At 71.1% G+C, this 42,327-nt stretch carries 32 protein-coding genes and 2 pseudogenes; 18 read left to right on the top strand and 16 right to left on the bottom strand.

Annotated features, from left to right (window positions below; genetic code table 11):
* Positions 1 to 2,032, top strand: a 2,032-nt coding sequence (locus AOK01_RS27895; RefSeq protein WP_055516486.1) for a tetratricopeptide repeat protein, incomplete at its 5' end; no start/stop codon positions are given.
* 624 nt (positions 2,033 to 2,656) lie between these two features.
* On the opposite strand, the gene AOK01_RS27890 is transcribed toward AOK01_RS27895, so the two are convergent.
* Together AOK01_RS27890 and AOK01_RS41735 are read right to left on the bottom strand one after the other, a co-directional pair.
* Positions 2,657 to 3,913 carry a hypothetical protein gene (locus AOK01_RS27890; RefSeq protein ID WP_190851636.1) on the bottom strand — a complete coding sequence of 419 codons (1,257 nt, stop codon included), beginning with the start codon at positions 3,911 to 3,913 and terminating at the stop codon, positions 2,657 to 2,659.
* 126 nt (positions 3,914 to 4,039) lie between these two features.
* Positions 4,040 to 4,399, bottom strand: coding sequence for a hypothetical protein (locus AOK01_RS41735; RefSeq protein WP_079103812.1), 360 nt, complete (start codon positions 4,397 to 4,399; stop codon positions 4,040 to 4,042).
* Positions 4,400 to 4,751: 352 nt separating this feature from the next.
* Between AOK01_RS41735 and AOK01_RS27880 the strand changes: the two genes are divergently transcribed.
* Positions 4,752 to 7,142, top strand: a complete 2,391-nt coding sequence (locus tag AOK01_RS27880; protein WP_342671070.1) for a helicase-associated domain-containing protein — start codon at positions 4,752 to 4,754, stop codon at positions 7,140 to 7,142.
* Positions 7,143 to 7,182: 40 nt separating this feature from the next.
* On the opposite strand, the gene AOK01_RS27875 is transcribed toward AOK01_RS27880, so the two are convergent.
* From AOK01_RS27875 to AOK01_RS27865, 3 genes are read right to left on the bottom strand one after another with little or no spacing between them, the layout of a single operon-like run.
* Entirely contained in the window at positions 7,183 to 8,268 is a 1,086-nt protein-coding gene (locus tag AOK01_RS27875; protein WP_079103811.1) for a TAXI family TRAP transporter solute-binding subunit, read from the bottom strand.
* A complete protein-coding gene (locus tag AOK01_RS27870; protein ID WP_079103810.1) occupies positions 8,265 to 9,758 on the bottom strand; it encodes a sensor histidine kinase in 1,494 nt (497 codons plus the stop codon). Before AOK01_RS27870 ends, AOK01_RS27875 begins: the two co-directional genes overlap by 4 nt.
* Positions 9,759 to 9,779: 21 nt before the next feature.
* Positions 9,780 to 10,478: a response regulator transcription factor gene (locus AOK01_RS27865; RefSeq protein WP_055516484.1), complete on the bottom strand. Its 699-nt coding sequence runs from the start codon at positions 10,476 to 10,478 to the stop codon at positions 9,780 to 9,782.
* Positions 10,479 to 10,713: 235 nt separating this feature from the next.
* Here AOK01_RS27865 and AOK01_RS27860 point away from each other — a divergent pair, with 235 nt between their 5' ends.
* The 3 genes from AOK01_RS27860 to AOK01_RS27850 all read left to right on the top strand — a co-directional run bounded on the left by AOK01_RS27860 (position 10,714) and on the right by AOK01_RS27850 (position 14,135).
* A complete protein-coding gene (locus tag AOK01_RS27860) occupies positions 10,714 to 11,739 on the top strand; it encodes an amidohydrolase family protein (RefSeq protein WP_055516473.1) in 1,026 nt (341 codons plus the stop codon).
* Between the two features lie 5 nt (positions 11,740 to 11,744).
* Complete coding sequence (locus AOK01_RS27855; protein ID WP_055516471.1) at positions 11,745 to 12,704, top strand: amidohydrolase family protein; 960 nt, start codon at positions 11,745 to 11,747, stop codon at positions 12,702 to 12,704.
* 72 nt (positions 12,705 to 12,776) lie between these two features.
* Entirely contained in the window at positions 12,777 to 14,135 is a 1,359-nt protein-coding gene (locus AOK01_RS27850; RefSeq protein WP_055516468.1) for an MFS transporter, read from the top strand.
* A 155-nt stretch (positions 14,136 to 14,290) separates the two neighbouring features.
* Here AOK01_RS27850 and AOK01_RS27845 read toward each other — a convergent pair whose 3' ends face one another.
* The 4 genes from AOK01_RS27845 to AOK01_RS27830 form a co-directional block, all read right to left on the bottom strand.
* On the bottom strand, positions 14,291 to 16,243 hold the full coding sequence (locus tag AOK01_RS27845) for a glycoside hydrolase family 5 protein (protein WP_055516466.1): 1,953 nt from the start codon (positions 16,241 to 16,243) through the stop codon (positions 14,291 to 14,293).
* 106 nt (positions 16,244 to 16,349) lie between these two features.
* A complete protein-coding gene (locus AOK01_RS27840; RefSeq protein WP_055516464.1) occupies positions 16,350 to 16,694 on the bottom strand; it encodes an SCO4225 family membrane protein in 345 nt (114 codons plus the stop codon).
* A 13-nt stretch (positions 16,695 to 16,707) separates the two neighbouring features.
* A complete protein-coding gene (locus AOK01_RS27835) occupies positions 16,708 to 17,394 on the bottom strand; it encodes a response regulator (RefSeq protein WP_055516462.1) in 687 nt (228 codons plus the stop codon).
* A complete protein-coding gene (locus AOK01_RS27830; protein WP_079103809.1) occupies positions 17,391 to 19,832 on the bottom strand; it encodes a sensor histidine kinase in 2,442 nt (813 codons plus the stop codon). The genes AOK01_RS27835 and AOK01_RS27830 overlap by 4 nt, the downstream gene beginning before the upstream one ends.
* Positions 19,833 to 20,173: 341 nt before the next feature.
* Here AOK01_RS27830 and AOK01_RS27825 point away from each other — a divergent pair, with 341 nt between their 5' ends.
* Entirely contained in the window at positions 20,174 to 20,632 is a 459-nt protein-coding gene (locus AOK01_RS27825) for a DUF5707 domain-containing protein (protein ID WP_055516460.1), read from the top strand.
* A gap of 43 nt (positions 20,633 to 20,675) precedes the next feature.
* Here the strand turns inward: AOK01_RS27825 and AOK01_RS27820 are convergent, their stop codons facing one another.
* A complete protein-coding gene (locus AOK01_RS27820) occupies positions 20,676 to 21,998 on the bottom strand; it encodes a PucR family transcriptional regulator (protein WP_079103808.1) in 1,323 nt (440 codons plus the stop codon).
* Positions 21,999 to 22,234: 236 nt separating this feature from the next.
* On the opposite strand from AOK01_RS27820, the gene AOK01_RS27815 reads away from it, so the two are divergent.
* Positions 22,235 to 23,113 (top strand): DUF4394 domain-containing protein, encoded by an 879-nt coding sequence (locus AOK01_RS27815; protein ID WP_055516456.1) that lies wholly within the window; start codon positions 22,235 to 22,237, stop codon positions 23,111 to 23,113.
* 15 nt (positions 23,114 to 23,128) lie between these two features.
* On the opposite strand, the gene AOK01_RS27810 is transcribed toward AOK01_RS27815, so the two are convergent.
* The 3 genes from AOK01_RS27810 to AOK01_RS27800 form a co-directional block, all read right to left on the bottom strand.
* The gene (locus AOK01_RS27810) at positions 23,129 to 23,809 is read right to left on the bottom strand and encodes a response regulator transcription factor (protein ID WP_055516454.1); all 681 of its coding nucleotides are present in this window, start codon (positions 23,807 to 23,809) and stop codon (positions 23,129 to 23,131) included.
* Positions 23,806 to 25,116, bottom strand: a complete 1,311-nt coding sequence (locus AOK01_RS27805) for a sensor histidine kinase (RefSeq protein WP_079103807.1) — start codon at positions 25,114 to 25,116, stop codon at positions 23,806 to 23,808. Before AOK01_RS27805 ends, AOK01_RS27810 begins: the two co-directional genes overlap by 4 nt.
* Positions 25,117 to 25,236: 120 nt before the next feature.
* Positions 25,237 to 27,546 (bottom strand): MMPL family transporter, encoded by a 2,310-nt coding sequence (locus tag AOK01_RS27800; protein WP_055516452.1) that lies wholly within the window; start codon positions 27,544 to 27,546, stop codon positions 25,237 to 25,239.
* 466 nt (positions 27,547 to 28,012) lie between these two features.
* Here AOK01_RS27800 and AOK01_RS27795 point away from each other — a divergent pair, with 466 nt between their 5' ends.
* Positions 28,013 to 29,341, top strand: coding sequence for a lipase family protein (locus tag AOK01_RS27795; protein ID WP_079103813.1), 1,329 nt, complete (start codon positions 28,013 to 28,015; stop codon positions 29,339 to 29,341).
* Between the two features lie 42 nt (positions 29,342 to 29,383).
* Here AOK01_RS27795 and AOK01_RS27790 read toward each other — a convergent pair.
* Positions 29,384 to 29,599, bottom strand: a pseudogene (locus tag AOK01_RS27790) (aminoglycoside phosphotransferase family protein); the annotation flags it as partial.
* A gap of 371 nt (positions 29,600 to 29,970) precedes the next feature.
* On the opposite strand from AOK01_RS27790, the gene AOK01_RS27785 reads away from it, so the two are divergent.
* From AOK01_RS27785 to AOK01_RS42960, 8 genes and pseudogenes are all read left to right on the top strand, one after another.
* Positions 29,971 to 30,174, top strand: coding sequence for a cold-shock protein (locus AOK01_RS27785; protein WP_055516448.1), 204 nt, complete (start codon positions 29,971 to 29,973; stop codon positions 30,172 to 30,174).
* A gap of 337 nt (positions 30,175 to 30,511) precedes the next feature.
* Positions 30,512 to 32,038 carry a DEAD/DEAH box helicase gene (locus AOK01_RS27780; RefSeq protein ID WP_055516446.1) on the top strand — a complete coding sequence of 509 codons (1,527 nt, stop codon included), beginning with the start codon at positions 30,512 to 30,514 and terminating at the stop codon, positions 32,036 to 32,038.
* 154 nt (positions 32,039 to 32,192) lie between these two features.
* Positions 32,193 to 32,498: pseudogene (locus tag AOK01_RS27775) on the top strand (SCO5918 family protein); the annotation flags it as partial.
* Positions 32,499 to 33,175: 677 nt separating this feature from the next.
* Positions 33,176 to 33,508, top strand: coding sequence for a MerR family transcriptional regulator (locus tag AOK01_RS27770; protein ID WP_055516444.1), 333 nt, complete (start codon positions 33,176 to 33,178; stop codon positions 33,506 to 33,508).
* Between the two features lie 1,752 nt (positions 33,509 to 35,260).
* Positions 35,261 to 35,998, top strand: coding sequence for a Crp/Fnr family transcriptional regulator (locus AOK01_RS27765; protein ID WP_055516442.1), 738 nt, complete (start codon positions 35,261 to 35,263; stop codon positions 35,996 to 35,998).
* A gap of 126 nt (positions 35,999 to 36,124) precedes the next feature.
* Complete coding sequence (locus AOK01_RS27760; protein ID WP_055516440.1) at positions 36,125 to 36,643, top strand: hypothetical protein; 519 nt, start codon at positions 36,125 to 36,127, stop codon at positions 36,641 to 36,643.
* A gap of 274 nt (positions 36,644 to 36,917) precedes the next feature.
* Positions 36,918 to 37,820 (top strand): SCO2400 family protein, encoded by a 903-nt coding sequence (locus tag AOK01_RS43735; RefSeq protein WP_055516438.1) that lies wholly within the window; start codon positions 36,918 to 36,920, stop codon positions 37,818 to 37,820.
* A gap of 176 nt (positions 37,821 to 37,996) precedes the next feature.
* Positions 37,997 to 38,614 (top strand): GNAT family N-acetyltransferase, encoded by a 618-nt coding sequence (locus tag AOK01_RS42960; protein ID WP_055516436.1) that lies wholly within the window; start codon positions 37,997 to 37,999, stop codon positions 38,612 to 38,614.
* Between the two features lie 106 nt (positions 38,615 to 38,720).
* On the opposite strand, the gene AOK01_RS27745 is transcribed toward AOK01_RS42960, so the two are convergent.
* Positions 38,721 to 39,752, bottom strand: a complete 1,032-nt coding sequence (locus AOK01_RS27745; RefSeq protein ID WP_055516434.1) for a hemolysin family protein — start codon at positions 39,750 to 39,752, stop codon at positions 38,721 to 38,723.
* Positions 39,749 to 41,161 carry a hemolysin family protein gene (locus AOK01_RS27740; protein WP_055516432.1) on the bottom strand — a complete coding sequence of 471 codons (1,413 nt, stop codon included), beginning with the start codon at positions 41,159 to 41,161 and terminating at the stop codon, positions 39,749 to 39,751. Before AOK01_RS27740 ends, AOK01_RS27745 begins: the two co-directional genes overlap by 4 nt.
* Before the next feature lie 340 nt (positions 41,162 to 41,501).
* Here AOK01_RS27740 and AOK01_RS27735 point away from each other — a divergent pair, with 340 nt between their 5' ends.
* Together AOK01_RS27735 and AOK01_RS27730 are read left to right on the top strand one after the other, a co-directional pair.
* Positions 41,502 to 42,005, top strand: coding sequence for an HflX-like GTP-binding protein (locus tag AOK01_RS27735; RefSeq protein ID WP_245702441.1), 504 nt, complete (start codon positions 41,502 to 41,504; stop codon positions 42,003 to 42,005).
* Positions 42,006 to 42,061: 56 nt separating this feature from the next.
* Positions 42,062 to 42,327: sporulation protein (locus AOK01_RS27730; RefSeq protein ID WP_169800160.1), on the top strand; the 266-nt coding region annotated here is incomplete at its 3' end.

Here is a 42,327-nt window from a genome sequence, read left to right as displayed (position 1 = left end):
CCCACCCCGTCTCCCCGTGCCCCGTCAACTGCTCCCGGTGACCGCGCGGTTCACCGACCGGGAGGCCGACCGGCGGGCTCTGAACGCTCTGCGTGCCCAGCGGCCGACGCACGCACCGCAGGTCCTGGTGGTCAGCGGGCTCGCGGGCGTCGGGAAGACCACCTTCGCCACCCAGTGGCTGTACGAGCAGGCCAGCAGCTTCACCGATGGCCAGTTCTACGCCGACCTGGGCGGACAGGCCACCGACGAGGAAAGCGGGCCCGTCTCCCCGGCCGTCGTCCTGGAAGCCTTCCTGGTCGCGCTCGGCGCGTCCTCGGTGCCGGCCGGAATCGCGCAACGGAGCGCGCTGTGGCGTTCGATGACCTCGGGGCTGCGGCTGGCCGTCCTCCTGGACAGCGCATTCACCGCCGCTCAGGTACGCCCGCTCCTGCTCGGTACGCCGACCGGCCTCACCGTGGTGACCAGCAGAAGCACACTGACCGGACTGCGCATCGACGGCGCTTCCGTGCACCGGCTGGAAGGGCTCCCCGCCGATTCGGCCGTCGAGCTTCTCGCCGTCGGTGGCGGGACACGTGTGGCGCGGGAGCCGACCGCTGCGCGTGAAGTGGTCAGACTGTGCGGCCGCCTGCCCCTGGCAGTGGCCCTGGCCTCCGCCCAGCTCGCGCTGAGACCTCACCGTTCGGTGTCCGCCCTGGCCGACAGCCTGTCCCGTGGTCAGGGGGCCGTCGCCACGCTGCGCGTCGACGGGGAGGCCGTGATGCGTACGGCGCTCGACATGTCGTACGACATCCTCCCGGACGAGAGCCGTGCGCTGTACCGCCGGATGGGACTGCTGCCCGCGGATCGTCATGACCTCTCGCTGCTGACCGCCCTCGCGGACGACGGGCAGGGGTCACGGGACACCGGGCACGCCGCCGACCTCGCCGTCCACGCTCTCGTGGAGGCGAATCTCCTGGAGGAGACGGGTCCGGGCACCTATCGATTCCATGACCTCGTCCAACCACACGCCCGTCACCTCGGTGAAGAGCTGGAGAACCCCGGCCGACGCGAGCGCACGCTGCGCTGCTTCGTCGACTGGTGCCTGTCCACCGCGGCTTCGGCGGAGAGCATCCTCACCCCCAGCCACCGGCTGCCGGGACACGACCTCCCCGCGGAGACCGTGCCTCCGGCCCCACTCGACGGCCCCGAGGAGGCGCTGGCCTGGCTGGACGAGCACCGCAACAACCTGATGGGCGCGGTACGGCACTCGGCCCGGGTCGGCTGGCACACCTCCTGTTGGCGTCTCACGGATCTCGCATGGCCCCTTTTTCTCCGGTTGCGTCCGTCCGAGATGTGGATCGAGGCGCACCGCCTCGGTCTTGAGGCAGCACGCCGGAGCGGAACGAGGCAGGGTGAGGGCCGCATGCTCACCTCCGGCGCGATCGGCCTGCGCAACGCCGGCCGGTACCCGGAGGCGGCCGACTGGTACCGGCAGGCGCTGGAGATGGCCACGGCCGACAACGACGTACGCCAACAGGCGCAAGCCGCGAGCGGATTGGGACACATCAGTCTCCTGACCCACCGGCTCGACGAGGCACACGACCACTTCGAGCACGCCCTGAGGCTGAGGGAGTCGATCGGCTACCGGCGCGGGGCCGCCCTCTCCCGACGGCGCCTCGGCGAAACAGCCATGGCCGGTGGCGACCTGGCCACAGCCGCCGAGCAACTGCGCCGGGCCGGCACCGAACTGGACTCGCTGGGAGAGACGTACGAGGCGACCCGCGTCCTGGCCCTTCTCGGCCATGTCCTGGACAGCGGCGGAGACCGTGCCGAAGGCGTCCGGCGACTGCGGGACGCACTCGCGCGTTTCCGAGCGGGTGTTGCCCGGTCCGAGCACTGGGAGGCGCGCTGCCTGGAATGGCTCGGCCAGGCAGCCGAATCACGTGGTGATCATGTGGAATCAGTACGCCACTACGAGGCCGCCCGGGACCTCTTCCGGCGGCTGAGTCCTGAGGACGCACAACGTCTGGACGACCGGCTGCGCCAGGCGTAATCGTCGCCGCGGCCAGCCGTCCCGTGGGTCACCGACGCGGCATCGGGGCGAGGGAACTCAGCACGCGGGGCGATCCCCCGGACACCACCCAGGCGTGCACGACCGAGACAACCGCGTGTGTCGGGAGTGGAGCATCGGACCCGCCCTGCTCCGGCCGTACGAACGACACGGCACCCGTACGGTCCCGTACCCCGACGACACACGTCGTGGCCGTACCGGGTACCGCGGCGGCAAGGCATCCAGGGTGGCCCGCCAGCAACTCGTGCACCCGGTGGTGAGCCGGTTCAGGCAGCAGGGGTACGCCGCTCACGAGCACATCGGCGTGTTCCATGAGCTCTGTCCGCTCCCGGCTGTCCGCATCCACCCACAGATGTACGTCGCAGGGAAGCGGGCCCGGCGCATGCGGGCAGGGAGACGGATACGCATACGCCCGCCGTCCCGTGGCCGAGGACAGTCGGTCGGACCGGACAAGAACCGGACCGTGCGCCGCCTTTGAACGCCAGGCGACGAGGAACGACCGGTCGTCCGGGCCGTCACCACACGGTGTGCCATCGGTCCGTGCAGCACAGAAGCACACAGTGGCCCACGCGGCATCCGGCTGCTCCGGGGTCGCGCGCCGGCCGCTCACAGCGCCGCCCCGCTGCCGGCGGAGATCTCCCACCTCGTCAGTGACGGCGGAGGCGGGGGCGGTGCGACGAACGGCGGACGGGCAGGTTCTCCCAGCCCGAGCATGCGATAGAGGGCCGAACGCATCCGTCGGTGGAACTGACCCGGCGCCGACGACAGCGAGGCGGCGACATGGTCGTACTGTCCCGGGCGGTGCAGCTGTGCCGCGTACTCCAGCTGCTCCGCCAGCGGGTACATCGGAGAGAGCACGGGCGCGACGGCGGACAACAGAGCCGCCGGGGAGCCGGCCGACACCTCACGTCGGGATCCGGCCGTCAGCAGCATCGTCGCTTCTGTGAGCGTGCCGTACGCGGTGAGCGATCCGTGGTCACCGATGATCCAGTCGGCCGCGATCAGCAGCGCCTGCCAGTCGGCTTCCGGGGGGACGACCGCGATCCCCAGGCCCTGGCAGCAGGACAGCCAGCCGTGCACCTGTCGGATGCCGTGGCCCGCGAACACATTGGGATGGACCAGCATCGCTACCCGGTAGCCGTCGTCCGGCAGCCGGCTCAGCAGCTGCGGCAGCAGAGAGTCGAGGTGACCGAACGTCGAAGCCGGTCCCCAGGTGGACGTGACCACCACGAGCCGCTGTCCGTCCTCGATTCCCAGCGCACGGCGGTAGGAATCGCGCCTGGACCGGCCGGCCGTGATCCGGTCGACGCACGGATCGCCCATCACGTGAGCCACCTCCAGCGCCTCCGGGCAGGACCGGGCGAGCTCCTCCAGATCCCTGTCGTGGGCGTAGACGATCGCTGCCGGGATCAGCTGCCCCTCGTGCAAGAGGTGCTGGCGGCTCAGCATCCCGGGCGACCTCCGCTCACCGGGCGTCAGCGTGGTGATGTCGGTGAGCAGTTTTATCTGTCCTGCCCCGTGTGAGATGCGTACGACCGGAGTCCTCAGTTCGTGCACTCCGCGGGAGCCCGCCGCGAGCGCGAGGTCGAACTCGGCCCGCAGGGCCTCTTCCCAGGGCACCGTGGCGATGCCCAGGCTCTGCAGGAACTCGGTGACTCCGTTGCCGAAGGCATGTGGTGCGACCGTGAAGACCAGTTGAATGCGCAGGTCGTTCTCCAGAAGTTCGAAGACTTCCCGCAGTCGTTGGGCGAAGGTCACTGTGTGCACAACCACCAGGACCCTCTTGCAGTCCCGCACCGTCAGCCAGTGCCCTTGCTCGATCAGTGCTGATTTCGTCGTTCCGACAGACACGCGATCCCCCATCGCTCGTCGTGCGTACGCAGACGACAGAGGGGTTCCCCGTGTGCACAGCGCTTTCCTTGCAGGCCTCTTGCAGCACCCTTGCTCCGGCGTGCGGCCTGGAACGCCGACGCTGGGCGGAACAATCGCTCAATCTGATCGGAGTCGTTCGGTGCCGCCATCGCCGCCATCGGCCTTGCGCAGCATCTGGGTGAGCAGCAGGGCGCCCCCGGCCGCCGCCCCCACCGCCAGGAACCCGTGGGAAGAGCGCCAGGACAGCACCGACCACCTCGACTGCGCGGAGAACAACGATCCTGTACTCAGCCACGATCCGGTCGAGACCAGCGACAGGGCGGAACCGATCGAGCCGACCGACAGGGCCGAACCGACGGACCCCACGGACAGCACCGAGCCGACCGAGCCAATCGACAACACCGAGTCCTGAGACCACAACGACAGCACCGAGCCGGAGGAGCGACGGCGGACCGGCCGTACGGATGGTTTCGTCATGAGGCCATCCTGCCCGCCGACCGCTCTGTTCCGGGTGGTTGTGGACGGATGGCATATGGCATGGGGCCCAAGCACCTGGCTTTCACGCGGAAGCGGGTTTCTGTCCGGAGCCGCCGCGGGCGTCCTCCGTGATGCGCCATCCTGGTGCCCTGCGCAAGACCAGTCCGGTCCCGGTCCGGTCGGACCTGTCGGACCTGTCGGACCTGTCGGACCTGTCGGACCGGAAGACCAACGGTGCTCGTTCTCGTGAGGTGCCCCCATCGGTAAGTCCAGCGGATCAACACTGGCCACCTGGCTGAGCGGTCTCGGGACCCAGCGGCTGGAGCGGGTTCTCGCGGGGCGCGCGGATGCCGTGTCGCTGCCCGAGCCGCGGTCGTTCGGCGAGCTGGCGGACCGCCTTCAACGTCCGGCGTCGGTGGCGCTCGTGCTGCCCGGGCTCGCGCTGCCGCACTTGCAGGTGGCCGAGGCGCTGGCAGCGCTGGGGCCGGTTCCACGCGCCGCTCTGGCGGATCTGTTGGGCGTGGGTGTGGGTGTGGGTGTGGGTGTGGGTGTGAGCGGGGCAGAAGGTGTTCAGGGCGGCCTGGACGCGGCCCTCGGGACGCTGGGCGATCACGCGCTCGTCTGGCCGGACGGCGAGGGGCTGCTGCGGATGGCGGCGCCGATGCGGCAGGCGTGGGACGCGCCGCTGGGGCTGGACGCGCCGCTCGTCCAGTTGCTGGCGGACACGACCTCCGAGGAACTGCGCCGCATCCTGGCGGCCCTGGGCGTCCGGTCGCCGGGCACCACCAAACAGCGGCGGCTGGCGGCCCTCGTGGATCACCACAGCGACCCGGAGCGGGTCACCGCGCTGGTCGCCGGAGCGCCCGCGGCCGGCCGGGAACTGCTGGAGCGGCGAGCGGGGCACGCGGCCGGCCGACCCGGTTCCCGGACCGAGTTCCTCGTCCTCGGGGTCCCCCACGCCGACTCGGACCCGGTCGCGCGCTGGGCGCTGGAGCGGGGGCTGCTGGTAGAGGACCGGCACCGGTACGGGCCCGCCCGTATGCCCGCCGAGGTGGCGCTCGCGCTGCGCGGAGCCGACTGGCACGCCCCGTTCACACCCGTCCCGCCCCCGGCGCGGTCGATGCCCGTCACCCCGGCGGACGTGGACCGGGAGACGGCGGCCACGGCCACGGCGTTCGCCGCCCACGCCGCGTCGGTCCTGACGGTGTGCGCCGCATCCGCGCCGGCCCTGTTGAAGTCCGGCGGGGTCGGCGCACGTGAGCTGTCCCGGGTCGGGAAGGCCGCACGGTGCGAGGACATCGTCGTACGCCTCGTTCTGGAGACCGCGTACGCCGCCGGGCTGCTGGCCCGGGACGGCGGCCGGGTCGCCGCGACGGACGGCTACGACGCCTGGGCGCGGCGGGAACCGGCGGAGCGGCTCACCGTGCTGCTCCAGGCGTGGCAGACGCTGCCGCTGACTCCCGCCCAGGCGCGCGACGAAGACGGCAAGGCGCTGCCCGCGCTCGCCGGAACGCCGCCCTGCGACGGCTGCCTGCGGGCGCGGGACGGACTCCTCACCGCCGCGGCTCACCTCCCGGCGGACCAGGGAGCGCACAGCGCCGCGGAACTGGGGCCGCTGGTCGCCTGGTACCGTCCGCTCGCCCATCAACTCCCGCAGGACGGCACGCCGTTCGCGACACTCGTACGCGAGGCCGAACTGCTCGGAGTCATCGCCCGCGGCGCCCTGTCCCGTATCGGCGCCGCCGTGCGGGCCGACGACGCCGAAGCCCTGGCCGCGGCGTGTCGGCACCTGCTGCCGGCTGCCACCAGGACCGCCCGCTTCGGCGCCGACCTCACCGCCGTCGTCACCGGCACACCGTCCGCCCACCTCGCCGCGCTGCTGGACGCGACCGCGGACCGGGAAGCCGGCGGCGCGGCATCGGTGTGGCGGTTCGGTCCGGGGACCGTCCGCCGCGCCCTGGACTCCGGCCGGACACCCGACGCGATCGTGGCCGACCTGGCCGCCGTCGCCGTCGGGCCCCTCCCGCAACCGCTGTCGTACCTGATCCACGACACCGCGCGCGGCCACGGCCGTATCCGCGTCGCCTCCGTGGCCAGCGTCATCCACGGCGAGGAACCCGCCCTCCTCGCCGAACTCGCCGCCCACCGAAAGCTCGCCGGCCTCGGCCTGCGGCGACTGGCCCCGACGGTTCTGGTCAGCCGGACCCCGCTCGACAAGATCCTCACCGCGCTCCGGGCCGCGGGCTACGCCCCCGTTGCCGAAGCGGCCGACGGGAGCGTACGTGTCGAACAGGCCCGGCACCGTCGCGCCGCCACCCCCGTACCGCGCCCGCGCAAGTCTCCCCACGCGCCTGGCGGCGCGCGCTCCCCTGCGCGGCGGGCACCGGCCGTCGTCGACGTGAGCGCGCTGGCCACCAGGCTGCGGGCCGCCCCGCCCGTCGCATCGCGGCGTCCCGATCCGGGCGACACAATCCCCTTCAACAGCGGCAGTGACAGTGACAGTGAGGAAATCGTCGCCCGGTACGCGCGGCTGCTGTCCCTCGCCGATGTTCGTCAGCTCGCCCACGCCATCGACGAGGGACTGGCCGTCACCATCGAGTACGTCGCCGCCTCGGGCAACCGCACCGTGCGCACCCTCAGCGAGATCGACCTCGACCCGCCCCACCTGTACGCCTGGTGTCACCTGCGCGACGACGAACGTGTCTTCACCCTCTCCCGCGTCCACGGCGTCATGCCCGCCTAGCCCGTACGAGGCGTCATGTACGCCGTCACGTCATGCCGGCTCAGCCGTGCAGTGCGCGGTACGCCTCGGCCGCCCCGTCGTGCAGGGCGATGCCGCCCGTGCCGATCAGGCTGCCGACGTCGAGGAACTGGATGCCGACGGCGTTGCCGGGGACGAGGGCCGTCGCGCGCAGGACCAGGAGGCGGGTCAGTGCCTCGGCGACGGCGCGGGGCAGGTCGGGGCGGCACACCAGCAGGTTGGACACCCCGATGGTGGCGACTCCGCCTGCCGACCGGTACGCGCCCTGCGGCAGGGACACCTTCTCCAGACCGGAGCCGGCCAGCCCGGCGCGACCGCCGAGCCGGGGCAGCAGCCCGGCCAGCGGCAGGAACCGCAGCCCGGGACCGTCATCGAGGTCGGACAGGGTGGGCAGCGGCACGCCGCCCGCGACGATCAGGGCGTCGATCGAGCCCACCCGCATCGCGTCGGCCGCGTCGGCCAGCGGGAGGTGGAGTACGGGGACGTCGGCGCCCGGGGTGAGGCCCGCCGCGTGCAGTATCCGCTCGCCGAGTACGGCCGCGCCCGATCCGGTGGCGCCGAGCGAGACGGTGTGCCCGGCCAGGTCGGACACCTCGCGCACGGGCGAGTCCGCGCGGACGACAAACTGGAGGTAGGTCTCGTACACCCTGCCGATCGCGCGCAGCGGCACCGGGCGCGGAAAGAGCTCGGTGCCCTGGGCGGCCAGCGCCGTGTCGGTGAGGACGAGTGCGAGGTCGGCGCGGCGGTCGCGGAGCAGCTCGATGTTGGCGAGGCTGCCGGCGGTGGTACGGACGCGGCAGCTCAGGCGGGGATACGCCGTCTCCAGTTCCGCGGTGAGGAGGCGGCCGAACGCCTCGTAGAACGCCGTCGGTTCACCCGTCGCGACGCGCAGGACACCGCTCGGCCCCGGTCGCTGCCGGGAGGTGTCGGCCGTGAGCGCACCACCGAGGACGGCGACTGCCGTCGCGCCGAGGGCTGCGTGGAGGAGCGTGCGGCGGTCGACGACCGAGTCCGGACGACGAACAGGACGAACAGGACGCCCAGGACGACCAGGACGCGGACGGGAGTAACGGGAGTACGGGCCGGGGTCGGGGTCGGGGTCGGTCATAGCGCGTCACCGCCGTGCGTGTCCCTGCATCCGGTGCCGACCGGGCCGATGGGGCCGGCGGGGCCGAGGGCGCCGCCGACGCCGTTCCCTCCGCCGGGTTCGGCCCGCGGCAGCACCGCCCTCGCCCTCAGTCCCCGTGGTCGCGCCGCCGCCAGTTCCAGTCGGCCGCCCCGTCCCGCCAGGAGTTGTTCGGCGATGGCCAGGCCCAGGCCCGTACCCGCTGTCCCGTTCTGGTGCTGGCGGCCCGCGCGCCAGAATCTTGTGGTGGCCAGGGCCAGTTCGTCCGTGCCGAGGCCGGGGCCGTCGTCCGTCACCGTGAGGGTCGCGCGGCTGCCTTCGGTGGCGCAGCGGAGGGAGATCTCGGCGCCCCGGCCCGCGTACTTGATGGCGTTGTCCAGGAGGATGTCCGTGATCTGGGCGAGTTCGCGGTCCGTGCAGGCCGCCGGGACCGGGGCATCGGCGGACCGGAAACCCAGGCGGGCCCCCGCCCGATGGGCGACCGGCTCCCACAGGCGGTGCCGGTCGGCCGCGACCGCCGCGGCGTCGCAGTGGACGCCCGAGCCGTCGGTCACCGTCAGTTCCCCGGCCCGGTGTTCCGCGGTGGCGAGGGCCAGCAGGTCGTCGAGGAGGTTCTCCAGGCGGTCGAGCTCGGTGGTGACCCCGGTGTACGTGCGGTCGCCCGACGGGGCCAGATGGGTGTGCAGGGCGTCGACGCGGAGCCGGAGCGCCGCCATCGGGTTGCGCATCTGGTGGGACGTGTCGGCGACGAGCCTGCGCTGCTGCTCAAGGGCCGCCGTGACCGTACGCGCCATGCGGTTGAAGCCGATCGCGAGCTGGCGCAGTTCGGGCGGGCCTCCGGCCCTCGTCTGTTCGGGCGGGAGTCCCGCGGCGAGCTGGCCCACCGCCCGGTCGAGGCGGCGCAGCGGGCTGACCACCCACCCCGTCGCGGCCCGCGCCAGCACCGTGCAGGCGACGGCGACGAGCGCGGCCCCCGCGAGGACGGCGGCCCAGCGCCGGGTGATCTCCTCCGACGCGGTGCCGACCGAGGCCCGCAGCACGACGGCCCCGGAGACCCGGGTCCCGGTGCCCGCGGGCTCGGCGAACATCCGGTACCCGCGCGACCAGGGACGCAGCGCGCCCGCGGGATGCGCGGTCTGGTTGCGCAGCGCCGCGTCGAGCAGCCGGGCGACGGCCGGGTCGACGGCCCGCATGCCGCCGGTCTGGACGACGGGTCTGCGGCGTGTGTCGGTGACGACGAGCGGTTCCCCGTACAGCTGGGTGTAGCGGCGCGCCTCGGCGGCGACGGCCGAGGTGTCGCCGGTGGCCGCGGCCTGGTCCATGAGGGACGCGAAGCGGTCGAGGTCGGCGCTGCGGGCGAGGACCAGCTGCTGGGTGCGGTCGGACGCGGTGAACAGCAGCAGCGGCACGGCGAACGCGGCCACCGCGATCACGACGAACAGCAGCAGTGCCGCCTGGACCCTGGTGCGCACGCGTCGCCTCCTCCGACCTTGTCAGTCCTCGTCGAGGTTGCCGAAGCGGTAGCCGAAGCCGCGGATCGTCGTGAGGAGGCCGGGGCGGCGCAGCTTGGCGCGCAGTTGTGTGAGGTGGACGTCCAGGGAGCGGGACACGGCATGGTGGGCGTCGCCCCACACCTCGTCCAGGAGTTGCTCGCGGCTGACCGCCGTACCCGCGCGCCCGGCCAGTACGGCGAGGATGTCGAATTCCTTGGTGGTCAGCTCGACCTCCGCCCCGGCGACCCTGACCCGGCGCGCGTCGAGTTCCACCTCGACGTCACCGGCCCTGACCGTCCGTACGGCGGAGGCCAAGGCGGCGGCGGACGCGGCGGGCGCGTTCCTCGTGGCGTTACGCCGGGTGACGGCGTCGATGCGGGCGAGCAGCTCGGCGAGGCGTACCGGCTTGACGAGGTAGTCGTCGGCGCCGAGGCGCAGGCCGCGTACCACCGAGCGTTCGTCGCCACGCGCGGTGAGCACCACCACCGGCAGGTCGCTCACCGCCCGCAGGGCGCGCAGCACGTCCAGACCGTCGGTATCGGGCAGGCCCAGGTCGAGAAGGAGCAGGTCGGAGCTGCGGTGGTAGGTGAGTACGTCCCTGCCGTACCGGACACGCCTGGTGATGTGGCCGTGGTCGTACAGGACCTCCACGAGCGCCGCGGCCACACCGTCGTCGTCCTCGGCCAGCAGCACCTGCACCCTGTCCACCTCCTTCGGCCGCTCCGGCCACTCCGGCCACTCCGGCCGCTTCGGCCACTCTTCGTAGCGAATGTAGACCACACCGGCCGCGCACCCGCCGCTGTGTTAAGCGGACGTTAGTTCTGTGTTCGGTCCTCTCGTCCGACGGTGCGGGCGGAGCGAGGCTGCACGGCATCCGGCAGAGCAGCTCGGCTTGCGAAGGACGCCGTAGAGGACGCAGTAAAGGACGCCGTAAATGATCATCGACTGTCACGGTCACTACACGACCGCCCCACCGGCCCTGGCCGTCTGGCGCGATCGGCAGACCGCCTCCCTCACCGACCCGTCGGCCGCCCCCGCCCCCGCGGACCTGCGCATCGGCGACGACGAGCTGCGCGAGAGCATCGAGCCGAACCAGTTGCGGCTGATGGACGAGCGCGGCATCGACGTCACGGTCTTCTCGCCCCGCGCGTCGTTCATGGCCCACCACGTCGGGGACTTCGAAACCTCCGCCGCCTGGGCCGCGATCTGCAACGAACTCTGCTTCCGGGTCTCGCAGCTGTACCCGGAGCGCTTCGTGCCCGCCGCGATGCTTCCGCAGTCGCCCGGCGTCGACCCGGCCACCTGCGTCCCGGAACTCACCCGCTGTGTGGAGGAGTACGGCGCCGTCGCGGTGAACCTGAACCCCGACCCCTCGGGCGGTCACTGGACCTCCCCGCCGCTCACCGACCGCTCCTGGTACCCGCTCTACGAGAAGATGGCGGAGTACGACATCCCGGCGATGATCCACGTCAGTACGAGTGTCAACCCGGCCTTCCACACCACCGGCGCGCACTATCTCAACGCCGACACCACGGCGTTCATGCAGCTGGTCCAGGGCGACCTGTTCGCCGACTTCCCGACCCTGCGCTTCGTCATCCCGCACGGCGGCGGCGCCGTCCCCTACCACTGGGGCCGCTTCCGGGGCCTGGCGATGGCGCTGGGCAAGCCTCCGCTGGAAGAACACGTCCTGGGCAACGTCTACTTCGACACCTGCGTCTACCACCAGCCCGGCTCGGACCTGTTGTACGACGTCATCCCGGCCCGCAACATCCTCTTCGCCTCCGAGATGATCGGCGCGGTCCGCGACATCGACCCGTGCACCGGCCACCACTTCGACGACACCCGCAGGTACGCCGAGGCCGCCGACCTCTCCGCGGACGACCTGGCGGCGGTCCAGGAGCACAACGCCCGCGCGGTGTATCCCCGCCTGGACGCGGTGCTCAAGCGTCAGGGCCGGTGACCCGCATGAACACCCACGTGCCCTCCCCGGGGGCTTCCCTCTCCGCCAAGACCCCCGGCTGGCTCGACTGGTACCGCGATCCGTCCGAGCCGGTGTTCCGGCTGCCGCCGGGGGCCGTCGACGCGCACTGCCATGTCTTCGGTCCGCAGGCCGAGTTCCCCTTCGCGCCGGAGCGCAAGTACACGCCCTGCGACGGCGGCAAGGAGGAGCTGTTCGCGCTCCGCGACCGGCTGGGCGTCACCCGCAACGTCATCGTGCAGGCCACCTGCCACGGCGCGGACAACAGCGCCATGGTCGACGCCGTACGGGCCGCCGGCGGCAGGGCACGCGGCATCGCGACCGTCCGCCCCGACATCGGCGAGAGCGAGCTGCTCGCACTCGACGCGGCGGGGGTGCGCGGCGTGCGCTTCAACTTCGTACGGCGCCTTGTCGACACCTCGCCCGCCGACGACCTGGTCACCATCGCCAGGAAGGTCGCCCCGCTGGGCTGGCACGTCGTCCTCTACTTCGAGAGCGTCGACCTGCCCGAACTGGAGGGGTTCTTCGGGTCGTTGCCCGTGCCGCTGGTGGTGGACCACATGGGGCGGCCGGACGTGACCCAGCCGGTCGACGGCCCGCAGTTCAGCCGGTTCCTGCGGTTCGTCGACGCCAACGACGTGTGGGTGAAGGTGAGTTGCCCCGAGCGGCTCAGCGTGACGGGCCCGGCCGCCCTGGACGGCGAACGGCACGCCTACACCGACGTCGTCCCCTTCGGCCGGCGCGTCGTGGAGGAGTTCCCCGACCGGGTGCTGTGGGGCACCGACTGGCCGCACCCCAACCTCACCGACCACATGCCGGACGACGGCCTCCTCGTCGACCACGTACCGCACGTGGCGGTCACCGCCGAACAACGGCACAAGCTCCTGGTCGCCAACCCGATGAGCCTCTACTGGCCGGGCGAGGACTGGCCCGGCCGACACCACTGACGTCCCCCACCCGCTGTTCCGCACAGATCCGACCGCTGTTCCGCACAGATCCGACTTCGACAAGGGCCGCTCATGCAACAAGCCAACGCGCTGAACCGGCTGGACAGGCTGCCGATCTCCCGGTTCCACAAAGTCACCCTGCTCGCCGTCGCCTTCGCGTACTTCTTCGAGTTCGCGGACATCAACAGCTTCGCCACCACCGCGCCGAAACTGATCAAGCTGTGGGGCCTGTCCGTCGACCAGGTCGCCTACGTCACCTCGCTCTCGTTCGTCGGCATGTTCATCGGGGCGATCGCCGCCGGGTCCCTAGCCGACCGGTGGGGCCGCAAACGGGCCCTGCTGTGGACCACGCTGTTCTTCGGCATCTCCTCGTTCGCGGCGGTGTTCTCCTGGGACCTGGTCTCGCTCGGTGTGTTCCGCGTCCTGACCTCGGCGGGCCTGTCCGCGATGACCGTCGTGGGGGTCGTCTACGTCAACGAGATGTACCCGTCGGCGACCCGCGGCAAGTACCAGGCGTACGCCATCGCCATCGGCATCTGCGGCACGCCCGTCACCAACCTCATCGCCAGCCTGGTCGTCCCGCTCAACGACTGGTCGTGGCGGCTGGTCTACCTCTGGGGTTCGCTCGGCATCCTGCTCGTCTTCTTCGCAGGCCGCCTCAAGGAGTCGCCCCGCTGGCTCGAAAGCCGGGGCGAGCACGCCGCGGCGGACGCGGTACTGAGGGAGATCGAGGCGAGTGTCGCGGCGGAGAAGGGCCCGCTTCCCGAGCCCGCGCCGCCGGTCGCCGAGACGCCGTCGACGAAGGCGCCGCTGCGGCTGCTCCTGCAGAAGAAGTACCTGATGCCGACCCTGCTGCTCTCCGTGCTGTGGATGACGCAGACCATCGGTTTCTTCGGCTATTCGAGCTGGGCGCCCACCCTGCTGGCCAAGGAGGGGTTCAGCGTCGAGAAGTCCGTCTTCTACGTGGCGCTGACCACGGTCGGCGCTCCGCTCGGCTGCTATCTGGCGTCGCTGGTCACCGACCGCTTCGAACGCAAGTGGTGCCTGGTCGCCTTCGGTACGGTGATCGCCGCGTGCGGCCTGCTGTACGGGCTCACCTTCAACCCCGTCCTCATCATCGTGTTCGGCTTCCTGGTGAACCTCTTCGAGCGCGGCTACACCGCTCTCGCGTACGCGTACTCTCCCGAGCTCTTCGACACGCGGAGCCGTTCGCTGGGCACGAGCGTGTCCTACGGGCTGGGGCGGCTGTCGAACGCGGCGGGGCCGTTGATCGTGGCGTCGCTGTACACCGGTCATGGCTATCAGAGTGTCTTCTACTTCATTGCCGGGACTTGGCTGGTCGGGGCGGTTGCGCTGGCCGCGTTCGGTACGCGGACTCGGTCCGCGCGGGTCGCTGACGCGGAGCGGAAGGGGGTGGGGGTTCCTGTCTGACCGCGGCTGCCGGCCCGGTGGGGGCTTGTCGCGCAGTTCCCCGCGCCCCTAAAAGATTGCGCCGTTCCCCGCGCCCCTAATAGGCCCCCGCGCCCCTGGGTATTTAGGGGCGCGGGGAACGGCGCGCTCAGCCCCCACCGGGCCGGCAGCCGAGTTCACCGCAGCCCTCGGCAGAGCACCGCGTCCGGTGTGCGGGACGACCCCACGCGGCCGGTGTACGCGACGCCGGCCACGTACTCGTCGTCCGCGCACTGACCCTTGTAATGCCCGTTCCCGAAGTCGCCGCCCTTGGGCGCCGAGCCCCTGTTGTCGCCCCGGTCGAACCAGACCGTACGACCGCTCGTACCGGTGATCGCACCGGGCGGCGCGGCAGCGCACAGCGCGGCAGAGACCGCGGCGCCTCGGACGCTGTAACCCGTGAGGAAGTCGCCGTCGGGGCACTGGAGCTTGGTGTAGCCGGACGCCCAGTCGCCGCCCGCCTTGACGTACCGCTCGTCCCGTACGACCTCGTGCCCGCCGGCCGGGTCCCGCAGCGGCCCGGCGGTCACGTCGGAGCACAGGCCCCGGTTGCCGGTGTGGCTGAGGCCGAGGAGGCGCTGTCCGTCGGGGCAGACCGCCTTGCGGGCGCCGGAGTCCCAGTCGGGCAGCGCGCGCATGCGGCGCGAGGCGACGAAGTCGCCGTGGTCGGGGCTGAGCATCGACCACTCCGTCACGGGGGCGACCTGGCCGGTACGGCCACCGGCCCCGATGAGCCGGGTCCAGGCGGCGGCCCGCCAGTCGTCGCCGTCGTACACGCCCATGCGCCGGCCCGCCGAGTCCCAGTGCAGCAGCGCCCAGCCGTTGCCCCTGCGGTTCTCGTGCCATCCGACCAGCGGCCAGTACGCGAAGTCGGCGTCGGTGCGGACCAGTTGGTCGACGAAGTTCTCGAACCAGGCACGCGCCTTGGCGTTCGTCTCCTCCCGGCCGCCGACCCCGAACTCGCTGATCCAGACCGGGGCGGTGAAGTGCTTGTCCTGTTCGGCGGTGACGAAGAAGGCCTGGCGGTTCAGTACGTCGATCAGTTCGGCGGGGCTGAAGTCGCGGTAGCGGGGGTCGGTGGTCTCGCCCGTCCCGGTGGCGCCGCTGTGGTTCGGCCCCGTGTAGTCGTAGAAGTGGGCCGAGTACACGAGCTTGCCGGAATCGACGAGGGTGTGGGAGAGGTTGCGTACGGGGGCCAGGGTGGGGCGTTCGTGTGCGAAGCCGTCGATGGGAATGCCGGTCCAGTTGATGCCCTCGACGATGATGAGGAGGTCGGCGTCGGCCTCCGTCAGGATGCGGTCGCCCAGGCGCTGGGAGGCGGCGAACCAGTCGTGGTCGTCGCCGAGGCCCCAGTTGGGGTCGTCCCAGATGTTCCGGCGCACCTCGTTGTAGAGGTCGGCGCCGACGACGCGCTGGTTGTCCTTGTAGCGGCGGGCCATGAACAGCCAGTCGTCCTCCCAGGCCTGGGTGGATTGGCTCGCGTTCCAGCGTTCGTTGCCGTCGACTCCGCAGCACCAACGGGTCGTGTTGGTGTGGTTGTTGAGGACGACCGCGAGGCCCGCCGCGGTGAGTTCGCGGACCACGGCGTCGTAGACCTGGAGCGGGGTGCTGCCGCGCAGGGCGGGATTGGCGGCGACGGCCGTGTCGGTGACGGGGCGGGTGTCGTGGATCATCTCGTTGGAGAAGGGCAGCCGGATGCTGTTGATGCCGATCTCCTGGAAGCCGGCGATGATCTCGGCCATGGGAGCCCGGTCAAGACCGAGGGGCGTCCGGCCGGAGTTCTCCCCCGCGTGGTGGTTGGCGTCGTCGTCCACACTGCCGGAGCCGTTCCACGTACCGCTGGCTCCGTGCCAGTTCCCGGACCGCAGCTTGAAACGGTCGCCGTCCGCGTCGACGATCCAGCGGCCCCGCGTGCTGAGCGGCGGCGTCCAGTCCGCAGCGGTCTCGGCGACCGGCTCCCGTACGGCCGAGGCGGCAGCCGTCTGGACGGGAGCCAGTGGGACCAGGGGTGCCAGGGATGCCAGGGGCACCAGGAGAAGTACGGCGACCGGAGTCGACGACCTGCCGAAGAACCCGCGCACAGTCACCATCCACCATCCCGAGGATTACGGATCACGGATTACGACGCTGTTGTCATGGCAGCGTCATCATCCTGTACGGGGCGGCGTTGGTCCAGGCCTGTGTGGAGGCCAGGGCTCAGGACGCCCGGCCCTGGAAGTGGTTCCGGCCGCGGCGCAGCGCGCGGGCGCACCAGCCGATGAGGGCGGCGTTGACCAGCGCCCCGAACACGACCGAGACGATGAACCACGCGGCGCCTTCCGGCAGCAACAGCAGCGGCACGAGACTCGTCGGGGCGGTGGCGAACACCGGGATGACGCCCGCCATGGACTCGTCCGAGGTGTCGACGGCGCTCACCACGAGCGCCCACACGAGCAGGACGGCACAGGCCGCGAGGTAGACCAGGGCGAAGACGTCGCCGAGCACGTGGCGCAGTCGGCGCGGGAGGGTGGTGCGGCCGGAGCCGGAGGTCGTACCGGTCATCAGGTGTGAGTCCTCAGATGTGGGTGGTGCCGGGCGGATTCGGGCGGGCGAGGCCCAGGTCGTACGCGAGGATCGTCGCCTGTACGCGGTCACGCAGCCCGAGTTTGCGCAGCAGCGCGTTGACGTGGGACTTGACGGTGCCGACGGTGATGCCGAGTTCGTCGGCGATCTCCGCGTTGTTGAATCCGGAGGCGACCAGGGCGAGGACGTTCCGCTGGCTGCCGGTCAGGCTGTCCAGCTCGCTCGGACCGCCCCCGGCCCGCAGGCCGGCGCCGGCTCCTGACGCGTAGTGGCCGATGAGCCGACGCGTCGCGGACGGGGCCAGCACACTCTCGCCGGTGGCCACCACCCGGATGCCCTGCAGCAGTTCGGCGGCGTGCACGTCCTTGAGCAGGAAGCCGGAGGCGCCGGCCCGCAGCGCGTCGAAGATGTACGCGTCGAGGTCGAAGGTGGTCAGCACCAGGACCCGGGGCGCGTCCTGGCGCCCGGTGATGATCCGGGTGGCGGCGATGCCGTCGAGCACGGGCATCCGGACGTCCATGACGACCACGTCCGGGGCCAGGTCCGCGGCGAGGCGCACCGCGGCGGCTCCGTCGGCGGCCTCGCCGACGACCGTCATGTCCTCCTCGGCGTCGATCACGGCGGCGAACCCCGCCCGCACGATGCCCTGGTCGTCGACGACCAGCACCTTGAGGCTCATCGCTCCCTCTCCGGATTCGGGTTCAAGTTCAGGGTCGGGGTCGGGGTCGGGGTCGGATTCGAGTCCGGAACCGGTGCGAGTGGCAGCCGGAGGCCGACCGTGCCCGGCCGGCCGGTGTCCAGGGTGCCGCCGAGCGCGGCGGCGCGCGCCGCCAGCAGCTCCCGTACGGCGGGGCGGGCGGCGCGCGGTACCCCGGTGGCGGTGAGCGTCAACGTATCGCCGTCCGCGTCGAGCGCGAGCACCGCTGGCTCCTCGCCGCCGGCCGCGAGCACCGTCTCGGCCGCGTGGTAGGCGGCCAGGTCCACCGCGGTGGGCAGCCGCTCCGGTACGCGGTCGGTGAGCCGTATCTCGACGTCGCGGCCGGTGGCCCGGCACTGGTGGGCGAGCAGGTCGAGAGCCTGGAGGGTGGGCTGCGGGCGCAGTTCTGGCTTCGTCTCACCATCCCCGTCCCCGTCCCGCACGGTGTCGAGCAGGGCGCGCATCGCGGCCAGGGCCTCGCGGGCGCGTTCGGCGGTCGCGTCGAGCCGGCCCGCCTCCGCCTGGGCGACCATGTCGGCGGTGCGCGCCAGCACGGTCGTCTCCAGCCCGGCGGCGATCCTGCGGCGTTCGGCCCACGCGTCCCGGACGGCTTCTCCCGTCCAGGCGGCGAGGCGCGCGTCCCGCGAGCCCCGGTCCGCCGCCTCGCGCCGACCGCGCAGAACCCCGCCACACAGAGCCACCCCGACCACGGCACCGACCCCGGCCACCGCCCCCACGACCACCACCCACGGAGGCAGCCCCGTCCCCCGATCCAGCACGGCGCCGACCACGGCCCCGGCATGCACGGCCACGGCCAGGGCCACAACCGCCGAGCCCGCACTCCCGCGCCCGCGCCGAACGAACCAGGCCACCCCCGCAACCCCGCGGAACGCAGCACCGCGGGACGCAACCCCGCGCGACGCGACCCCGCGCGACGCGACCCCGCGCGACGCGACCACGGCGAGCGCAACGCACGTCGCCAACATGCTCAGCGCGGGCGGCAGCAGCACAGGGCCGGTGTACCCGCCCGTCGCCATCGCCACCGGCCAGAGCGGGGCCAGACCGAACAGGGCGCCCTGCGCGACGCGGGGCGTCCGGCGCAGCCACAGCAGCGCGACCACCTGCGCCGCGACCAGCAGTGCGAACAGCACGCCCACGGACACCTGCCCGCCGCCCGACGTGGTCTCCGACCGGATGACCAGCACCGGGAGCAGCGGCTGCAGGACGAGGCCGGCGGCGGCCGTCACCTGCGCCACCCGGTAGCTCCGTGGCGCGGACGGCTCAGCCGGGGCGGCGGTCCGGCCGGGCAGGACCGCGCGTACCTCCCAGCCGCCCTCCGCCGTCGGGCCGCTGGTCAAGGTGCCGCCCGCCTCCCGGGCCCGGGACCGCAGGAAGCCCTGGCCGCGTCCCCCGCCCAGACCCGCACCGTGGGCCACCGCACCGGACAGCGGCGCCGCGCTGGTGACGACGACCTCGGTACGGGTGTCGCCGTACCGGCACCGCACGGTCGTACGGGCGCCGGGGGCGTACCGGGCCACGTTGGTCAGCCCCTCGCGCACGATGCCGAAGGCCGCGTCCGCGACGGCGCCCTCCGGCAGGGGGCCGATCTCGCAGTCCACCGGCTGGTCGAGGTGGCGGAATCCGTCGACGAGGCTCCTCAGCCGTTCCTCCGGTGGCGGCTGTTCCTCCCGCGAGGGGGCCGGTGCCCGTACCGCGCCGAGCGCCCGGGTGACCTCGCGGCCGGTCTCGACCGCGAACCGCAGTGCGTCGGCGGCGAGTTCGGGGCGGCGTTCACGCAGGCCGAGCGCGGCCCCCGCCGAGACGACCACGGCCGTCAGATGGTGGGCGCTGACGTCGTGCAGTTCCCGTTCCATACGGCGCCGTTCGACCGCCGGCAGCCGGTGGCGCTCGGACTCGGCCCGCTTCAGCAGGTGTTCGGCCGCCGAACGGGCACGACGGGTCCGCCGTACGAGGAGGCCGGCGCCGCACGTGGCGGCGTACAGCAGAGCCGTCAGGACGAGGTCGAGTCCGTCGCGTTCGCTGAGCCCGTGGAGGCTGATGTCCTGCAGCAGTTGCCAGACGGCGAGCGCCACGGCGCACAGCACGGCGGTGAAGGTGTCGCGTTCGGCCGCCACGGTGAACAGGGCCAGCCCGACGCCCGCGGTCCCGAGTACGGCCATCGCCCCGGTGGGCAGCGGCCCGGCGCCCAGCGCACAGGCGGCGGCGACCAGGACGAGGCCGGCCACCGGACGGGTACGGCGGAGAACCAGCGCGCCCGTCACCGCTCCGGCGACCAGGGCCGCCACGAGAAGGGCGGACGCGGCCGGGACGGTCCCACGTACGAGCGCCGCGCCGGGCCACACGGCGGCCTGGGCGCAGATCAGCAGGACCGGGAGCAGCCGGTCGTCGGTTCGGTTCATGACAGGTTTCATCGCACCCCAAGGCTAAGGCCGCAGGTGAACGGCCCGGCTCCGGCTGAAGGGGGATCTCCGTCTCTTACTTTGGTTGCAGAGGGGGCCCTGGTCGCGAAGGGGTCCGTGCCCGTCCGGTTGACGGCCCGGCGGTGTTCTCTACCTCTGGTTCAAGGCGGCAATCATCCGGCAGCGCGACGACCGCGCAATGCCCCGGACCCTAATCTCGAACACATCAGAACGAGCACCGCACACCGCATTCACCATTCTGCACTCCGCTTTTCCGCACACCGCATTTCAAACAGATGCGAATACGCATCCGCCGTCGACTGAATTCAGGGAGCTATTCCATGTCCAAGCGCATTCTCGTCTCGTCGCTCATCGGTCTTGTCGTCGTCGGAGGCGGCGTCGGCATCGCCGTCGGTGGGTTCGCCATGGCCTCGACCTCCTCGGAGCCGGCCCTGAAGAACAGCTCGGCGCGTTACGTCGCCCCGTCCGGCAGCGGCGCGGGTTCGCTGACCTTCACCGCGGACGTGAGCGACGACTCGGGCGTCCGGGGCCTCAAGGTCATCGCGTGGCCCGCGAGTTCGAGGCTCGACCCGACGGAGGCGGAGCTGCGGCACGTGGACGCCGCCAAGTGCCGGAGCACCTCGGACGAGACGTCCCGCTGCACCTACACGCTCCGGGTCACGAAGGAGGATGCGGCCGAGTCCCTCCCGGGCACCTGGCACATCTCGGCGCTGGCGACGGCCAAGGACGGCGACACGGTGTTCGTACCCCGCGCGGCCGCCTTCGAGTTCACCCGCTGACCTGCCCCTCGGCCCAGCCCAGCCGAGGCCGGCTCAGCCCTGCTCAGCGCCACGCTCCCGACAGGCTCCGCGTGACGGCCGTACTGAGAACGCGTACGCCGTGCGTGGAGCCCGGGTCGATGTCCGTGAGTTCCCGTACCCGGCGCAGTCGGTAGTCCAGGGTGCGCGGGTGGACGTTGAGGGCTTCCGCCGTGGAGCCGCGGCTCATGTCGTGGCGGTAGTACGCGTCGAGGGTGCGCAGCAGGTCCGGGCCGGGTTCGAGGCGCCGGGCCACCGTCCGGAGCCATGCGTCGACGAACGGCACGTCCGCGACGGCGAGTTCGACGAACACGTCCGCCATGGTGTGCGGGCGCAGTCGCGCGGACGTACGCCGCAACGGAGCCGCTCTGCTGATCCGCCGGGCCCGGTCGAGGGCGCCGGCGAGTCCGGACAGCGGCGCTCCCGCGGTGCCGACGGCGCAGAGGCGGCCGATGGCCTGGGCGAAGTCCGGTAAGAGGTCGGGGACGACGGGCGGCTGCGCGGACCCGGCCTCACCGGGGATCAGCACGATCAGCTCACCACCCCTGCCGCCCCCGCCGCCCTTGCTGCTCATGCCGCTCATGCCGCTCGGGCTGCTCATGCCGCTCGGGCTGCTCGGGCTGCTCATGCCGCTCGGGCTGCTCATGCCGCCGCTGCCGCTCCTGCTGCCTCCTCCGGCGCCGCGCTCCGGGCACCAGGTGACCGGCACCTGATGGGTCTTCACCAGCGCCTCGATGCCATTCGTCAGGTCCCGGGCGCCGACCGGGCTGTCGGGCACCCGGATCACCGTCACCGCGTAGTACTCGGCCAGTTCGATGCCCGTGACCAGCGCGAGGTCCGCCGCTATGGGGTCCTCGGCCAGCAACGAGCGGGCCAGCAGGCCGACTTGATCGACGTACGGGAGACGGCGGCGCATCGCTGTCACGAAGCCATGGCGGTAGGCGCCGATGCCGCGCTCACCCTGCGGGGCGAACCAGCTCATCAACCGCATGAGTTCCTCGACGTCGCCGCCGCGCTGGGCCTCGGTCGCCTCGTTGATCTCGCGCAGCATGAGTTCGGTGTGCACGCGCAGCACGCGTTGCCGCGAGTCGAGCGACATTCCCGACCCGGCCCGCGCCTCGCCCATCGACGCGATGTATCCGAGGTCGTCGTCGGTCAACCTTCCGTCGTCCGGGGCGAGTTCGATCGTGCGGCGCCTGAACCACACCGCGTACTCCAGCGTCTCGGCCCTGGCCCGGGAGTTCAGGTCGAGCGATCCGAGTTCCGGGATCTCACGTACGTACGTCTCGACCTCGCGGCGTGCGTTGGCCGACGCCTGCCGGGCCAGCTCTGCGAAGAGACTCCCCATAAGCATGAGCATGCCACCTGCACAAGGGGGCCGACAGACGAAAACCGGACGTGCCTCTATCACTCCGGGTGAACCGGTGAAGGTTGTGTCGACGGCGGATTTGTCACAGCGCGCAAAGTTTCCGGGCAACCGGGTCGCTGAAGCAGTGGAGCGCTGAAGCTGTCCTCGCCACGTTCCTCAGAGAACTGGATTTCTTTCAACGGGATCCAATGGGATCCAACGGGAGGAGAACGACGATGACGAAGGCAGGGTTCAAGAAGAGAATCGCGGCGGCGGTGGCTGTCGTGTCCGCGGCGACGGCGCTCACGGTGAGCGCGCCCGGCTCCAGCTCCGCTGCCCCCGACGCCACCCCCAGTCTCAGGGCGTACGGGATCACCGGTAACGGCAAGCTGATGGCCACGTTCACCACCGACAAGCCGGGGACCCTCGACTGGGTCCAGACCGTCAGCGGACTCTCCGGCGACACCAAACTGCTCGGGATCGACTTCCGCCCGCAGAACGGCCTCCTGTACGGCCTCGGTGACAAGGGCGGCATCTACACGATCAAGATGCCACCGGTCGTCGCCAACGTGACCATCACCAAGGTCTCCCAGCTCCAGACCTCGCTCTACGGCACGGTCTTCGACATCGACTTCAACCCGGCGGCCGACCGGCTGCGGGTGATCAGCAACTACGGCCAGAACCTGCGGCACAACCTGAACGACGGCACCACGATCGCGGACACCATGCTGAACCTCCCGCCGTTGACCACGGCCGCCCAGGGCGTGACCGCCGCCGGCTACACGAACAACGACCTGGTCGGGTCCACCGGGACGACGCTGTTCGACATCGACACGTTGAACGACCAGGTCACCATCCAGTCGCCGCCCAACGCGGGCAACCTCGTCCCGACCGGTCTCCTCGGCTTCGACGCGGGTACCGACGCGGGCCTGGACATCTACAGCACTCTGACCAACGGCAAGACGACCTCGAACGACGCCTACGCCTCGCTCTGGCCGTACAACGCCGACACGCCTTCCCTCTACAACGTCAACGTCCTCACCGGCGAACCGACGCTCATCGGCCAGTTCCCCCTGGACATCACGGACCTGGCCATCTCCCTCACCGGAAGCTGAGCCGACGGCGGACCGTCACAACGCGGGCGGTCCCGCCTGGACCAGGCCCGTCTGGTAGGCGATCACGACCAGTTGGGCGCGGTCGCGGGCGCCGAGTTTGGTCATGGCCCGGTGGATGTGGGTGCGCACCGTCAGCGGGCTGACCGTGAGGTCCCCGGCGATCTCGGTGTTGGACTTGCCCTCCGCCGCCAGGGCCATGACCTCGCGCTCGCGCACCGTGAGTTCGGCCAGGCGTTCCGGCGGCGCCAGGTGACCGCCTGGTGCGGGGGACGTGAGGAAGCGCGTGATGAGCGTGCGGGTGGCGCCCGGTGAGAGCAGGGCGTCACCCGAGGCCACGGTTCGCAGGCCGTCCAGCAGGGTGTCGGCGGTGACGTCCTTGCCGAGGAACCCGCTGGCACCCGCGCGCAGCGCCTGGGCGACGTAGTCCTCGGTCTCGAAGGTCGTCAGGATGAGGACACGGGTGGCGGACAGTTCCGGGTCGGCGCAGATGGCGGTGGTGGCGGCGAGGCCGTCCACACCCGGCATACGGATGTCCATGAGGACGATGTCGGGATGGCGGGCACGGGCCAGGTCCACCGCCTCCCTGCCGTCGGAGGCCTCACCGACCACCGTCATGTCGTCGCAGGAGTCGATCAGGATGCGGAAGGTGGCCCGCAGCAGGGCCTGGTCGTCGGCGAGCAGCACCCTGACACTCATGGCTTTTCTCCTTCTGCTTCTGTTTCTGCTTCTGCTTCTACTTCCGCTTCCGCTTCCGCGGAGTCCGAGTGGTCCAAGGACCCCCAGGGGTGGGATGAGAACGGCTGGAGCGGCAGTGCCGTGGAGACCTCGAAGCCGCCCTCCGGGCGGGGGCCCGCGCGCAGTTCACCACCGATGGACTGGGCGCGTTCCCGCATGCCCATGACCCCGAAACCCCGGCTCTGCTCGACCCCGAAGGCGGCGGTGTAGGCGGGGCCGTCGTTCGTGACCGTGATCAGCAGCCGGGAGCCGACGTAGGAGAGCCGCACGTGCGCGGTCTCCGCGGCGGCGTGCTTGGTCACGTTCGTCAGTGCCTCCTGCACGATCCGGTACGCCGTCAGGTCCACCCCGGGTGAGAGCGGCCGCGGTTCGCCCTCCGTGGTCACCGTGGTGGCGACCCCCGCGGACGCGCACGCCGCCACCAGATCGGGCAGGCGGTCGAGGCCCGGGGACGGCTCCAGCGGCGGGGAACCCGGGCCGTCGCTGCGGCGCATCAGCCCCAGCGTCGCCTTCAGCTCGCGCAGCGCGGACGACGTGGTCCCGGTCAGGTCGGTGAGGATCTTCTGCGTCTGCCACGGGTCGGTGAGCGCGAGGTGGGCGGCGGTGCCGGCCTGGGCGTTGGCCAGGGCCAGGTGGTGGGCGACGACGTCGTGCAGTTCGCGGGCGATGCGCATGCGCTCCTCGGTGACGCGCAGCCGTGCCTCCTCCTCACGGGTGCGCTCGGCGTGTTCGGCACGGGCCTGCACCGCCTTCAGATAGGCGCGCCGCAGCCGGGTCATGTTGCCGGCGGCGATCGGCAGCAGCAGCCAGAAGAGGGGACCGACCGTCTGGAGCAGCGGCTGAAACGTCTCCATCGAGTCGGACAGCACCGCGCCGGCCATCACCACCGCCGTGACGGTGAAGCCGTAGACGCGTGTGGTCTTCCGGTCGCTGAGGACCGCCAGGGAGTAGAGCGCCGCCATGACGGGGGCCAGCAGCAGGGGAGTGATCAGATACCCCAGCTGGATCACGATCACCGTGCAGAGCGTGGTCACGACGACGGTGGTGCGCGGGTACTTGCGGTACTGGAGCAGTGCGAGGCAGGCCACGCCCATCACGGTGCTCCCGGCACCGTCCTGGTCCACCGGTTCGACGCCGGGCAGGGTGAGCGAGCTGCCGAGGACCGCGGAACCCATCAGGGCGGCGACCACGGCCACGTCGACGATGCGCGGATGGCGCTCCGCGTACTGCTCGAAGCGGTCCGTGTAACGCTCCAGGCTGCTGGACATCGGGCTCTCCGGTGAGTGGGCTGCGTCCATCGTGGACGCTTCCGGGGCGAACGGCCGACGGGGCCGCCCGTGTCCTTCGACACGGGCGGCCCCTTTTTTCGGGGGAGGGAGATGGTCGTCTCAGGTGCGCGCGACCTCCAGGTCGGACGCGTCGGCGCTGTCGGTCGGGGCCGGGTCCGTCTCGGGCCGGCTGCTGAGCGCCTCGCCCTCCACGTCGACCCGGGGCAGCAGCCGGTCCAGCCAGCCCGGCAGCCACCAGGCCTTGTGGCCGAGCAGGGCGAGGACGGCGGGCACGATCGCCATGCGTACGACGAAGGCGTCGAAGAGGACGGCGGTGGCCAGCCCGAACCCGATCATCTTGATCATGGAGTCGGTCTCGGTGATGAATCCGGAGAAGACCGCGATCATGATCAGCGCGGCGGCCACGACCACCCGGGCGCTGTGCCGGAATCCGCTGGCGACCGCCTCGTCGGGCGACTCACCGTGTACGTACGCCTCCCGCATCCGCGAGACGAGGAAGACCTCGTAGTCCATGGCCAGGCCGAAGACGATGCCCACCAGGAAGATCGGCATCAGACTCATGATCGGCCCGGTCTGCTCCACGCCCAGGAGGTCGGCGCCGTGGCCCTGCTGGAAGACCAGGACGACCACGCCGAGGGACGCCAGGAGCGACAGGAGGAAGCCGAGGGCCGCCTTGAGCGGGACGAGCAGCGACCGGAAGACCACCATCAGGAGCAGGATCGCCAGACCGACCACGATGACCAGGTACGGGACCAGCGCCGTCTGGACCTTCGCGGAGATGTCGATGTTCATCGCGGTGGTGCCGGTGACCTCGAAGGTCGCACCGGTCTCGGCCTCGATCCCGGAACGCTCGTTCCGGATGGTCTCCACCAGCTTCTTGGTCTTGTCGTCGGTCGGCGCGGTGGAGGGCACGGCCGAGAAGACGGCGGTGTCGCCGGCTTCGTTGTACCGCGGCGGGGACACGGACACGATGCCCTTGGTGTCGCCTATCTCCTTGGAGATCGCCTCGACGGCGCCCTTGGGGTCGGAGTCGTCCGCGGCGTCCACGACGACGGTCAGCGGACCGTTGAAGCCCGGACCGAAGCCTTCGGCGAGCGCGTCGTAGGCGCGGCGTTCGGTGGTGGCGGTCGACTTCGCCTCGTCGCCGGGCATGCCCAGCTGGAGGCCTGTCACCGGCAGCGCGAGGGCGCCGAGGCCCAGCACCGCGAGGATGAGTACGGGCACGGGGCGGCGCAGTACGAACCGCGCCCAGCGCGTGCCCGCGTTGGCCTTCTCGGCGTTCTTCTGGGCGTTGTGGGAGGTATGGGCGTGGTGGGAGTCGCTCTCGGCGTTCTTCGGGGCGTTCTTCTGGGCGTTCTTCTGGGCGTTCTTCTGGGCGCGGGCGGCCTTGCGGGCCTGCCGAGGGAGCACGGCGTGCGGCCAGAAGCCGAGGAGGGCGGGGACGAGCGTCAGCGCGATCAGTACGGCCACGACGACCGCGCCCGCCGCGGCCATGCCCATCTCGGTGAGCATCGGGATGCCGACCACCGAGAGTCCGGCGAGGGCGATGACGACGGTGAGCCCCGCGAAGACGACCGCTGAACCGGCGGTGCCGACCGCGAGCCCGACCGCCTCCTGCGGCGTACGGCCCTTGGCGTGCTCCTCGCGGTAGCGGGAGGCCACGAACAGGGCGTAGTCGATGCCGACCGCGAGACCCAGCATCATCGCCAGGGTGCCGGTCGAGGTGGAAAGACCGAGGGTGCTGGCCAGGGCCGTGATCCCGGCCAGGGTGATGCCGACGCCGATGAGGGCGGTCAGCAGGGGCAGTCCGGCCGCGGCGAGGGAACCGAAGGTGATCAGCAGGATGACAGCGGCCACCCCGACACCGATCGCTTCGGCGACGCCGCTCGGCCCGCCCTCGGTCTCCATCGCGGAGCCGCCGGCCTCGATGGTCAGCCCGGAGTCGCGGGCCTCTTCGAGCACCGTCTCCAGCTGGTCCTTGCTCGCGTCGGTGAGGTCGGGCGTCTCGACCTTGTAGGTGACGGTCGCGTACGCCGTCGTACCGTCCTCGCTGACCGCCTCCGTCTTGAAGGGGTCGTCGGCGCTCGCGACCTGCGAGCCGTCGGCCAGTTCGGCCACGGCCTTCTCGACGACCTGCTTGTTCTCGGCGGCGGTGACCTTCTCACCGCCCGGCGCGACGAAGACGACCCGGGCGGTCGCGCCGTCGGCCGACGCTCCGGGGAAGCGCTGTTCCATCAGGTCGAATGCCTTCTGGGACTCGATGCCCGGCATGGAGAAAGGCTCGTCGGCGGCTGCCGGGGCCTTCATCGAGCCCAGGCCGACCGCGACCAGGACGGCCGCCCATACGAGGGCGACGTACCAGCGACGGCGGAAGGCCAGACGGCCCAGTCGATAGAGAAAAGTAGCCACGGCAGGAGGTCTCCACATCTGGTGCCGAATGTCCCTCAAGGCTGCCGGGTGGAGGGTCGTCCTGTCGTCGTGCGGCTGCCGTCACCTTTCGGTACTCGGTACGCAGTAGAAACGGGCCGCGGGGTCCGTCTGCGGTACGACGGACCGCGCTCGCGTGTCAGCCCCTGGTCCTGCCTCGACCCGGGTAACCACTACGGGTCCGTCGGCGGGACAGGCCGCTATTAGACGGCCAGTCAAGTTACCGAACCGTAACCACTCGACTGCTACCACGAGTAACTTACTCACAGGTAAGTTCCAGGCGAACCACTTCACAGCGGTACGGCCAGACCCGTGGGACGTGTCTGCGACTCCGTGCCGCCGCCGCACCTGTGCACCTCTCTGCCGGCCGCTCCACAGGAGGTTCGCCATGCCCGCACGCCTGCCCGCCCACATCCCCGTACGTATGCCCGTACGTATGCCTGTACGTATGCCCGTACGCGGCAAGACCCTGGTCGCCGCGGCGGTCACCGCCGCCGCCTGCCTGGGCGCCCAGACGCTCACGGCCACCGCCGTCACGGCGGCGGACGAGGTCGTGTCCCGGGGCGTCACCATCCCCGCGTTCTACAGTCCGCCCGCCACCCTGCCCGCCGCAGACGGCGCGCTCGTCCGCAGCGAACCCCTCCCGCTGGCCCTGAGTCTGCCCGGCCTCCACGGGCCGCTGCCGGGCACCGCGACCAGGCTGATGTACAAGTCGACCGACTCGAACGGCGAACCGGTCGCCGTCACCGGCGCGTACATCGAACCGACCGCACGCTGGAAGGGGAGCGGACCGCGGCCGCTGGTCGCGGTGGCACCCGGCACTCTGGGCCAGGGCGACCAGTGCGCCGCGTCCATGGGCCTCGAACACCCGCTGACGCTCAACGGCCGGACGGTGACCATCGGGTACGAGAACCTGGCGATCTACCGGCTCCTCGCGAAGGGCACCGCCGTGGTCGTCACCGACTACGCGGGCCTGGGCGCGACCGACCGCCTGCACACGTACGTCGACCGGGTCGACGAGGGCCACGCGGTCCTGGACGCGGTCCGCGCGGCCCGCTCGCTCGGCGGGGCCTCCGTCACTGCCGGCTCCCCGGTCGGGCTGTACGGCTACAGCCAGGGCGGCGGAGCGACGGCCTCCGCCGCCGAACTCCAGTCCTCCTACGCCCCCGACGTCACCCTCGCCGGAACCTACTCGGGCGCACCGCCGGCCGACCTGACCTCGGTCACGAAGGCCATCGACGGCAGCGAGCTGGCCGGTGCGCTGGGCTGGTCGCTCAACGGCTTCCTCCAGTCCGACCCCGCCCTGAAGCCGATCGCCGAGGCACATCTGAACGCGGCCGGAAAGGCGGCCCTCGCCGACCTGTCCACCATGTGCATCGGCGACGCCCTCTTCGGCTACGGCTACGCCAAGAGCACCAGGTGGACGAACGACGGCCGCTCACTCAGTGACATCATCGCCGCCACGCCCCAGCTCCAGGCGTTCCTGGACAAGCAGCGCATCGGCAGGCTGAAGCCGTCAGGACCGGTACGGCTCGCGACGGGCGTCAGCGACAACCTGGTCCCGCACGGCCAGTCCCGGGACCTCGCCGTCGACTGGTGCCGCAAGGGGGCCGACGTCACGTACAAGCCCGTCGTCCTGCCGGGCCTGGGCAGCGCGCTGCTCAACCACGCGACCCCCCTGCTGACAGACCAGGGAGCCGCCATCGACTGGCTGACGGACCGCCTCTCCGGCAAACCGACCACACCCAACTGCGGAAGCCTGCCGGTCCTGCCCTGAGGGCCCGCTGGGAGATCCGCGCCGGCATCCACCCCGTGCTCCTCACATCCGGGATCTCAGCACGTCGACCTCACAGCCCGGCGCGGACGGGTCGAAGCCGTGCTCGATCAGCCAGCGAACCCCCAGCAGGCTCCGCAGCGACCACCACGCGCGGATCACGTCGAGGTCGACGTCGGCGCCGTAGCCGACGATGACGTCGCCGAGGTGCTCCTCGTGTCCGAGCGTGAGGGTGGCGAGGTCGTAGAGGGCATCGCCCCGACACGACACGACACGACACGGCACGGCACACGGCTCTTGGCACAGCCGCCGCGGTTCGGCCCGGGCAGAAACCATGTTCCCCGAGGGCGTCAATATCTGTGCCCGCGAAGTGAGAATTGGGTTCGACGTGCGATGAATATTACTTACTCGACAGGCGGTGTGATTTCACCCATCCCGCACTGCCGAGCGCAGCGTGCTAGTCTCGAAGACAGTTGCATGTTGTGGTTCCCGAAAATCTTGACAGGTGTCCCCACCAGTTCATTCGGGTGGGGATCCTTTATGGCTCCGGTTTTATTTCCGGTGGGGTGATCATCACGGCGACACGGAGTGTACGCAGTGTGCATTCCGACGCACCCCCGAAGGAGATACACATGGCTTCCGGTACCGTGAAGTGGTTCAACTCGGAAAAGGGCTTCGGCTTCATCGAGCAGGACGGCGGCGGCGCCGACGTCTTCGCCCACTACTCGAACATCGCCGCGCAGGGCTTCCGTGAGCTTCAGGAAGGCCAGAAGGTCACGTTCGACATCGCGCAGGGCCAGAAGGGCCCGACGGCCGAGAACATCGTTCCCGCCTGACGTCGGCACGCACTTCGCAGCTGGGGCCCGCACCTTGGGGTGCGGGCCCCAGCTCGCTGCATTTCAGGGGATTCGTGACCCGCTGCTCCTCGGGGCCCTCCGCCCCAGCTCCGGATGAAAACCCTCCGGAGCTCGTTCGGAGCCCCCCGCACGGACCGACCGACCCCGCCCACGGAATCGCGCCACGCGCTCAAGCGAGGCCACCCGCGAATATTCCCCGCCGCTTCGAATTCCCCGATTCGGCCCCTATTTTTCTCCGGCTCGTTCTTGCAATTCTCAGCGCTGCTCGTCTTCCGCGGGAATTCCTTGATACGCGCCATGTCAAGGAAGGTTCCACGTGAACCGCACGCGCACGAACGACCGCTACTCCCGTACCCGCACCGGCTCCGGCGCCGGTAATCCGAGCGCCGGCAGGGGCGGCTACCGCTCCGCCAACCCGCGCCGTCCCGACAACAACAGCTACGGACGCCGGCAGAGCGCGCCCCAGGGTGAGTTCGCCCTGCCGAAGACGGTCACCCCGGCGCTGCCCGCCGTCGAGGCGTTCGCCGAACTCGACATGCCCGAGCAGCTGTTGGCCGCGCTCGGCCACGAGGGCGTGACCGTACCGTTCCCGATCCAGGCGGCGACCCTGCCGAACTCCCTCGCGGGCCGTGACGTACTCGGCCGTGGCCGCACCGGCTCGGGCAAGACCCTGGCCTTCGGCCTCGCGCTGCTCGCCCGTACCGCGGGTCTGCGCGCCGAGCCGAGGCAGCCGCTGGCCCTCGTCCTCGTACCCACCCGCGAGCTGGCCCAGCAGGTCACCGACGCGCTCACCCCGTACGCCCGCTCCCTGCGGCTGCGGCTGACCACCGTGGTCGGCGGGATGTCGATCGGCAAGCAGGCCGGCGCGCTGCGGTCCGGCGCCGAGGTCGTCGTCGCGACACCGGGCAGGCTCAAGGACCTCATCGACCGTGGCGACTGCCGCCTGAACCAGGTCGCCATCACCGTGCTCGACGAGGCCGACCAGATGACCGACATGGGCTTCATGCCCCAGGTCACCGAGCTGCTCGACCTCGTACGCCCCGGTGGCCAGCGGATGCTGTTCTCCGCCACGCTGGACCGCAACGTCGACCTGCTCGTCCGCCGCTACCTGACCGACCCCGTGGTCCACTCCGTCGACCCGTCGGCCGGCGCGGTGACCACCATGGAGCACCACGTACTGCACGTGCACGGCGCGGACAAGCAGCGGACGACCACCGAGATCGCGGCCCGCGAAGGCCGCGTACTCATGTTCCTGGACACCAAGCACGCGGTGGACCGGCTGACCGAGCACCTGCTGAACAGCGGTGTACGGGCCGCGGCCCTGCACGGCGGCAAGTCCCAGCCGCAGCGCACGCGGACCCTGTCCCGCTTCAAGTCCGGGCATGTGACGGTCCTGGTGGCGACCAACGTCGCGGCACGCGGAATCCACGTCGACAACCTCGACCTGGTCGTGAACGTCGACCCGCCCACCGACCACAAGGACTACCTGCACCGCGGCGGCCGTACGGCCCGCGCGGGCGAGTCCGGCAGCGTCGTCACGCTGGTGACCCCCAACCAGCGCCGCGAGATGAGCCGGCTGATGGCCGCCGCCGGCATCACCCCGCAGACCACCCAGGTCCGCTCGGGCGAGGCCGAACTGAACCGCATCACCGGTGCCCAGGCCCCGTCGGGCGTCCCGGTCACCATCACCACGCCCGCCTCGGAACGCCCCCGGCGCAGCACCTCCGCCGCACCCTCCGCGGCATCCCGCGGTCGGCGCGGCCGCGGCAGCCGGAGCCGGTCCACCGGCGACGCGGCACGCCGTACGGCGCCGCGCTCGTCCGGCATGGACGCGGCTGCCTAGCCACGGGATCCTGTAGGACCGGGGGGTCCGGACCCGGACACCCGCCGGCCCGGTCCCTCTGCTCCACTTCTGCCCCGCTTCTTCGCCACTTCTTCGCTGCTGCTCCCCCTCTCTCCCCTCTCCCCATCTCCTCTCTCTGTGACTGTGAGGCATCATGCGCTGTGTCATCGCCCGGTTTCCGTTCGACCTCACCAAGGCCGGGGTGCTGGACTCGATGAAGGGTGTCAAGCCCGAGGCCATCACCACGGGTGAGTCCGTGCTCATCGGCCGCCGCCACTACCCCGTCAAGCAGGTCGGCGAGGTCATCACCCGGCAGGACCGCCGCGACTTCACCGGCGGCGAGGTCACCCGGGCCATGACCCGGCTCGGCTTCACCTGCCGCAGCAACCAGGAGCCCGAGCCCGCCGCGCCGGAGGTGCTCACCCCGCTCCAGAACGCGTCGGCGATGCTCGGCGCGCCCCAGCCCGAGTCCCAGCCGCAGCCCGAATCCCGGCCCGCGCCCGCGCCCGCGCCCGCGCCCGCGCCCGAGATGGCAGTGACCGCCGCCGCGGACGCGAACGCGGATGCGGCCGTCGCAGGCTGACTCGCCGTACCGCGGTAACGATGAAGGGCCCTGCCGACGCGCGTCGGCAGGGCCCTTCATCGTTACCGCTGTGATCTACCGCTGTGGTCAGCGCTGTCGGCGTCCGGGCGTCCAGGCGTCCGGGCCGTGGAGATGACGCCAAGATACCTGGGACCCATGTCGATCAAAATCTGTGTTTGCGAGAGTAGACATTGGTCGAGTCGGTGGCTAGGGTTTCTCTTATGGAAGAGGTCGGCTCGGTCCCTGGCTCGTGAGTTCGGGTCGAGGAGCCGCCGACAGCACCACCACTGATCCCGAGGAAGGACGGAGGGAGCAGACGCCATCAGGATCGCCCGGCCCGACAGTGCTCGGACCGGGTGCCGCAAGACCCCGGAACGGAAGGTGGTCCCCGGTCACGCAACAGCGATCCCCGCACTCCCCGCCCTCTCCCGGGCCGGACTGCGGAAACAGAAGGTCGGCGCGACAGTAGCGCCGGCAGATGGTGTTCAATTTCCTTCGGGGCCCTGGTGCCGTACGGCACCAGGGCCCCTCGACGCGTTGCAGAACGAGGTGACATGACAGCAGACAGTCCGCTGACCGATCGTCTGGAAGACGACGACTACCCCGCTTACACGATGGGCCGGGCCGCCGAGATGCTCGGCACCACCCCGGGTTTCCTCCGCGCCATCGGTGAGGCCCGGCTCATCACTCCGCTGCGCTCCGAGGGCGGGCACCGGCGCTACTCCCGTTATCAACTCCGGATCGCCGCTCGCGCCCGCGAGCTGGTCGACCGGGGCACACCGGTCGAGGCCGCCTGCCGCATCGTCATCCTTGAGGACCAGCTCGAAGAGGCACAGCGCATCAACGCCGAGTTCCGCCGCACCACGAGCCAGGCGTCGGACAGCTGACCGACATAGACATAGACACCGATACCGGCACCGATGGTCGACACTTGTCCGGCCCGTCACTCGGCGCTCTGACCCACTCGCGCCGCGTCTCGTGGCACCGGCCGCGGGCTCGCGTCGGACCGGCCGGTGGTACACATGCGCCCCTCGTGCGCCCGCGCACTACGACCGGATTCCTGAGCGGTCAGTGAGAGGGGTGAAAAACCGTGCGCAGGTTGGCTGTTGGGGAAGGAGAGGAACGAATCGTGCGATACGACGACCTGTACCGGAGCTCCTCCGCGGCGCCGACGGACCGCCGTCCCTGAGCCATCCCTGAGCCATCCCTCAGCCATCCCATACGTAATACGCGTTCACACGAACGAGTGACGCACGCGACCGGGCTACCGTTACTACGCGTGACGCAATGGCCCCTGGAACTCGGCGACAACCCCGCGACGCACGAGAACAAGCCGCACGGTATCAGCCCCTTACGAAGGGACCTTGTGAATGACTGAGCATGTTAAGCGCTTCGTCGACATATAGTCAGCAAATAGGCTGTACGCGAGCGCTGCGGAAACCTTTTATTCCGCGTAGCGGTATCTTCCACACGGCGCACACAACTAACCCGCGCAAGAAAAGAGCCAAATTTCCACCCTCGTGTTTCCTGCGGATTTTGAGCGCCCGCTCTCCGTCGGTCGTTCGAAGACCGATTCGCCCGTCGAACCGGTGCACAGCAACCCGGTTCGGCCCCGCGCCCCCGGCGCCGTCACGGGGAGAATCCGAACCGCGCAGGAAGGAGGGGGGAAAGACGCCGCGGAAGCCCTCGGGGAGGGGGCGGACCCGGCGGCGCGGGGCGCGCGTGCAGTTGCCCCGTGCGAGTGATGTTCGAGCGAACGGCGAGCCCGCCGCGCCAGGAGGAAGTAGAAAGCTCCGTGAGACGCGTCACCGACCCGAGCTCACGGACCGGGCTTACCCATAGAACCTGTGAGGCCAAATCCCTGCGGCCGGGGCTTCACCGGTAGCTCGCCTCCTGCCGATGGTGTTTACTAGTGAGCGGTCTGAGCCTTGGCGGGTCCAGGCCCTTTCAGGGAGGCCTCGCGGATGGTTACCGCGGGGCCTCCCGCATGTTCCCGTACCTTTTCTGGCAATGCATTCGAAGACAATCCACCCGTTGCCCGTGCAACGAATTCCGGGTTTGCTTGTGATATTCGACGGCGGATTTCCTCAATGCGCGCCTTTCGATCGATGGAAATCCAGTTCAGCTTCCGGGTCGCGCCCGTACCGCCTTCACGGCAGTTGATCTTGAAGTCGTTCCGGTCCGGAGAAGCCCCGTCACAAGGGATTTGCAGCAACCCTTCTCAAGGGGTTTTACCGACGCACCGACGACACCGTCCAGAGGCTGTGTGCGCCAAGTGGGCGAGGGCTGTACCGTGCTGCTTGCAGACGCCTTGGAAGCCTCGTTGCCCGGTCTAACCAGCCGGGCGCGCCATGTGGTGGAGAGGGCGCTGGACCCGCCAATTCCTGTTCCTCCACCGAAGGAGCTCAGACCCTCATGGCAATCGCCGTCGAGCGCGGCGTAGTCGTGCCGATCACCCGGCCCGCCCAGGCATCGGACGACTCTGCCCCGCCGCGCCCCGCTTTTCGCCCCTCACCCTGCGTGACCCCGACGCCTCGCGCCGCCGTCGCCGGTACCGCCGGCCCCGCCCCCATGCCCATGCCCGTACCCGTACCCGTACCCGTGTCCGGGCCCGTGTCCGGTCCTCGGAGGTGAGGACCATGGCGTCTCCGTCCCCCGACACCCAGGTCTTCAACACCATCGAGGTTCTGCGCGGCCGCCAGCCCATGCCGAGGGGCAGCTTCCTCGACCACCTCCCCGCCGCCAAGTGGGCGCTGTTCGTGGCGATCTGGGGTTCCGACGCCCGTACGTACCTCAAAGGCGCGGAACTGCCTCTGCGCCCGAAGGACACGCACATGTACGTCGTGCTCGGCGGCTGCGTCGTACAGGAGCGGTTCCCGTTCAACACGAAGATCGCCCGGTTCCGCGGTGTCGGGCAGGTCCTCGGCGAGGCCAAGCTCATAGAGCCGCGTTCGTCGGTGCGGACCGTGTGCCTCACCACCACCTGGGTGCTGCCCTGCGACACCCGCCGCGTGAACCTTCTGCTCACCCAGGACCACGAGGCGAAACGCGCTCTGCTGCGCAGCCTGGAGGACCGCAACCGGAGCGACGAGCGGATCTACGCCACCACGAGCCGGTCACCACTGGCCCGGGTGAGCGCGCTGCTCCACCACCTCGCCATGGTCGCCGGCACCAGGGACCCGGCCGGCCCCACCGGGCACACGACCATCGACGGTCCGCGCCAGCGGGATCTCGCGGAGGCACTCCTGCTCGGCCGGTCCACCGTGGAGAACGCCGTCGCCACCCTCCGGAGGAAGCGGCTCATCGACAGCAGGTACCGCCGGCTCGTCGTCACGGACCTGCCCGCACTCAAGGCCCTGGTCACCTCCCAGTCCTGACGGCGGGGACACGACCTGGGCCCACGGCACCACCCGGGGCCAGACCACACTCGTCTTTCACCCAGGCACGGCACGGCCGTCCCACGGCCGGCCGACTCCCGGTTCCGAGAACGGAAAACCACACACATGTCCCCCTTGACGGCGATGCTCGCGCAACAGGTCACCACGGCCTGGACGTCATGGCAGGTGATCGTCTCCGGCCTGGTCGGGGCCGCCCTGGTGGTCCTCACCAGTCTGAGCCACCGCCTGTCCCGGCGCGTCGCCGAACGAAACCGCCGCGACCACGCGGACGATCCCGACCTCGACCGGCTCGCGGGCTACCTCGACGAAACCCTCACGGTCGCCTGCCGGTTCGCGCAGAGCCCCGCCACGGAGCTCGACCTGGAGCCGCTGCGCGAGAAGCGTCACCTGCTGGAGAACGACGACCGCGGCCGGCCGCTCCACGACCAGTTGGAGGAGGTCGTACGGCGGATCGACTTCTACGTCGAGAAAGCCCTCCCGGCCTTCGAGGAGACGACCGTCCCCGACGGCTGGAAGACGTCCGCGCTGCTGTCGCGTGCCATGCAGCAGCAACACGCCCTCGCACAGCTCAAGTCCGCCATCAAGGCGGCCCGACAGGAGATCCACACCCTGCGCAGCCAGTAGGGCGGAATGCCGCTGACGGCCGGAACGGGGCTGCCCGTTCCGGCCGTACGGTTCCGGCCGTACGACACCGGCCGTACCCCTCCGGCCGTACCGCTCCGCTTCCGGACACGGGCCGCGATGTCCGGAAGCGCACCGCATTGCCCGTGGGCCCCGGAGAATCCGCGCAGGAGCGTCACACAGGCTGCACACAGTCCTGCGAAAGCCTCGTTAGCGTGACTGGCCGCTCGACCCCTCACCCCGGCGGGTCGACGACACGTCAACCAGGAAGACGCTGATGGACTACTGCTCCTCGTGTCGTCGGCATCTCAACGGCGCCCTGGTGTGCCCCGGTTGCGGTGCCTACGCCCCCGACATCGCTCCGGTCGCCGTCAGCCGGTACACCACCGTCCAGCCCCGGGCCACCATGGCCGCCGCGAGCCCGGCGGTGGCGGACCCGGCCGAGGTTCCGGAATCCGGACCGGAGCCGGAGCCGGAGTCGGAGTCGGAGTCGGCGGCCCCGGACCCGGACCCGTACGACGGCTTCGAGGGTGCGCCGCCCGCGCCGCAGGGGCGGGCCGCACGGCGCCGTCAGCGCGTCCGCTGGAAGAAGAACCAGCGCCGGGCCGTGGTCGCGACCGCCGTCGCGCTCGTCGGCGGCGGCCTGACCTTCACCGCCCTCGACCGGCTCTCGGCCGACCGGGCGGAGGCGGCCTCGGCGCCGGACACCGCGGGCCTGGGCTCCGCGGAGGAGGACGCGTCGCGGCACACGGGCCCGTCGTCGACGCGGCCGGACGACCAGCGGTCCTCGGCCGCCCCTTCCACGCGGTCGCCCGCGAACGGCCGGTCGGACCGGCGCGCCGCCGCCGCGCCGACCTCCGTCACACCGCAGGGCTCCCGGCCGGACGCCGTTCCCACGCCGAGTACGACGTCGGCGTCGGCGTCGACTTCGGTGTCCGACCCCCGGTCGCGGAACGCGTCCTCTTCCTCGGGCTCCTCAGGCTCCTCGGACTCAGGCTCGGGCTCGGGCGATGCGGCCGGCGCCGCGTCGCCGCAGCCTTCGACGCCCGCTGCCACCGGCGGGTCGGGCGGCTCGGTCGGCTCAGGCGGCGGCTCCGATTCGGGCACGTCTCCGGCGAGCCCCGACCCGGCAGCGACTTCGCCTTCGCAGCTCTGTCTGCTCGTGGTGTGCATCGGCTGAGGGCGGATCGCGCCGCGCCCCCGTGCAACGGCCGCCCAGGGCTCCACAGGTGCCCCGGGCGCCCCGTGGGTGACGGGGTATCACCGATCGGTGCCGAGGCACCGTTTACCCCGGCTGCTCCTGCTGTGATGATGCCGATCCGGAGATACCCGTCCGGCGGCCGGGGGGAGGCCCGTATGGCTGAGGTGTACTTGCGGAGGCTGTCCCGGTGGCAGGCGGAGCAACAGCGGGACGCCGTCGCCGACGTGTACGTCAGCGCGTACCGAAGTGCGACGGAGGCGGAACGCCGCGACCGGCGCGGCTTTCTGGCCCGGCTGGAGCAGCATGTGCAGCACACCGGCTTCGACATGGTGGTCGCCGACACGGCCGGGACGGTCGGCTGCGCGTACGGGTTCCGGGTGCCGCGTTCCGGAGAGTGGTGGCCGGATCTGCAGGAGCAGTTGCCCGCCGACGTCGAGGAACTGACCGCCTCGGGCCGCGCGTTCCTGCTCGCCGAGCTGATGGTGCTGCCCGACCACCGCCGCCGCGGCATCGCCACCCGCCTGGTCGAGCGGCTGTTGATCCGGCTGGAGGCCGACCTGGTCGTCGCGACCGCGGACCACTACGGCGACGGGGGTGACGTGGCCGACGGGGGTGACGATGCGCGGAACGCGGCGGCTGCGACCTTCCGTGCCTGGGGGTGGTCCAGGTCCGGTGTCGCCACCACCAGGGCCGGCGCCGGGCCCGCCGCGGGACCCGTCGCCGGTCCGGGCGCGGTGACCCGGGAGGTGTGGATCCGCAGACCGCTGCGGTGAGGCGCGGTGATCCGCGGTGATCCGCGATGGCCTTGGCGGGCGGGCGGGCGGACGGACGGGCGGACGGACCGGGAGGGCCGGTCCGCCCGCCCGCCATGGCCTGTGGTCAGACCCCCGCGGGGGACGGTCCGACCAGCTCCGACAGGACGTCCTCCATCGTGACGAAGCCGAGGACGTTGCCCGCCTCGCCGGTGACCGCGGCGAGGTGGCTGCCCGTGGCCCGCAGCGCGGTGAGGGTGTCGTCGAGCGGGGTGTCGATGCGGACACGGGTCACCGGGTGCAGGGCGCCCCGCGCGAAGGGACGGTCCCGGTCGGTGACGCCGAGGGTGTCCTTGATGTGCAGGTAGCCGAGCAGCGTGCCGTCCCCGCCCGTCACCGGGAACCGGGAGAAGCCGGCCTCGGCCGCCGCGCGCTCCAGCCGCGCCGGGGTCACCGTGTCGTCGACCGTACGCATCCGCTGGGCCGGGACGAGAATCTCGCCGACCGGGCGGGTGCCCAGCTCCAAGGCGTCGCGCAGCCGCTCGCCGTCGGCTGCCGTGAGGAGTCCGGCCTGGCTGGAGTCGACGACCATACGGGCGAGCTGGTCGTCCGTGAAGGCCGACTCCACCTCGTCCTTGGCCTCGACGCGCAGCAGTTTCAGCAGGGCGTTGGCGAAGGAGTTGATGCCGAAAATGACCGGCTTCAGCGCCCGGGTGAGGGCCACCAGGGCCGGGCCCAGCAGCAGCGCGGTCTGTACCGGCGCGGCGAGCGCCAGGTTCTTCGGGACCATCTCGCCGATCAGCATGTGCAGATACGTCGCCACGCCGAGCGCGATCACGAAGGCGATCGGGTGCACGAGGCCGTGCGGGATGTGCGCCGCCTCGAAGGCGGGCTCCAGCAGATGTGCGATGGCCGGCTCGGCGACCGCGCCGAGCACCAACGACGAGACGGTGATGCCGAGTTGGGCGGTCGCCATCATCGCCGAGATGTGCCGCAGGCCCCACAGGGTCATCCGGGCCCGCTTGTTGCCCGCCTGGGCCAGCGGCTCGATCTGGCTCCGGCGCACGGAGATCAGGGCGAACTCCGCGCCGACGAAGAACGCGTTGGTCAGCAGGGTCAGGGCACCGATGGTCAGTTGGAGGGTGGTGGACGTACTCATCGGGACTCCCGCGCACTCTGGCCGGCCGACTCCTGGACCGATTCGCCGGCCGACTCCTGGACCGGCTCGTCGGCGGGGTCGGCCGGGGCGGCCGGGTCGGTGGTCTCGTCGGCCGGTTCGGTGATGCGGACGCGGTCGGCCCGGTGGTGCTCCACGTCGAGGACGTCGAGCCGCCAGCCGTCCAGGTCGAGGACGTCGCCCTCGGCCGGGATGCGGGCGAGCCGGGTGGCGACCAGCCCCGCGATCGTCTCGTACGGCCCGTCCGGCGCGCGCAGGCCTATCCCGGCCAGCTCGTCGAGCCGTACGCCGCCGTCCGCCTCCCAGGCCGCGCGGCCGTCCGCCGTGGCGGGGGCGGGCAGCAGGTCGGGCACCTCGACGGGGTCGTGCTCGTCGCGGACCTCGCCGACGACCTCCTCCACGATGTCCTCCACCGTGGCCACACCCGCCGTGCCGCCGTACTCGTCGATGACGACGGCCATCGTGCGGGCGGTCCGCATCCGTTCGAGGAGCCGGTCGGCGGGCAGGCTGTCCGGCACCAGGAGCGGGGCCGTGGCCAGCTCGGTGACGGGTGTCACGGCCCGCTTGCCGGGCTCCAGGGCGAGTACGTCACGGATGTGGACCGTGCCGACGACCTCGTCCAGGCTGTCGCGGTAGACGGGGAAGCGGGACAGGCCGGTCGCGTGCGTGAGGTCGGCGGCGTCGGCGGCCGTGGCGTGCGCCTCCAGCGCCCGCACGTCGACGCGCGGGGTCATCACGCTCTGGGCGGTCAGCTCGCTGAGATGCAGCGTACGGACGAACAGTTCGGCGGAGTCCGGCTCCAGGGAGCCCTGGGCGGCCGAGTGCTGGGCCAGCGCGACGAGTTCCTCGGGGCCGCGCGCGGAGGCCAGCTCCTCGGCGGGCTCCAAACCGAAGCGGCGTACGAACCGGTTGGCGGTGTTGTTGAGATGCCGGATGAACGGGCCGAACGCCGCCGTGAAACCGCGCTGCGGTCCCGCGACCACCTTCGCGACGGCCAGCGGGCGCGAAATCGCCCAGTTCTTCGGCACCAGCTCGCCGACCACCATCAGGACGACGGTGGAGACCACCACGCCCAGCACGGTCGCCACCGTCGAGGCGGCGCCGCCCAGGCCCACCGACTTGAGCGGCCCTTCCAGGAGCACGGCCAGCGACGGCTCGGCGAGCATGCCGATCACCAGGGAGGTGACGGTGATGCCCAGCTGGGCGCCGGACAGCTGGAACGTCAGCTTCCGTACGGCCTTGAGCGCACCGTCGGCGCCCCGCTCGCCCGCCTCGGCCGCCCGCTCCAGATCACCGCGCTCGACGGTGGTCAGCGAGAACTCGGCCGCCACGAACAACGCACAGGCGAGCGTGAGCGACAGGGCGAGCAGAAGCAGCAGGATCTCGGTCACCGTGCCACCCCCGCTCCCGCACGCGCGCGTCTCGGGCCGGGAATGGCACGGTCGGTACTGGGAGGTTCACCCATGGTGGAACCGCTGCTCCTTGATCGTCATCAGTCTTCGTCGGGATGCGTATGGCTTTGCCGCTCCGTCGGGCTTCGCCGGTCGGCATCACCCGTCACCACACGTCATCACGCGTCATCACACGTCTCGCCCAGTGTAAAGGAATAGCAAAGTAGGCCGTCCGGACGCGGCAGGGCGAGTGGCGCAGGTCACGTCCCTCGCAGGCGGAGTGCGCCCCCGGCGTCGTCATCGCGTGTCGCCGCAGACAGTCGGTCCCTACGGTGGATCCGTGCACCAGAACCCGAGACGTGGCCGACGCGAGCGCCGGGCCGGTGGACGGCCGCGCATCGATGGGGCGGTGCCCGCGGGCACCGGGTTCGTGCTCGCGGGGGCCGATGTCCTGGTCGCGGGCTACTTCTCCGCCAAGCAGAAGGACTTCGCCGCCCTCATGGACGCGGCGGCCACCGCCCTCCGGGCGCGCGGCGCCCGGGTCGTGGGGCTGATCGTGCAGCGCCGGGGTGTCTCGAACGGCGGGGCGGAAAAGATGGGACTGCCGTACTCCTCGCGGACACTGATGAGTTACGGCAAGGTCCGCGAGGTGGCCGCGCTGTGCGAGCGATCGGGTGCGGACGCGGTGGTCTTCCTCAATGACCTGACACCACGTCAGTCCGGCGCGCTGTCCCGGTCGTTCGGGTGCCCGGCGGTGAGTTTCGCCGGAATCCTGCCGTCCGCTCCGCCCGGCGCCGACCCCCACCTGGGGGGACAGGATTCCGGGGCGACCGGTCGCCCTTAATCTTCTACATGTACGTAGAGCAACACCCACCCGCACATGAAGGAGTGGACCCCTCAATGGTGTTCAAACGGCTGCTCGGATCACTCGGCGTGGGCGGCCCCACGGTGGACACGGTCCTGAGCCCGGGGCCCACCCTGCCCGGCGGCACACTGTCGGGCGAGGTCCGGCTCCAGGGCGGTGACGCGGCCTTCGACATCGAACAGATCACGCTGGAACTGGTCGCGGGCGTCGAGGCCGAGCACACGGAGGAGGAGAGCGAGGGCACGGTCGTCTTCGACCGCTTCACCGTCGGCGGCGGCTTCCGCCTCGCCGAGGGCGAGGA

The organism is Streptomyces aurantiacus, from assembly GCF_001418335.1.
Lineage (GTDB): Bacteria > Actinomycetota > Actinomycetes > Streptomycetales > Streptomycetaceae > Streptomyces > Streptomyces aurantiacus.
The sequence above is the reverse complement of the archived record's forward strand: the minus strand, read 5'-3'. Positions and strand labels throughout refer to the sequence as shown.

Bases quoted from the DNA above. Each gene is read 5' to 3' on its own strand.
- AOK01_RS27820 (WP_079103808.1), bottom strand. From the start codon at position 21,998: ATGGGGAGTCTCTTCGCAGAGCTGGCCCGGCAGGCGTCGGCCAACGCA.
- AOK01_RS43735 (WP_055516438.1), top strand. From the start codon at position 36,918: ATGGACTACTGCTCCTCGTGTCGTCGGCATCTCAACGGCGCCCTGGTG.
- AOK01_RS27830 (WP_079103809.1), bottom strand. From the start codon at position 19,832: ATGAACCGAACCGACGACCGGCTGCTCCCGGTCCTGCTGATCTGCGCC.
- AOK01_RS42960 (WP_055516436.1), top strand. From the start codon at position 37,997: ATGGCTGAGGTGTACTTGCGGAGGCTGTCCCGGTGGCAGGCGGAGCAA.
- AOK01_RS27875 (WP_079103811.1), bottom strand. From the start codon at position 8,268: ATGACCGACCCCGACCCCGACCCCGGCCCGTACTCCCGTTACTCCCGT.
- AOK01_RS27850 (WP_055516468.1), top strand. From the start codon at position 12,777: ATGCAACAAGCCAACGCGCTGAACCGGCTGGACAGGCTGCCGATCTCC.
- AOK01_RS27855 (WP_055516471.1), top strand. From the start codon at position 11,745: ATGAACACCCACGTGCCCTCCCCGGGGGCTTCCCTCTCCGCCAAGACC.
- AOK01_RS41735 (WP_079103812.1), bottom strand. From the start codon at position 4,399: ATGACGAAACCATCCGTACGGCCGGTCCGCCGTCGCTCCTCCGGCTCG.
- AOK01_RS27765 (WP_055516442.1), top strand. From the start codon at position 35,261: ATGGCGTCTCCGTCCCCCGACACCCAGGTCTTCAACACCATCGAGGTT.
- AOK01_RS27795 (WP_079103813.1), top strand. From the start codon at position 28,013: ATGCCCGTACGCGGCAAGACCCTGGTCGCCGCGGCGGTCACCGCCGCC.
- AOK01_RS27760 (WP_055516440.1), top strand. From the start codon at position 36,125: ATGTCCCCCTTGACGGCGATGCTCGCGCAACAGGTCACCACGGCCTGG.
- AOK01_RS27825 (WP_055516460.1), top strand. From the start codon at position 20,174: ATGTCCAAGCGCATTCTCGTCTCGTCGCTCATCGGTCTTGTCGTCGTC.
- AOK01_RS27860 (WP_055516473.1), top strand. From the start codon at position 10,714: ATGATCATCGACTGTCACGGTCACTACACGACCGCCCCACCGGCCCTG.
- AOK01_RS27890 (WP_190851636.1), bottom strand. From the start codon at position 3,913: ATGGGGGATCGCGTGTCTGTCGGAACGACGAAATCAGCACTGATCGAG.
- AOK01_RS27745 (WP_055516434.1), bottom strand. From the start codon at position 39,752: ATGAGTACGTCCACCACCCTCCAACTGACCATCGGTGCCCTGACCCTG.
- AOK01_RS27770 (WP_055516444.1), top strand. From the start codon at position 33,176: ATGACAGCAGACAGTCCGCTGACCGATCGTCTGGAAGACGACGACTAC.
- AOK01_RS27840 (WP_055516464.1), bottom strand. From the start codon at position 16,694: ATGACCGGTACGACCTCCGGCTCCGGCCGCACCACCCTCCCGCGCCGA.
- AOK01_RS27785 (WP_055516448.1), top strand. From the start codon at position 29,971: ATGGCTTCCGGTACCGTGAAGTGGTTCAACTCGGAAAAGGGCTTCGGC.
- AOK01_RS27815 (WP_055516456.1), top strand. From the start codon at position 22,235: ATGACGAAGGCAGGGTTCAAGAAGAGAATCGCGGCGGCGGTGGCTGTC.
- AOK01_RS27805 (WP_079103807.1), bottom strand. From the start codon at position 25,116: ATGTCCAGCAGCCTGGAGCGTTACACGGACCGCTTCGAGCAGTACGCG.
- AOK01_RS27835 (WP_055516462.1), bottom strand. From the start codon at position 17,394: ATGAGCCTCAAGGTGCTGGTCGTCGACGACCAGGGCATCGTGCGGGCG.
- AOK01_RS27810 (WP_055516454.1), bottom strand. From the start codon at position 23,809: ATGAGTGTCAGGGTGCTGCTCGCCGACGACCAGGCCCTGCTGCGGGCC.
- AOK01_RS27845 (WP_055516466.1), bottom strand. From the start codon at position 16,243: ATGGTGACTGTGCGCGGGTTCTTCGGCAGGTCGTCGACTCCGGTCGCC.